The organism is Burkholderia sp. Ap-955, assembly GCF_011753045.1.
Classification (GTDB): Bacteria; Pseudomonadota; Gammaproteobacteria; order Burkholderiales; family Burkholderiaceae; genus Burkholderia; species Burkholderia lata_D.
This window is the reverse complement of record NZ_VWWH01000004.1, coordinates 115,344-173,014: the sequence shown is the minus strand read 5'-3', so window position 1 is coordinate 173,014 and position 57,671 is coordinate 115,344. Positions and strand designations below refer to the sequence as shown.

50 protein-coding genes (2 of these 50 cut by a window edge) are annotated in these 57,671 nt (G+C 66.2%); 28 read left to right on the top strand and 22 right to left on the bottom strand.

All coding sequences use genetic code 11. The features are described 5' to 3' along the window. A protein-coding gene (locus F3J15_RS04070; protein WP_166888013.1) for an MG2 domain-containing protein crosses the window boundary here: on the top strand, positions 1–2,993 show its 3' portion. 3,010 nt of this gene lie to the left of the window's left edge; the window shows 2,993 of its 6,003 coding nt (coding positions 3,011–6,003); the start codon falls outside the window, past its left edge; it ends in the stop codon at positions 2,991–2,993. A gap of 54 nt (positions 2,994–3,047) precedes the next feature. Then, a complete protein-coding gene (gene pbpC / locus F3J15_RS04065) occupies positions 3,048–5,462 on the top strand; it encodes a penicillin-binding protein 1C (RefSeq protein WP_166888010.1) in 2,415 nt (804 codons plus the stop codon). Positions 5,463–5,496: 34 nt separating this feature from the next. Here the strand turns inward: pbpC and F3J15_RS04060 are convergent, their stop codons facing one another. Further along, positions 5,497–6,711 (bottom strand): MFS transporter, encoded by a 1,215-nt coding sequence (locus F3J15_RS04060; protein ID WP_166888008.1) that lies wholly within the window; start codon positions 6,709–6,711, stop codon positions 5,497–5,499. 290 nt (positions 6,712–7,001) lie between these two features. Here F3J15_RS04060 and F3J15_RS04055 point away from each other — a divergent pair, with 290 nt between their 5' ends. Continuing rightward, positions 7,002–7,715 (top strand): alpha/beta hydrolase, encoded by a 714-nt coding sequence (locus F3J15_RS04055; protein WP_089448252.1) that lies wholly within the window; start codon positions 7,002–7,004, stop codon positions 7,713–7,715. 437 nt (positions 7,716–8,152) lie between these two features. On the opposite strand, the gene F3J15_RS04050 is transcribed toward F3J15_RS04055, so the two are convergent. Continuing rightward, positions 8,153–8,350 (bottom strand): hypothetical protein, encoded by a 198-nt coding sequence (locus tag F3J15_RS04050; RefSeq protein ID WP_144020716.1) that lies wholly within the window; start codon positions 8,348–8,350, stop codon positions 8,153–8,155. A gap of 264 nt (positions 8,351–8,614) precedes the next feature. Between F3J15_RS04050 and F3J15_RS04045 the strand changes: the two genes are divergently transcribed. Further along, entirely contained in the window at positions 8,615–10,591 is a 1,977-nt protein-coding gene (locus F3J15_RS04045) for a hypothetical protein (RefSeq protein WP_166888005.1), read from the top strand. A gap of 259 nt (positions 10,592–10,850) precedes the next feature. Here the strand turns inward: F3J15_RS04045 and F3J15_RS04040 are convergent, their stop codons facing one another. Continuing rightward, entirely contained in the window at positions 10,851–11,189 is a 339-nt protein-coding gene (locus tag F3J15_RS04040) for a helix-turn-helix transcriptional regulator (RefSeq protein ID WP_011354126.1), read from the bottom strand. Positions 11,190–11,268: 79 nt separating this feature from the next. Between F3J15_RS04040 and F3J15_RS04035 the strand changes: the two genes are divergently transcribed. Further along, positions 11,269–12,168, top strand: a complete 900-nt coding sequence (locus F3J15_RS04035; RefSeq protein ID WP_166888003.1) for a hypothetical protein — start codon at positions 11,269–11,271, stop codon at positions 12,166–12,168. Positions 12,169–12,375: 207 nt separating this feature from the next. Beyond that, entirely contained in the window at positions 12,376–12,606 is a 231-nt protein-coding gene (locus F3J15_RS04030) for a hypothetical protein (RefSeq protein ID WP_166888001.1), read from the top strand. Between the two features lie 97 nt (positions 12,607–12,703). Here F3J15_RS04030 and F3J15_RS04025 read toward each other — a convergent pair whose 3' ends face one another. The 7 genes from F3J15_RS04025 to F3J15_RS03995 form a co-directional block, all read right to left on the bottom strand. Further along, positions 12,704–13,711, bottom strand: coding sequence for an aldo/keto reductase (locus F3J15_RS04025; RefSeq protein ID WP_166888000.1), 1,008 nt, complete (start codon positions 13,709–13,711; stop codon positions 12,704–12,706). A 51-nt stretch (positions 13,712–13,762) separates the two neighbouring features. Continuing rightward, positions 13,763–14,089: a carboxymuconolactone decarboxylase family protein gene (locus tag F3J15_RS04020; protein WP_039369463.1), complete on the bottom strand. Its 327-nt coding sequence runs from the start codon at positions 14,087–14,089 to the stop codon at positions 13,763–13,765. A gap of 132 nt (positions 14,090–14,221) precedes the next feature. Further along, complete coding sequence (locus F3J15_RS04015; RefSeq protein WP_166887999.1) at positions 14,222–15,115, bottom strand: LysR family transcriptional regulator; 894 nt, start codon at positions 15,113–15,115, stop codon at positions 14,222–14,224. 82 nt (positions 15,116–15,197) lie between these two features. Beyond that, complete coding sequence (locus F3J15_RS04010) at positions 15,198–16,076, bottom strand: alpha/beta hydrolase family protein (RefSeq protein ID WP_205190672.1); 879 nt, start codon at positions 16,074–16,076, stop codon at positions 15,198–15,200. A 110-nt stretch (positions 16,077–16,186) separates the two neighbouring features. Further along, entirely contained in the window at positions 16,187–16,927 is a 741-nt protein-coding gene (locus tag F3J15_RS04005) for an alpha/beta hydrolase (RefSeq protein WP_166887997.1), read from the bottom strand. After that, positions 16,924–17,730, bottom strand: a complete 807-nt coding sequence (locus tag F3J15_RS04000; RefSeq protein WP_166887995.1) for a DinB family protein — start codon at positions 17,728–17,730, stop codon at positions 16,924–16,926. Before F3J15_RS04000 ends, F3J15_RS04005 begins: the two co-directional genes overlap by 4 nt. A 176-nt stretch (positions 17,731–17,906) precedes the next feature. Further along, entirely contained in the window at positions 17,907–18,338 is a 432-nt protein-coding gene (locus F3J15_RS03995; protein ID WP_069252395.1) for a YciI family protein, read from the bottom strand. A gap of 209 nt (positions 18,339–18,547) precedes the next feature. Between F3J15_RS03995 and F3J15_RS03990 the strand changes: the two genes are divergently transcribed. Then, on the top strand, positions 18,548–18,778 hold the full coding sequence (locus F3J15_RS03990; protein WP_046549636.1) for a hypothetical protein: 231 nt from the start codon (positions 18,548–18,550) through the stop codon (positions 18,776–18,778). Positions 18,779–18,820: 42 nt separating this feature from the next. Here the strand turns inward: F3J15_RS03990 and F3J15_RS03985 are convergent, their stop codons facing one another. From F3J15_RS03985 to F3J15_RS03970, 4 genes are all read right to left on the bottom strand, one after another. Beyond that, positions 18,821–19,522, bottom strand: a complete 702-nt coding sequence (locus F3J15_RS03985; protein WP_166887993.1) for an MBL fold metallo-hydrolase — start codon at positions 19,520–19,522, stop codon at positions 18,821–18,823. Between the two features lie 208 nt (positions 19,523–19,730). Further along, positions 19,731–21,164, bottom strand: a complete 1,434-nt coding sequence (locus F3J15_RS03980) for an MFS transporter (protein ID WP_166887991.1) — start codon at positions 21,162–21,164, stop codon at positions 19,731–19,733. Positions 21,165–21,324: 160 nt separating this feature from the next. Beyond that, positions 21,325–22,086, bottom strand: a complete 762-nt coding sequence (locus F3J15_RS03975; RefSeq protein ID WP_083266168.1) for an ABC transporter permease — start codon at positions 22,084–22,086, stop codon at positions 21,325–21,327. A gap of 3 nt (positions 22,087–22,089) precedes the next feature. After that, positions 22,090–23,034 carry an ABC transporter ATP-binding protein gene (locus tag F3J15_RS03970; protein ID WP_166887989.1) on the bottom strand — a complete coding sequence of 315 codons (945 nt, stop codon included), beginning with the start codon at positions 23,032–23,034 and terminating at the stop codon, positions 22,090–22,092. Positions 23,035–23,468: 434 nt separating this feature from the next. Between F3J15_RS03970 and F3J15_RS03965 the strand changes: the two genes are divergently transcribed. From F3J15_RS03965 to F3J15_RS03920, 10 genes are all read left to right on the top strand, one after another. Beyond that, entirely contained in the window at positions 23,469–23,765 is a 297-nt protein-coding gene (locus F3J15_RS03965; RefSeq protein WP_089448242.1) for a cupin domain-containing protein, read from the top strand. A 618-nt stretch (positions 23,766–24,383) separates the two neighbouring features. Further along, entirely contained in the window at positions 24,384–25,988 is a 1,605-nt protein-coding gene (locus F3J15_RS03960; protein ID WP_069252389.1) for a DUF2957 domain-containing protein, read from the top strand. A gap of 71 nt (positions 25,989–26,059) precedes the next feature. After that, positions 26,060–27,313 (top strand): DUF2957 domain-containing protein, encoded by a 1,254-nt coding sequence (locus F3J15_RS03955; RefSeq protein ID WP_166887987.1) that lies wholly within the window; start codon positions 26,060–26,062, stop codon positions 27,311–27,313. A gap of 73 nt (positions 27,314–27,386) precedes the next feature. Continuing rightward, positions 27,387–28,211, top strand: coding sequence for an OmpW family outer membrane protein (locus F3J15_RS03950; RefSeq protein ID WP_089448240.1), 825 nt, complete (start codon positions 27,387–27,389; stop codon positions 28,209–28,211). A gap of 122 nt (positions 28,212–28,333) precedes the next feature. Next, entirely contained in the window at positions 28,334–28,837 is a 504-nt protein-coding gene (locus F3J15_RS03945) for an activator protein (protein ID WP_069252386.1), read from the top strand. A 182-nt stretch (positions 28,838–29,019) separates the two neighbouring features. Then, positions 29,020–29,523 carry an activator protein gene (locus F3J15_RS03940; protein WP_166887985.1) on the top strand — a complete coding sequence of 168 codons (504 nt, stop codon included), beginning with the start codon at positions 29,020–29,022 and terminating at the stop codon, positions 29,521–29,523. A 235-nt stretch (positions 29,524–29,758) separates the two neighbouring features. Then, complete coding sequence (locus tag F3J15_RS03935) at positions 29,759–30,844, top strand: hypothetical protein (RefSeq protein ID WP_166887984.1); 1,086 nt, start codon at positions 29,759–29,761, stop codon at positions 30,842–30,844. 507 nt (positions 30,845–31,351) lie between these two features. Then, positions 31,352–32,494 carry a glycosyltransferase gene (locus F3J15_RS03930; protein ID WP_166887983.1) on the top strand — a complete coding sequence of 381 codons (1,143 nt, stop codon included), beginning with the start codon at positions 31,352–31,354 and terminating at the stop codon, positions 32,492–32,494. Next, positions 32,491–32,985, top strand: coding sequence for a hypothetical protein (locus F3J15_RS03925; RefSeq protein WP_166887982.1), 495 nt, complete (start codon positions 32,491–32,493; stop codon positions 32,983–32,985). Before F3J15_RS03930 ends, F3J15_RS03925 begins: the two co-directional genes overlap by 4 nt. A 13-nt stretch (positions 32,986–32,998) precedes the next feature. Continuing rightward, positions 32,999–33,583, top strand: coding sequence for a dual specificity protein phosphatase family protein (locus F3J15_RS03920; RefSeq protein ID WP_069252381.1), 585 nt, complete (start codon positions 32,999–33,001; stop codon positions 33,581–33,583). 84 nt (positions 33,584–33,667) lie between these two features. Here the strand turns inward: F3J15_RS03920 and betA are convergent, their stop codons facing one another. From betA to betI, 3 genes are read right to left on the bottom strand one after another with little or no spacing between them, the layout of a single operon-like run. Continuing rightward, the gene (gene betA, locus F3J15_RS03915; RefSeq protein WP_069252380.1) at positions 33,668–35,368 is read right to left on the bottom strand and encodes a choline dehydrogenase; all 1,701 of its coding nucleotides are present in this window, start codon (positions 35,366–35,368) and stop codon (positions 33,668–33,670) included. Positions 35,369–35,393: 25 nt separating this feature from the next. Beyond that, the gene (betB, locus tag F3J15_RS03910) at positions 35,394–36,863 is read right to left on the bottom strand and encodes a betaine-aldehyde dehydrogenase (RefSeq protein WP_089448234.1); all 1,470 of its coding nucleotides are present in this window, start codon (positions 36,861–36,863) and stop codon (positions 35,394–35,396) included. 32 nt (positions 36,864–36,895) lie between these two features. Then, positions 36,896–37,480 (bottom strand): transcriptional regulator BetI, encoded by a 585-nt coding sequence (gene betI / locus F3J15_RS03905; RefSeq protein WP_021160333.1) that lies wholly within the window; start codon positions 37,478–37,480, stop codon positions 36,896–36,898. 721 nt (positions 37,481–38,201) lie between these two features. Between betI and F3J15_RS03900 the strand changes: the two genes are divergently transcribed. The 8 genes from F3J15_RS03900 to fdhA all read left to right on the top strand — a co-directional run bounded on the left by F3J15_RS03900 (position 38,202) and on the right by fdhA (position 48,119). Next, positions 38,202–39,104: an alpha/beta hydrolase gene (locus F3J15_RS03900; RefSeq protein WP_166887981.1), complete on the top strand. Its 903-nt coding sequence runs from the start codon at positions 38,202–38,204 to the stop codon at positions 39,102–39,104. A gap of 67 nt (positions 39,105–39,171) precedes the next feature. Beyond that, positions 39,172–39,741, top strand: a complete 570-nt coding sequence (locus tag F3J15_RS03895) for an isoprenylcysteine carboxylmethyltransferase family protein (RefSeq protein ID WP_166887980.1) — start codon at positions 39,172–39,174, stop codon at positions 39,739–39,741. A 17-nt stretch (positions 39,742–39,758) separates the two neighbouring features. Next, entirely contained in the window at positions 39,759–41,042 is a 1,284-nt protein-coding gene (locus tag F3J15_RS03890) for a nucleotide disphospho-sugar-binding domain-containing protein (protein ID WP_166887979.1), read from the top strand. Then, positions 41,039–42,634, top strand: coding sequence for a DHA2 family efflux MFS transporter permease subunit (locus tag F3J15_RS03885; protein WP_166887978.1), 1,596 nt, complete (start codon positions 41,039–41,041; stop codon positions 42,632–42,634). Before F3J15_RS03890 ends, F3J15_RS03885 begins: the two co-directional genes overlap by 4 nt. A gap of 10 nt (positions 42,635–42,644) precedes the next feature. Further along, entirely contained in the window at positions 42,645–43,583 is a 939-nt protein-coding gene (locus F3J15_RS03880) for a glycosyltransferase family 2 protein (RefSeq protein WP_166887975.1), read from the top strand. 8 nt (positions 43,584–43,591) lie between these two features. Then, complete coding sequence (locus tag F3J15_RS03875) at positions 43,592–45,430, top strand: efflux transporter outer membrane subunit (RefSeq protein ID WP_166887972.1); 1,839 nt, start codon at positions 43,592–43,594, stop codon at positions 45,428–45,430. Continuing rightward, complete coding sequence (locus F3J15_RS03870) at positions 45,430–46,620, top strand: efflux RND transporter periplasmic adaptor subunit (protein ID WP_166887969.1); 1,191 nt, start codon at positions 45,430–45,432, stop codon at positions 46,618–46,620. The genes F3J15_RS03875 and F3J15_RS03870 overlap by 1 nt, the downstream gene beginning before the upstream one ends. A 302-nt stretch (positions 46,621–46,922) precedes the next feature. Continuing rightward, entirely contained in the window at positions 46,923–48,119 is a 1,197-nt protein-coding gene (fdhA, locus tag F3J15_RS03860; protein ID WP_039369545.1) for a formaldehyde dehydrogenase, glutathione-independent, read from the top strand. Between the two features lie 155 nt (positions 48,120–48,274). On the opposite strand, the gene F3J15_RS03855 is transcribed toward fdhA, so the two are convergent. After that, positions 48,275–49,297 carry a class I fructose-bisphosphate aldolase gene (locus F3J15_RS03855; protein WP_166887966.1) on the bottom strand — a complete coding sequence of 341 codons (1,023 nt, stop codon included), beginning with the start codon at positions 49,295–49,297 and terminating at the stop codon, positions 48,275–48,277. A 378-nt stretch (positions 49,298–49,675) separates the two neighbouring features. Here F3J15_RS03855 and F3J15_RS03850 point away from each other — a divergent pair, with 378 nt between their 5' ends. Then, on the top strand, positions 49,676–50,590 hold the full coding sequence (locus tag F3J15_RS03850; protein WP_166887963.1) for a LysR substrate-binding domain-containing protein: 915 nt from the start codon (positions 49,676–49,678) through the stop codon (positions 50,588–50,590). Here F3J15_RS03850 and F3J15_RS03845 read toward each other — a convergent pair. The 3 genes from F3J15_RS03845 to F3J15_RS03835 form a co-directional block, all read right to left on the bottom strand. Continuing rightward, on the bottom strand, positions 50,579–51,466 hold the full coding sequence (locus F3J15_RS03845) for a DMT family transporter (protein ID WP_166887960.1): 888 nt from the start codon (positions 51,464–51,466) through the stop codon (positions 50,579–50,581). The two genes, F3J15_RS03850 and F3J15_RS03845, sit on opposite strands and share 12 nt — an antisense overlap. Before the next feature lie 173 nt (positions 51,467–51,639). Further along, entirely contained in the window at positions 51,640–52,410 is a 771-nt protein-coding gene (locus F3J15_RS03840; RefSeq protein ID WP_089485158.1) for a hypothetical protein, read from the bottom strand. Between the two features lie 262 nt (positions 52,411–52,672). Next, complete coding sequence (locus tag F3J15_RS03835; protein ID WP_166887957.1) at positions 52,673–54,094, bottom strand: PLP-dependent aminotransferase family protein; 1,422 nt, start codon at positions 54,092–54,094, stop codon at positions 52,673–52,675. Between the two features lie 275 nt (positions 54,095–54,369). Here F3J15_RS03835 and F3J15_RS03830 point away from each other — a divergent pair, with 275 nt between their 5' ends. Continuing rightward, a complete protein-coding gene (locus F3J15_RS03830) occupies positions 54,370–55,782 on the top strand; it encodes a discoidin domain-containing protein (RefSeq protein WP_166887954.1) in 1,413 nt (470 codons plus the stop codon). Between the two features lie 56 nt (positions 55,783–55,838). Here the strand turns inward: F3J15_RS03830 and F3J15_RS03825 are convergent, their stop codons facing one another. Then, entirely contained in the window at positions 55,839–56,864 is a 1,026-nt protein-coding gene (locus tag F3J15_RS03825; protein ID WP_166887951.1) for a GlxA family transcriptional regulator, read from the bottom strand. A 447-nt stretch (positions 56,865–57,311) separates the two neighbouring features. Between F3J15_RS03825 and F3J15_RS03820 the strand changes: the two genes are divergently transcribed. After that, on the top strand, positions 57,312–57,671 hold the beginning of the coding sequence (locus tag F3J15_RS03820) for a serine hydroxymethyltransferase (RefSeq protein WP_059600252.1). The gene runs 915 nt beyond the window's last position; 360 of the gene's 1,275 nt are visible here — the first part of the coding sequence; the start codon lies at positions 57,312–57,314; its stop codon lies beyond the right edge, outside the window.

The following is a 57,671-nucleotide window of genomic DNA, read 5'->3' as shown; positions in this document are numbered from 1 at the left end:
ACGTGTCGGTGCTGACCAAGCAGGATTCCGGCGCATACAAATACGATTCGCGGCTGAAGGAAGTACCGGTCGACGACAAGCCGCTGGCGATTCCGGCGGCTGGGCTCGACTTCACGCTGCGCACCGACAAGCCGGGCAGCTATGCGCTCGTGATTCGCAACGCGGCCGGCGCCGCGGTGAACCGGATCGAGTATTCGGTTACGGGCGACGCGAACGTCACGCGTTCGCTCGACCGCAACGCGGAACTGCAGGTGACGCTCGCGAAGCACGACTACAAGCCGGGCGAGCAGGTCGAGATCGCGATCCGCGCGCCTTACGCGGGCAGCGGCCTGATCACGATCGAGCGCGACAAGGTGTATGCGCACGCATGGTTCCATGCGGACACGACGAGCTCGATCCAGCACATCACGGTGCCGGCCGGCTTCGAAGGCAACGGCTACATCAACGTGCAGTACATCCGCGATCCGTCGTCCGATGAAATCTTCATGAGCCCGTTGAGCTACGGCGTCGTGCCGTTCTCGGTGAACCTCGACGCGCGCCGCAACGCGGTGTCGGTCGATGCGCCGGCGCTCGTGAAACCGGGCGACACGGTGAATTTCACCGTGCATTCGGCGAAACCCGCGAAAGTCGTGGTGTTCGCGGTCGACGAGGGCATCCTGCAGGTCGCGCGCTACAAGCTCGGCGATCCGCTGAAGTTCTTCTTCCGCAAGCGGATGCTCGAAGTCGGCACGTCGCAGATCCTCGACCTGATCCTGCCGGACTTCGAGAAGCTGATGGCGATGGCCGCGCCGGGCGGCGACGCCGACGATGCAATCGGCCGCCAGCTGAACCCGTTCAAGCGCAAGCGCGACAAGCCGGTCGTCTACTGGTCGGGGATCGTCGACGTGAACGGCGACACGCGCCTGAGCTACACCGTGCCCGACTACTTCAACGGCAAGCTGCGCGTGATGGCCGTGTCGGTGTCGCCGGACCTGGTCGGTACGTTCGAAGGCGCGACGACGGTGCGCGGCGATTTCGTGCTGTCGCCGAATGTGCCGACGACGCTCGCGCCGGGAGACGAGGCCGACGTCAGCGTCGGTGTCGCGAACAACCTGACGGGTGTCGGCAACCAGCCGGTGCCGGTCGCGGTCACGCTGAAGACGGGGCCGCAGTTGCAGGTGATCGGGCCGGCCACGCAGAACGTCGCGCTCGCACCGCAGCACGAGGGTGTCGCGATGTTCCGCGTGAAGGCGACCGACACGCTCGGCTCGGGCACGCTGTCGTTCGGCGCGCGCTATGGCGCGAAGGGGGCGCAGCAGCGTGTCGACGTGTCGGTGCGGCCGGCCGCCGCGTTCCGCACGCAGCTCGACATCGCACGCCTCGATCCGGGCAAGAAGGCGAGCGTGCCGAACCTGCGGTCGATGTACGACGCGTATGCGTCGCGCGACGCGAGTATCTCCACCGCGCCGCTCGTGCTGTCCGAAGGGTTGTCGTCGTATCTCGTCAACTTCGAGCACACCTGCAGCGAGCAGATGGTGAGTGCGGCCGTGCCGCGCGTGTTCGCGGCGAAGTGGCTGTCGGTGCGGGCGCTGACGAGCGCGATGCACGCAACCGACGCCGGGTCCGACGCGACGAACGCGGCGGCGATCACGCAGTTCCTCGGCGTGCTGCGCAGCCGGCAGAACGCACAGGGCGGCTTTGGCCTGTGGAGCGCGACACCCGACGCCGATCCGTTCGTATCCGCGTATGCGATGCACGTGCTGCTCGACGCACGCGAGCGCGGCATCGCGGTGCCGAAGGACATGCTCGACGCGGGTAATCAGTATCTGCAGAAGCTCGCGGCGAACGATGCGCTCGGTTCGCTCGACCTGCTGCGGCAGCGCGCGTACGCGGTGTATCTGCTGACGCGCCAGGGCAACGTGACGACCAACAGCCTCGCGGCCGTGCAGAAGCGGCTGCAGGATGCGTATCCGAACGACTGGAAGAACGATCTCGCAGCCGCATGGCTCGCCGCGTCGTACCAGCTGCTGAAGCAGGACAAGGAGGCCGCGGCGCTGATCGCGGGCCCGCAGGCGCTGCTCGAGCGCAAGCGTGCATCCGACGGCGGCTACGTGACCGGCTACTACCTCGATCCGCTGACGCGCGACGCGAGCGTGCTGTACCTGATCGCTAAGCACTTCCCCGAGCGCGTGCGCAAGCTGTCGCCGCGCGCGATGGACAACCTCGCCGCGCCGCTCGTCGACAATCGCTACAACACGCTGTCGTCGGCGATGACGATCCTCGCGCTCGATGCGTATGCGGCGTCGAGCGCGGGCCAGCTCGACCAGCTCGCGATCGACGAGGTGCGCGCAGGCGCCGCGCCGAAGGACGTGTCGTCGATCCAGGCGAACCTCGTGCGCTCGGGCACGTGGTCGGCCGGTGCGTCGCGCGTCGACTTCGTGAACGGCAGCTCGCTGCCCGCGTGGTGGATCACGAGCCAGTCGGGCTACGACCGCGGCACGTCGACGAAGGCGATCAAGAACGGGCTGGAAATCGTGCGCGACTACACCGACACGGACGGCAAGCCGCTCGACAAGATCACGGTCGGCCAGGAGATCGACGTGCACCTGAAGATCCGTGCGACGGGCTCGGCAAGCGTCGGCAACATCGCGATCGTCGACCTGCTGCCGGGCGGCTTCGATCCGGTCATCGCGCCGCCGCCTGTCACCGACACGCAGGAGGGCGACAGCAACGGCGACGGCGGCGCGTCGGCACCGGTGGCCGATGCACCGTGGCGTTCGCCGATCGGCGTGAAGGGTTCCACGTGGCAGCCGCAGTTCGCGGACGTGCGCGAGGATCGCGTGGTGATCTACGGCACCGCGACGACCGACGTGCGCGAGTTCGTCTACCGGATCAAGGCCAGCAACGCGGGCCGCTTCATCGCGCCGCCAGCATACGGCGAGTCGATGTACGACCGCCGCTTGCAGGCCCAGGCGCCCGGCGGGTCGACGTTGACGGTGGAGCGCGTGCGATGACGATGAGGCTGCAACGTCGTGACCGGCCGCGCCGGGTGCGAGGAGTGCCCGCGCGTGGCTGACGACGTTTCGGTGCGCCGGCGCGTGCTGCACGGCGCCGGCCGCTGGTTGCATCGCTGGCAGAACTGGATCGCCGGCGTGCTGCTCGTGGTCGGCGCGCTGGCCGCGTGCCGGCTGTGGCCGCATCCGCCGCTGCGCGACTGGAAGCCGTCGTCGGTCGCGGTGGTCGACGCACAAGGCCGCTTGCTGCGGCTCACGCTGGCGAAGGACGATCGCTACCGGCTGTGGGTGCCGCTGGACCGGATGTCGCCGCAGCTCGTCGAAGCCGTGATGCTGCACGAGGACCGCTGGTTCTGGTGGCATCCCGGTTTCAACCCGTACGGGCTCGCACGCGGCGCGTGGATCACGTACGTGCGCGGCGGCAATCCGCAGGGCGGCTCGACGCTGACGATGCAGCTCGCGCGCTCGCTGTGGCGGCTGAACACGCGCACGCCGGCCGGCAAGCTCGAGCAGGTTGCGCGTGCGGTGCAGCTCGAACTGTTCTATTCGAAACGGCAGATCCTCGAAGCGTATCTGAACGATGCGCCGTACGGCCGCAACGTCGAAGGCGCGGGCACCGCGAGCGTCGTCTATTTCGACCGGATGCCCGACGCGCTGACGCTGCCCGAGGCGCTCGCGCTCGCGGTGATTCCGCAGGACCCGGCGCGGCGGGTGCGCGGCGGGCAGGATGAAATCAACCGCGCGCTGGCCGCGTCGCGCAACCGGCTGTATGCGCGCTGGCTGACGAAGCATCCGGGCGATGCGTCGTTCAAGCCGCTGTTCGCGTTGCCGCTTGCGATGCGGCCGCTGTCCGCGCTGCCGTTCGATGCGCCGCATGCGGTCGACCAGGCACTCGCCGCACGCAGCGCGTGGCGCACGACCGCGAGCGCGGCGGCGAACGACAGCGACGCCGACGCGCGGCTCGTGACGACGCTCGATCTCGACCTGCAGCACACGCTCGAACGGCAGATCGCACGCTATGTCGCGCGCAACGACACGCGCGGCGTGCGCAACGCGGCGGCGATCCTCGTCGATACGCGCGACATGGGCGTGAAGGCGCTCGTCGGCTCCGCGAACTTCTTCGATCGCACGATCGACGGGCAGGTGAACGGCACGCTTGCGCGGCGTTCACCCGGCTCGACGCTCAAGCCGTTCATCTATGCGCTCGGCTTCGACCAGGGCGTGCTGCATCCGCAGACCGTGCTGCGCGACGTACCGACCGCGTTCGGCCCGTATGCGCCGGAGAATTTCGACGGCCATTTCCTCGGGCCAATCACTGCGACCGATGCACTGAACCGCAGCCGCAACGTACCGGCCGTGTGGGTCGCGTCGCAGCTCAAGTCGCCCGATCTGTACCGGTTCCTGCAGGAAGCCGGCGTGCGCCGGCTCGCGAGCGCGCAGCACTACGGGCTCGCGCTCGTGCTCGGCGGCGGCGAAGTGACGATGCAGGATCTCGCGGCGCTCTACGCGATGCTCGCGAATCGCGGCGAGTTCCGGCCGCTGCGGCTGCGCACGGACGAACCAGCGCTGCCCGGCCGGCGCCTGCTCAGCGCGGAGGCGAGCTACATGACGATGGACATGCTGCGCCAGCATCTGCGCCCCGACGAGACGAGCGGTGCGCAGCCGTCGAGCGTGCCGGTCTACTGGAAGACCGGCACGTCATGGTCGTTCCGCGATGCATGGACGGCCGGCGTGTTCGGCCCGTATGTGCTGGTCGTGTGGGTCGGCAATTTCGACAACTCGACCAACACGGCGTTCGTCGGCGTCGACGCGGCCGCGCCGCTGTTCTTCCAGGTCGTCGACGCGCTGAATGCCGAGCGCACGCTCGTCGAGCCGCCGCGTGCAGTGCCGCCGAAGCTGAAGCGCGTGCGGATCTGCCTCGCGAGCGGCGATTTGCCGAACGAGTGGTGCCCGCAGCAGGGCTGGACGTGGTTCATTCCGGGTACGTCGCCGATCCGCGTGAGCACCGTGCAACGGCCGGTCGTGATCGACGATGCGACGGGGAAGGCCGCGTGTCCGCCATACGACGGCAAGCGCACGCATACGGAGATTTTCGAATTCTGGCCGTCGGATCTGCAGCAGGTGTTCACGCAGGCCGGCATACCGCGTCGGCGGCCGCCGCAGAACGCGGACTGCCGCGACGCGGGGCAGGTCGAGGGCGATCCGCCGCGCATCACGTCGCCGCTGCGCGGCAGTACGTATGCGATGCGTGTAAAGAGTACGGAGGAGACGCGCATCGCATTCAACGCGACGGCCGATGCGAGTGCGCATGCGCTGTACTGGTTCGTCAACGATGTGTTCGTCGGGCGCAGTGCGCCGGGCGATGCGCTGTTCTGGCAGCCGCGGACGGCCGGCAGTTATACGGTGCGGGTGGTCGACGATCACGGGCGGAGCGATCAGCGGCCGCTGGGGGTGGGGTTGGAGCAGTAGGCGCTGTCTCTGTATCCGTATCGCGCGTTCGCGGTCAGCGCGCCGCGATCTGCGCATTTTCGCGGCGAAGACTCGTGTGAGTGAGCATCAGCAAGTTGACGCCGACGACGGCGATCGTCGCGACGATCATCCCGTTCACCCCGACGTGGGACACCAATCCGCCGGCTACATACGGAAACCCGAACAGGCCCGTGAAGTAGGCGATCGTGAAGACCTGCGAGCTCGCCGATGCGGACAGGCCATTTTCGCTGGCGAGATTGACCGCCATGCCGTTCAAGGTGGAGTAGCTGAGTCCGTAGCCGATCGCGAAGACGAACGAGCCGATCGCGTACAGGATTTCGCTACCCGGATTCGACACGAAGAGAACCAGCGCCAGGAGCGTCAGCGCGAACAGCGTGAACGCGAGCTTTCGGACCGGCAACCGGCTGATCGTCTGCGCCAGCGTGAATCGGCAGAAGACGGTAGTCAACGTGAAGGTCACGAAGAAGAGATCGGGTGACAGGTGACGCGACTCCGCATAGATCGCCTGAAAATTCGACAACGCGGAAAAGACGCATGCGGCGAGTCCGATCATGATGATCGGCAGCCGGGTGACATGGCGCAGGATCTCGGCCACCCGCGCCACTGTCAGGCCGGTTGCATCGGCCTGCGGATTGGGTGTGCGTTCCGTCCGTTGTCGGACGATCGAGAATGCGATGGCGGCAATCACGCAGAGACACGCCAGGCCTGCGTAGACGATCGAATACGACCCGAAGCGGTTGGCGACGAAATGGCCGACCGGTGACGCGAGACCCAGCCCGACCATTTGACCGCCCGAGAGCAATGTCAGGTATTTGATCCGCGCGGAGGGCCGGAGGTGATGAGTGATCTGAAGCGGCGCGAGTATGTAAAAGGCCGACCATCCCATTCCCAGAAGCAGGCCGCCGATGAACGCGATCCTCAAATCGTGCGCTGCCAGGCTGAACGCGAGCATGGAAAGCGCCATGACGGCAGCGGCCGCCACGATTGTCGACATCAAGCCGATTCGGTGTGCTATCCATCCCGCGACGAGGGAGCTGACGATCATGGTGAGGATGCCGGTCGAGATCACCGCGCCTGCCATTGACGAGTCCAGGCCGCTTTGACGCAGATGCTCGGAGAGGAGGAAGCTGGCTCCGTAGGCGGCGGCAAGTGCGATGCTCGCGAGGAGGAATGGAATGAATGTGGCGGCGGCGAGCGAAGACGGAAGCGGGTCAGCGGATGTATTCATGGCGTTGGCGTCCAGTTTTTATCGCCGCCACGATGCGTTGAGCGGGCCGGATTTCCTTGATCGTCTTTATGCCGGCGTATGGCGTGCAGAAGGCCCATCCGGAATTTATGATCCTGAGCCTGACGGGCATTGTGTTTTAGGTAGAAGCGGGATCAAATGTACAGTGAAGCCGATTTTCTTCTGCACAGTGCAGGTCTTTGCTGATGAGCCTGGACTTGGAAACTTGAAGTCGGCCGAGATTACGTTGGATGGTTTCGAAACGCGATCCACTACCCGTCTGAATCATTCTGATGTTGCTACCACTCATATTTCTACCGGCGATGCCGTGCGACGGCCGCATGTACGCCGATCAGATCGAAGCGCTGAAGGATCTTGCTTCACCGACCGTGAAGATACTCGCGCATGCAACATTCGCCGAGAGTGCCGAGCAGCTCCTGGCATCGACAAGCGGTGCGTTCATTCTTGCCGGCACGGCATACGGCGGGTGTCTCGCAATGGAAGTGCTCGCGCGAGCGCCGGATCGCGTTCGTGGACTCTGGCTGATGAATTGTCAGCCGGGCGCTCATCCGGATCCGGACGCCGTTCGTGCCACCAGCCGGCGAATTCGCGCCGGAGAGCACGAGCGGGTGATTGCGGAGTTCGCCGAGCGGGCGATTCCGGCGCACGACGGCGCGTCACGGGCCGCATTCGTGCAGATGGCCCGCGATGCCGGAGCGGATTTGTTTGCCAGGCAGTCCGACGCCACGCTGACACGCTCGGATCATTGGGCGACGCTTGCGTCGAGCAAGGTTCCTACGTTGCTCATCTGGGGCGCGGCGGACCGTTTCGTACCCGTCGACGTTGGCCGACGTATCGCCGACGTGATGCCACATGCCAGATTCGAAGCGATCGAAGGATGTGGTCATTTCCCGACCCTGGAGCGGCCTTCACGATGCACGGCGATCGCGCGCGAGTGGTTGAGGGAATCGGTGCTCGGTTGGACTGCGTCCACGTCTCCTGCTTGACAGGTTTCGGACAATGGAGAAGCACCGCCTCCACGAAATCCCGGGAGCGCCAGGCCGTTCATTTTTAAGCTTGAGATAAATTGAAAATCATGAGGCACCGGCCGCAATAAAAGTGTCGATTATTTTGAAATTATAAAAATTTAATAAAAGATCCATAAAATAATTAAATCTGAAGGGCCTGTTTTCGATGTCTGTTTCCGGTCCTGATTGTTTGTCGCGTTTTCATATTGTCATTCCGGATCATGCGTCAAGGTTACCCTGGGCGTATCGATCTTGGAAATTGTTGATAACATTGTGGCTCGAGCTCAGCATGGGTCAATGGCTGGATCCGAGGTGCCACGGTAAATTTTCTAATTCAGAATTTAAAATAAACGAAGATTCGTTAATTAAATGCGGCTTGCTCGATTATCGTATTGACGCGCAATCGGAATCGCGTGCTAGTATCCGGGCAAAGTCGCATGTGATTTAAAAATTGGCGAGATTGAAAGTCGTTTCGAGACCGACGCCACTTCCAGTTCAATACGCGAAATTTTCAGCGGCATCGCCGAGAAAGTAATGCCGACCCTGCTGTTCCCCGCCATTATGCCGATTCCATCGGCAGGGTCGGCGATGCGCTGCCCGGTAGCGGCAGGCACGAGCTACTCAGGATGGGGATCAGGTGACACGGGGAGTCAATACGGGGCGTTGCGCGCAAGTACTGCTTCAGTGGGTCCTTGTGAATGGTTTCGCTAGAGCGGCCCGGTTCGCGGCGGCGTGTCTGCGTTGAGCGGCGGAGCGAGTACGCGAACGTCTAAGCGATGAGAAAGATGATGGCGCCGTGCATGGTGGCAAGAAGTGTGATTTGCATTCCTGATTGATCGTTTGGCAATGACTTTCCCTTCATCCAAGGAGAATCGAACATGAACACGTCACGCAACACCGGACTTGGTCGCCCGCTATTGCGGCCAAGCCGCCGTTATCTGGGCGTCGGCATCCTCGCTCTCGTTGAACTGGGGCTTGCCGGCTGCGGTGATGGCGCGAATGGCGAGTCGTCTGCCGCCAGAATCGCCGCCAGTGTCAAAACTGCCGCGTCCGTCCCCCAGAATTTTCTCTATGCCACGTCAAACGAACCCGCTGCTACAGCAGCCGATCAAACGAACGTGGCAGACGGATTCAATGCTTCGGTTAACGAAGCGACCAAGCTCGTCTTTTCCGATGCAAATTACAGCTGGCTAAGCAATTGGGGTAACTGGAGCACCAATCCGGCATGCGGCCAGGCCGCGATGGATACCGCGCTTGCCAATGGCGGAAACGATGGCTACCTGGCTGGCATCTCGAACCGCTGCGCCTATTACTCACGCGATTTCGCGCACTATCTGGTCGGTGCTTACTACATGGGGTATCACTCGCAGAATCTCGACATGGCGCGGCATTTCGCCCAGATCCTGCACCTGAACAATGGACTCAACATGCCGTATTGGGCCTTTGGCACGAACGGTGGGGTCTACGAGCAGAAAGACGAGCAACCCGCCGTGTTCGAAATCGGCCAGAGTCTCATGACGCTCTACAAGCTGACCGGCGATCAGTCGTTCGTTGCCACACCGCTGAAGAACTATATCGACTATATCAATAACCAGTACTGGACCAAGACCTACTCGAACACCAACCTGACTTACCAGAACGCGGACGGATTCCGCCTGTCACGCAACGAAACGGGCGAAACCGCCACCTACAACGAGTTTGCGTACGATCCGACGGAGAGCCAGTTCATCCCGCCGGGCTATGACATTTTCCTGGGTGCCGATTCGGCGGCCACCCAGGTCGCCTACTATTGCCAGCTTGCTCAATCCCCCGACTTCCTGCTCGATCCAAGCACGGCGTCGACGTATGGCAATCGCTGCGCGAGCCTGAAAAGCAACTTCAATTTGCGCTGGCTGAACACCGGGGCGAACCACTTTTACGCAGCGCTCGCTGGCGTGAAAGGCACCGTCTTTACGTCCAGCAATGCGTCGCAGTTGACGTATATCGACGGTTACGTCGAAGAGCCGAACATCTACCCGCTCTACAAAAACGTCATGGCGGGCGAGCAGAGCGCCGTGAACCAGGCCAACTACGTCGATGCCAACGCGGAAGCCAAGTACAAGAAGAACAACAACAACTACACGCCGGGCATCGAGAGCTTCACGTATCTGCCGACGTCCCTCTTCAACGTTTCGGATGGATCGGCCAATCGCTACGATAACGCCTGGAAGTGGCTGCGCCGTCTCGCCAACACGATGTCGGTCGACGCGAAAGGCGCGTCCGACGGCTATGCCAAGGTCTATCCGGAAGTTCCATTCGTGATGATCTCGGATACGATCACGAAGGTCATCGGTCTCGATTTCGACGGCCTGCACAACAGCTTCACGACGCTCCCGAGGTTGCCGTCAAACTTCAACAATAGTCACTACGTGACGGTCCATCACGTGCCGCTGTACAGTAAAAGCGCGAGCGGTTCGTACACGCTGCCCGTCGACATCACGGTCAAGAAGGTTGCGAACCTTTACCCCACGGACATTACCGCCTATGGAATACAGCTCAATTTCACGAGTACGAAGCCGTGGCAAGTGACCGGTTATTCGGGCGCGATCACGTGGACGCCTCGCTTCTCAGGCGCGAACAACGCCACGTCCTGCGCGATCAACATCACATATGACGATGGCACGATGGATACCAAGACCTACTCGACCGTCCAATCGAACTTGCCGATCTATACGTGCGCCACGTCGACAGGGGCGCCAGTCACGGTTTCGATCCCCGTAGGGACGTCGGCCAGCAAACACGTGTCGAAGGTCGTTGCCGTCACCTACACCAGTTCGACGCCGCCGCCCGAACTGCTCAACGGCATGCCGGACTGAGGCGAAGCCTGACGGAGTCGGCGATGTCACACCGGCTCCGTACAGCCCGCCAAACCCGATGTGGTGCCTGGTGAACCGTCGGTCGATACGGTTCGCTCCAATTCCCCCGTTCTGGTATGCGTGCACGTGGCAGGATGTTGCGCTGTCATCTACGCACGGACGCTGGCTTTTGCACTTCCGGATTGGCGACTGGTGAGTAGTGGCCAGCTGCCGGTTGCCATCGCGGCAGCGCACATGCAACGATCCCCCCGCGCTTCCATCACCCATCATCCGCCTTCGCCTGCAGCCCCTTCAGCCCCTGGATCACGACCAGCAGCGCGCGCCCGTGCTCATCCGACCCGTCCCACGCGTCGACGATCGCGTCGCGCAGCAGGTCGTTGTACTGGCGGCGCGACGGCCCGGTATCGACACCATAGAAACTGCATAGCTTATTGAATGGCGCGCTGCGGCGCAGCCGGTGCCCGTTCGACAGCCTCAGGCGCGATACGGTTGGCTGGCTGACCCCGGAGAGTCGCGCGATTTCGCTGGACGAGCGTGTGTCTGCCATCAGACGGCGCAACAGGTCTTGAACGGGAAAATCTTGGTCCGGGGCTTCCATGCGATGCATTATACCTATACAGTTACGGCTGTTGAATGGGCTTGCTGTCACCAGCGAGGCTGTATCCCCGAGAAAGTTGATGACACTGAAACACCTCCCACCCACGTTCTGCTGGACCAAGATCGGTACCGAGTCCGGCGAGGAACTGCCGACCGTCGTGCTCCGCAAGGAATGGGAGCGCCGGCTCGGGGGCGGGCGTTTTCTGTGGGGCATCAACCAGCCGCTCGGCAGCAGCGCGCAAGTCGCCGCGCATCGCACGGGCTCGCTGCTCGCGCTGTTTTCGCCGGTCGCATCGCGCCCGCGCGCAGGCGAGCGGAAAGACATGCTGCTGTGGAATGCCTGGATCGACGCAAGCGGGCAGGTGCGCCCGCTGCCGCCGCACACGTTCATCGCCAGCCGCTCGACCTTGCCGTCGGGCCGGCGTCGCGAACAGCACTACGCGCTCGTGTGCGCGTCATCCACCGCGCTGACGGTCGGCACGCAATTGCGCGTGTTTCCCGATCACCTGCGCAGCGTGAGCACCGGCCAGCCGCTTGGCGCCGCACAGGGCGCGGCCGTGGTCGATTGCGTCGGGCGTGCGAAGGAGCAGACGGGCAAGAGCTATCCGCTCGCGCTGTCGGTCGAGCTCGAAGCACCGTATTTCGTGCGGCTCGCACAACCGTGCGTGCTGAAGGCGCGCGATCTCGCGGAAGTGAACAAGGCCACGCGCGCGGGCGATTTCGATCGCTTCGTCGAGCTCGTCGCGCGCTTGCGCGGCCGTTCGCCGACGGACTCCGTGCGCGGCGTCACGCGTGATCTGTTCGATGTGCCGCCGATCGAAACGGCGGCCGCGTATGTTGCGCCCACGCACGCAGCGCGATTGCGCAACCGGCCGGCGGCCGAGCATCCGCGCGATCTCACCGGCGACCTGTTCGACTTGTCGCCGGGTGAAGCGGCCGCGTTCGCGGGCCTTGCGCATCCCCGTATCGGGCGCGCGTGACGAAACGCGCGCAGCAGATCGCGCAAGAATTTGTTGCAATCTCGCCATAGCGGAGCGGCGAGCGCAGAGAGACAATCGGCACGAAGCGCGCTGCGCGGCGGCCGATGCGTCGATACTCGATGGGTCGTGGTTCACGCCGCCGACATGCGCACCACGCACACTGAGCGTCGGCGTGCTTCACACTGCAACCCTGAGGGAGAAGTGTCGATGTCGACCCACATCTGTTCGCGGGAAGCCCGGGCCGCGCAGCGCTTCGTCGAAGCCACGCGCAACGTCGATCAGGCCTTTCGCGCCGTGCGCGGCGAAAGCGACGACGACGTCTCGTCGGCCGAATACGCACGCGCGATGTCGCGCCTCGATCGCGCGCTCGACGAGCTGGCGCGTGCGCAGGAATTTTTCGATCGCGTAGTCAGCGCCGACGCAGCGCACGACAACTGATCGAGCTGCATCAACGTGAAAGCGCGTCGGGCGACGCGCGTTCATCTTCATGCCGGGCATCGCGCCCGGCATGTCATTCAGTCATCCCGTTCCGACTTCAGACCTTGCGGCCTTCGACCGGATAGCCGGGATCGGTATAGCCGTGCGTCGATGCATGCCCGGGCGGCACGAGCGAATCGACGAACCGTTCGTCATCCGGGCCGAGTGCGAGCGTCAGCGCATCGATGTAGCTGTCCCAGTGCGCTTCGGTGCGCGGCCCCGCGATCGTCGAGCTGACGATGCGGTTCTTCAAGACCCAAGCAAGCGCGAACGCAACCGACGTCGTGCCGCGCGCGGCGGCATGCGCGGCCACCTGCTGCGCGATGTGCAACGATTCGGGGCGCCATTCCGTTTGCTGGATGCGACGGTCGCCGCGGCCCGCGCGCGAATCGGCGGGCGGCTGCGCATCGACTGCATATTTGCCGGTCAGTACGCCGCGTGCGAGCGGGCTGTACGGCACGACGCCGATCCCGTAGTGCGCGGCGGCCGGCAGTTGCTCGACCTCGGCCGTGCGATCGACGAGGTTGTACAGCGGTTCGCTCGCGACCGGGCGATCGATGCCGAGCTGGTCCGCAAGCCGCACGATCTCGGCGATGCGCCAGCCCTTGAAGTTCGACAGCCCGAAGTAGCGCACCTTGCCTTGCCGGATCAGGTCGGCGATCGCGCGCATGCCTTCGTCGAGCGGTGCATCGGTCAGCGCGCGATGGAAATAGAGGATGTCGATGTAATCGGTGCCGAGCCGCTTCAGGCTCGCATTGACCGATTCGACGATCCATTTGCGCGACTGGCCCTGCCGGTTCGGCCCTGCGTCCGGCCCGGCCGGATAGCCGAACTTCGTCGCGACGACCCAGCTGTCGCGACGCGACGCAATCGCGCGGCCGACGACTTCTTCCGAGCGGCCGGCGTGATAGACGTCGGCCGTGTCGATGAAATTGATGTCCTGGTCGAACGCCTTGTCGATGATGCGCGCCGATGTCGCTTCGTCCGCCTCGCCGCCGAACATCATTGCACCGAGACACAGCGGCGACACCTTGAGCGCGCTGCGCCCGAGATAGCGGTAATCCATGAAGGCTCCATGCGGGCCCATGCCCGCCGGTTGAATGAGGGGACGTCGCGCTTACACGCCGGCTTCGTCGAACACGCGCTGCGCGATCGTCAGCGCCGAGCTTGCGGTCGGCCAGCCCGAGTAGAACGCGAGGTGCGTGATCGCTTCGACCAGTTCGTCGCGCGTGAGGCCGTTGTCGAGCGCTTTCTTCAGATGGAACGGCAGTTCGTTGACGCGATACAGCGACACGAGGCTCGCGACCGTGACGAGGCTGCGATCGCGCGGCGACAGGCCGGGGCGCTGCCAGACGTCGCCGAACAGCACGTTGTCGGTGTAGTCGGCGAGGGCGGGGGCGATGGCGCCGAACGCTTTGCGTGCGGCGGAAGTCGGTTCGGACATCGAGGGCTCCGGGGACAGTGAGGAACACCGTCGATGGTAGCTACCGATGCGTCTATCGATAATCCCCGCCAATCCGCATGCACTTATCGACCCGATTCATGAATCGCGGCGCGGGTGCGGAGCAAAGCGGGCTCATGCGCGATAGCGCAGCGCCTCGACGATCACCGCGAGTGCGCGCGACGACTGCCGCCGGCTCGCGTAGTACAGGTGATGGCCGGGGAACGTCGGGCACCAGTCGGCGAGCACGCTGTCGAGGCGGCCGGCGGCGACATGCGGCGCCGCGAGTTCGGCGGGCACGTAAGCGAGACCGTAGCCCGCGAGCGCCGCATCGAGTGTTTCGTAAGTGCCGTTGAAGGTGACCTGCCCGTCGACGCGCACCTGCAGCATGTCGTCCCCGCGCGCGAGCTCCCACGCGTACAGCGCGCCGTGCGTCGGCAGGCGCAGGTTGATGCAGTCGTGCGCGACCAGATCCTGCGGCGACACGGGGCGCGCGTGTTCCGCGAAATACGCGGGCGCGCCGACGATCGCCATTTTCATGTCGGCCGAGATGCGTACGGCGATCATGTCCTTCGCCACTTGGTCGCCGAGCCGCACGCCGACGTCGAAGCGCTCCGCGACGATGTCGGACAGCCCGTAGTCGTTCACGAACTCGACTTTCAGGTCGCGATAGTCGCGCAGGACCGGCGCGAGCTTCGGCCACAGCAGCGTGCGGATCACGAAGTCGGTCGCGTTGATGCGCACGGTGCCCGCCGGTCGGTCGCGCAGTTCCGCGAGCGCAGTCAGTTCGGCTTCGATTTCGTCGAAGCGCGGTGCGAGATTGCGCAGCAGACGCTCGCCGGCTTCGGTCGGCGCCACGCTGCGTGTCGTGCGCGTGAGCAGCCGCACGCCGAGGCGCGTTTCGAGCGAGCGGATCGTATGGCTGAGCGCGGATTGCGAGACGCCGAGCTGCGCGGCCGCACGCGTGAAACTGCGCTCGCGCGCGACGGCGATGAAGGCGAGGAGGTCCGCAAAGTTGTCGCGCGGCATGGAAGGTGTCGGGTGGTCGATGCCCGCGCATCGTACCACCGGGTTCGACGGGCCGCGTCGTGACGCGGCGATGCGGCGCGCGTCAGCCCGCGCGCGTCATGCCCGGCGCACGGGGCGCGGGATGGTACGCATAGCCGCCATGCTGGAACGACGTCGCGAAGAACCGCATCTGGTAGCGGATCGCATTCGCCCAGTAATCCCACGTATGGCCGCCAGGCCGCTCCGCATAGTCGTGCGGCACGCCGAGCGCGACGAGCCGTTCGTGCAGCGTGCGGTTCGAGCCGACGAACGCGTCGTCGCGGCCGCAATCGATCGTCAGGTCGAGATGCGCACGCAGGAACGCGCTGGCGCTGGCGACGATCACGTTGCGGTCCCAGAACGACGGATGGCGGCCCGGGTCGCCGAATACATGGTCGATGCCCGGCTCGTCCGCGCAGCAGCGCGGATCGACCGCGCCGCTGATGCTGCCGACCGCGCCGAACGTGTCGGGCCGGTCGAGCGCGATGCGCAGTGCGCCGAAGCCGCCCATGCTGAGCCCGGTGATCGCGCGGGCACGTTGCGTGGCGATCGTGCGGAAATGCAAATCGACGTAGGACACGACTTCGTCGCCGATGAAGGTTTCGTAGCGGCTGCCCGAGTCGAACGGGCTGTCGATGTACCAGCTCTCGTGCCCGCCGTCGGGCATCACGAGGATCACGTGGTAGCGGTCGGCCAGCGCGGCGATGTGCGTGTTCGACGTCCAGTCGGTGTGATCGCCGCCCGAGCCGTGCAACAGATAGACGACCGGATAGCGGTCGCCGTCGCGGGTGCCGCGCGCATAGGCGTCGGGCAGCACGACGGTTGCCTTGAGCGTCTCGTGCATCGCGGCGCTGGGAATCACGACGACCCGCGCGTGGAAGGCGAGAGCAGGGCCCGAAATGGCGATCAGCAGAAGTAGCCAGAAGGCGCGTGCCAGGTACATCGATCCTCGCATGTGTCGACCCCATCCGGCACCGGGCGCCGGGAAAACCCTGTTTGGACGACTCTAGCAACCGCGCCTTTCAACCATATTTCGGCGAATCCTACGGGTTGTCAGGCGGGCGGTGCGGACACGATGCGCCCGAGCGCCGCGCGAAACGCATCGGGTTGCTCGGCCGGGATCAGGTGTCCGCAGCGCGCGATCGTGTCGAAGCCGGCGCAGCGCGCGAGCGCCCAGTCGGGCACGTGCCAGCCTGCGCGCGAGCGTTCGCCGGCCATCAGCCAGACGGGGTGACGCGCGAACACTTGCGCGAGTGCCTGCAGATAGCCCGGTTCGCCCGTCGTCGCGACCACCGAGCGGCCCATCGCGCGCAGCGTCGACGCGGGCTGATGCGCGAGCCAGCGGCGGGCGTTGTCGAGCAGGCCCGGCGACGGCGCGTCGATCGCGCCACGTAGCCAGCCTTGCGGATCGGCACGCAGGCCGTCCAGCATCGCGTCGGCTTCGGCAGGCGTCATGCGGCCGACCGACGCCGACCAGAACGCATCGTCGAGCGTGAAGTTGCCTTCGACGTTGACGATCCGCCGCACGCGTTCCGGGTGCGCATGCGCGAACAGCATCGCGATCGCGCCGCCGACCGAGTGGCCGACGACATCGACCGGCTGCGCGCCGAAGTGCGTATCGACGGTGTGGCGAAGGTGCTCGACCTGCGCGGCGAGTGTGATCGCGTCGAACGGTGCCGTGCGATGCGCGCCGTAGCCGAGCAGGTCGGGGGCGAGATGCGGGCCGTTCCACCCGTGCACGTCGAGCGTGCCGATGAAACCGTGGATGAAGACAACGGGCGTGGGCTGGGTCATGGGGCGGGCGTGGAAGGAAGAGGCGGCAACGCGAGTTCGGCGAGCAGTTCGTCGAGTTCGAGCACGTGCGTGCGGTCGTGGTCGAGCAGCTCGCGCACGAGTTCGTCGAGCGACATGCGGCGGATGCCGTCGCGCAACCCGCAGCGTGCGAGCTGCGCGGGCGCCAGCGCGGCCGCGGTGGCACACAGCGCGGCGCGGCCCGTGCGGAATGCCGTGACGGCAGCGTCGAGCGGCTGCGCGAGATAGTCGCGTTGCGCGGCGAGCGCGGTGCCGTCGACGGATGCAATCACGGGCAGGTCGAGCGTGCGTACGGCGTCGATGCGCTCGGCGAACACCGCGTCGAGATCGCGCAGGTGGCACGCGTGCTCGACGAGCGAGAAGCCCGTGCCGTCGGGGCGGCGTGTCCACAGCGCGGCCGGCACGTGCGCCGCATACGCGGCGAGCTGGTCGGGCAGGCGGGCCAGCGCGGCGACGACGTCGACGAACGGCAGCACGTGCGGATACGCGCTGAACACCGCGCCGTAGCTGAACAGCGTGCCGCCGAGCCGCCCGCGTGCCTGCACGACATCGTGACCGTGACGGCGCATGATTTCCGCGACCATCGCGCCGCAGAACTGGCGGGCCGTGGTGTCGGTTTCGATTTCGGGGAATTTGTGCGCAATCTCGTGCTGGATCGCGCCGATCGCGGCGACGCCCACGCGCGACAGCGCCGCGAATTCGACATAGCGCTCGGGTTGCGCGATCAGCGCTTCGAGCTGGACGCCGAGCGGCGTGGTGCGGAAACGGTCGAAACGGGAATGCATGACGGAAGGAACTCGCCGGGTAACGTATCAAAACGATACGTTACCCGGCCAGGCCGCGTCAATCGATTTGCCGAGGAGGGGCGACGGAGCGAGGCGATGCACCTCGGTCATTGTCCGATAGTGGCCCGGCGCCACCGGGCGCCACGCTGCGCTCGATCCGGGCTTCCGCCCGCCGCTCAGGACTTCTGCCGCGCGTCGATCTCCGTACGCATCCGCGCTTCCTGCTCCTGCAGCTCGGGGGTGAGCGCCGCGCCGAAATCCTCGGGAGAAAAGATTTGCCGGATCTCAATGTCCGATTCGACGGGCATCGGGTTCGGGCAGCGTTTCACCCACTCGACGGCTTCGTCCATCGATTTCACTTCCCACAGCCAGTAGCCGGCGATGAGTTCCTTGGTTTCGGCGAACGGGCCGTCGATGACCGTCCGATCCTTGCCGGAGAAGTGCACGCGCTTGCCGCGCGAACTCGGATGCAGCCCTTCGCCGGCAAGCATCACGCCGGCTTTCACGAGTGCTTCGTTGTATTGGCCCATTGCGGCCAGCAGTTCGGTGTCGGGCATCGCGCCCGATTCGGAAATGGCGGTTGCCTTGACGATGACCATGACGCGCATTGCTGTTTCTCCTTGAACAGGCGTTGACGGTTGCCGCCGACGGTGCCGACGGCAAAACGATCGGTTACGACAACACGACGCGTGAAGATGGCGCGAATCGACATTGTGCGTGAAGAACTTTTGCGTGCGGCCGCGCGGGCGGGCCTGGCTGCGGAACCCGTCGCCAAAACTGGTATGCTGATCCTCACCACGTTCACGCGGAGGACGCCATGGCTGCTAAGGAAGTCTCGAAGAAGAAGTACCTGAAAATCCTGAACAAACGCCTGCGTGCCGAGCCGGCGGCCCCGGCCGGCGCGTCGTTTGTCTTTTTCCCGCTGGGTGCGAAGGCGAAGAACGCGACGGGTGTCGTGTCCGGCGACACGCGCAGCAAGCGCGAACTGGCGGTGATGGCCGCGGTGCAGCGCAAGGCGGCCGAAGAGTTCGTCGTCGCCGGCGCCTGACCGGAACCTGTTGCACCGCCGCTGGATTGCCGCCTCCGCCACTTACGCGGCGGCGGCCTCGCAATGCGCGATCGCGCCGGCGAGCACGCGCGGGATGTCGTGCGTGATGGCCGGGCCGTGCATCGGCAGGATGACGTCGAGATCGAGCGCCTGGATCCGGCGCAGCGCACTCGCCAGGTGGGCGAGCGACGGCAGGTAGTCCGAGCGGCGGATCGAATCGACGATCGCCGGCAGCGGGTCGTCGACGGCTTCGTCGCCGAAGCGCATCAGGATGTCCGACGACAGTAGCGCCTTGTACGCCGGCAGATAGACGACCAGCGCATCCCATTGATGGACATGCTTCGTGAAGATCGGCACGAGCTCGACGCCGGAGATCTTCGTCGGCTCGCCGTCCTTCAGCGGCTTCGCGCGCACACCGAAGATGTCGGCCAGCCCGTGCGTGCAGATCGGATGCGCGTACGCGACGAGCGCCGGATTCGCCGCGAGGAAGTCGGGCAGTGCGCCCATCTCGTCGACCTCGAAATGCGGAACGATCACGCTGTTCACCATCGACGGCGTGATGCCGACGGTCGCGAGGCTCTCGGTCAGTTGCGGAAAGTTGGAACGCGTGCCCGTTTCGATGCAGACGACGTCGCCGTTCGGCGACCGGACGAAGAACTGGCTGAAGCCGAGCTTCAGCTTGTCGATATAGGTCGTTGCGCGAAACAGGCCGCTGCGGATTTCTTCGATACGAGCGTGATCCATCGATGCAATCCTTGCGCGGGCAGTGGGGGCCGGACACCACTGTCGCGCGATCGCCGCGGTGTGCCGCCGGGCGTGCGCGCGACTCGGTGCCTCGATTCAGTCTAGCAGCGTCGATCTTGCCGCGAATCCTGGCAGTTGCGCAGCAGCCGGCCGGGCCCGGCACTGAGCACCTGCCCGGTCGTCAAGAACCCCCAGGCCGATCAGGCGCTCAGGAGAGCTTGTCTGCCGCCGCCGCGTACCTGCCACCGCTACCCGCTTCATCGCCCGCCGCGAGCTGTTCCAGCGCGAGGCCCTTCGTCTCGATCCCGAGCGTCCACACGGCAAGCGCGGCCGCGATGAACGACAGCGCACCGAGCGTGAACACGCCGGCCTGGCCGAACACCGGCAGCACGACGCCGACCACGTAAGGCCCGATCAACGAGCCGACGCGCCCGATCGCTGACGCGAAGCCCGAGCCCGTCGCGCGCGCGCCGGTGCCGTACAGCTCGGGCGTATAGGTGTACAGCGCGGCCCACATCCCGAACAGGAAGAACTGCATCGCGAGGCCGGTGCCGATCAGCAGCGCCATGCTGCCGCCGTACAGCGCGCTCTGGCCGTACGCGTACGCCATCGCGCCGCCGCCGATCAGCGACGCGATGCAGGTCGGCTTGCGTCCCCAGCGTTCGACGAGCCACGCGGCGCACAGGAAGCCCGGCACGCCGCCGAGCGAGATCAGCACCGTGTAGAACACCGATTTCGTGACCTCGAAGCCGGCCTGCTGCAGCAGCGCGCCCAGCCACGACGTGAGGCCGTAGAAACCGAGCAGCGCGAAGAACCACAGCAGCCACACCATCACCGTGCGGCGGCGGTACGCGCCGCTCCAGATCTCGCGCAGCGCGCCGCGCCCGCGGGCGGCGACCGGCTCGGCCAGCCGCGACGGCGGCGGCAGCGTCGTGACGCCGGCCGAGCGCATCACCTTCGCCTCGATCGTGTGCATCACCGTGTCGGCTTCCGCATGTCGGCCCGCATGCTCGAGCCAGCGCGGCGATTCCGGCACGATCCGACGCACGACGAGCACGAACACGGCGGGAATCGCGAGCAGCGCGAACACGGTGCGCCAGCCGAACTGCGGCAGCACGAAGTACGCGACGATACCGGCCGTGATGAAGCCGAGCGGCCAGAAGCCATCCATCAGCGCGATCAGGCGGCCGCGCTTCTCGGTCGGCACGAATTCCGACAGCAAGGTCTGCGCGACCGGGAATTCCATCCCCATCCCGATCCCGAGCAGCACGCGGTAGACGATCAGCGCGTCGACGCTCTGCGCGGTCGAGCACAGATAAGACGCCGCGCCCCACAGCACCATGCTCCACTGGAACACGGGCCGGCGGCCGAAGCGGTCGGCGAGCAGGCCGGCGACGGCCGCACCGAGCACCATCCCGAAGAAGCTCGCGCTCGCGACGAGGCCGGCGGCCGCGGTCGACAGCCCGAACTCCTTGCGGATCGAGCCGAGCACGAACGTCATCGTGCCGAGGTCGACCGAGTCGAAGAAGAACGCGATCGCGATGATGAAGAAGATCCGCTTGTGATAGCCGGAGAACGGCAGGCGTTCGAGCCGGGCGGCGGCGGAGGCGGAGGCGGAGGCGGGAGCGGTGGCGGCGGGCATGGCGTCCTCTGAAATGAAAAGGGGCCGCGAAGCGCGTGCTTCGCGGCCCCGATGCTTCATCTTCAGTAGACGCGACCACAAAATGCCGCATCAGAGGAAAAGCGCCGCCTGCTTGCCCAAATGCGTCATCGGCGGCGGCGCGGGATGCGGCCGTCTTGCGTCAATTCTTCAGCTTGTAGCCGGTGCGGAACATCCACGCGACGATCGCCAGCAGGATCACGAGGAACAGCGACGTCGCGCCGAGGCTGACGCCCACGTGCACGTCGGCGATCCCGTAGAACGACCAGCGGAAGCCGCTGACCAGATAGACGATCGGGTTGAACAGCGTGACGACGCGCCACGCGGGCGGCAGCATGTCGACCGAGTAGAAGCTGCCACCGAGGAACGTGAGCGGCGTGATGATCAGCAGCGGCACGAGCTGCAGCTTCTCGAAGCTGTCGGCCCAGATGCCGATCACGAAGCCGAACAGGCTGAACGTGACCGCCGTCAGCACGAGGAACAGCACCATCCAGAACGGATGCAGGATGTGCAGCGGCACGAACAGGCCGGCCGTGGCGAGGATGATCACACCGAGCAGGATCGACTTCGACGCGGCCGCGCCCACATACGCGATCACGATCTCCCAGTACGACACGGGCGCGGAGAGAATTTCGTAGATCGTGCCCGTGAAGCGCGGGAAGTAGATGCCGAACGACGCGTTCGAGATGCTCTGCGACAGCAGCGACAGCATCACGAGGCCCGGCACGATGAACGAGCCATAGCCGATGCCGTTCACGTCGCTGATGCGCGAGCCGATCGCGGAGCCGAACACCACGAAATACAGCGACGTCGAAATCACCGGCGCGATGATGCTCTGCATCAGCGTGCGGCGCGTGCGGGCCATTTCTGCGCGGTAGATCGCGCGGATTCCATGGAGGTTCAAGTGTCAGGCTCCTTGCAGGCCGTTGCGGCGGTTGTCGATCAGGCTGACGAAAATGTCCTCGAGCGAGCTCTGCGTCGTGTGCAGGTCGCGGAAGCCGATGCCGGCCGAGCCGAGCGCGTTGATCAGCTTCGCGATGCTCGCGTCGTCGCGCTGTGAGTCGTACGTGTAGACGAGCGCGGCGCCGTCGGCCGCGCGTTCGAGCCCGAACGGCGCGAGCGCGGGCGGTACGTCGGCGAGCGGGTGTTCGAGCTGCACGGTGAGCTGCTTCTTGCCGAGCTTGCGCATCAACTCGTGCTTTTCCTCGACGAGCACGAGCTCGCCGCCGAGGATGATACCGATGCGGTCGGCCATTTCCTCGGCTTCCTCGATGTAGTGCGTGGTCAGCAGGATCGTCACGCCGCTCTCGCGTAGCGAATCGACGAGCTTCCACATGTCGCGGCGCAGCTCGACGTCGACGCCGGCCGTCGGCTCGTCGAGGAACAGGATGCGCGGCTCGTGCGACAGCGCCTTCGCGATCATCACGCGGCGCTTCATCCCGCCCGACAGCGTCATCAGCTTGTTGTCGCGCTTGTCCCACAGCGACAGCGCCTTCAGCGTCTTCTCGATGTACGCGGGATCGGGCGCCTTGCCGAACAGGCCGCGGCTGAACGACACGGTCGCCCAGACGGTCTCGAACGCGTCGGTGGTCAGTTCCTGCGGCACGAGGCCGATCATTTCGCGGGCCGCGCGGTAATGATCGCGGATGTCGTGGCCGCCGACCGTCACGCGGCCTTCGGTCGGCGTGACGATGCCGCAGATCGAGCCGATCAGCGTCGTCTTGCCGGCGCCGTTCGGCCCGAGCAACGCGAAGATCTCGCCGGGGCGGATGTCGAGGGTCACGTGCTTCAGCGCCTGGAAGCCGGACGCGTAAGTCTTGGAGAGGTCGGAGACGGAAAGGATCGGTTGCATGCTCACGGATGGCACGGCCGGCCGGCGCGACGGCGTGCGCCGTGCGTGCCCGGCGTCGCCGCCGCTGCGAAGCGGCCGGGACCGGGGACGGCATGGCGAACGGGCGTCATGTCGAACGGCGTTGTGGTGCGGGATCGCAGGACCGCCATATTAGCAATCGGCAGATGGAAATGCATTCTCGTGGAAAGGGCGTGCGTTGCCGGTGCCGGATTTGCGTGAATTGACGGTGCGTCGCTGCATAACGTGGCGATTTATTTGTGGTGCGTGAACAATGGGTGCCGTTTTCATCGAATCGGGCTGCGATCGCGTTTCGGCGCGACGGCAGCGCTGCCGGCCGGCCGACTGTGCCGCCCGAAGGCCGTCGCGCCGTACCGGGACGGCATGCGCTGCGCTCGCGATAATGCGTTCCTTTCATCGTTCACGGAGCGGGGCGCATGTCTTTGGTCGATTTCAAATCCGTGGCGGCGGCGCAGCCCGTCGCGTGGAAATCCACGATCGTCGGCGAGGTCGGGCCGGCCAGGATCAAGGTGCTGCGCATGGATGCGCAGGCTTACGAAGCGGAAGTGCACGACTACAACGAGGGGCTGCTGGTGCTCGATGGCCGGATGATGCTCGAGGTCGCAGGCGAGACGATCCTCGTGGAGGCCGGGCAGATGTACCTCGCGCTCGCCGGTGTGCCTCATGCGGTGCTGCCGGGCAGCCACGGCACGCTCGCGATCATCGACGTGTAAGGTTGCGCCGCAACATGCAGGCGGGCCGCTCAGGCCCGGCTGGCTTGGCCAGGCGCGGATTGGCGGTCGCCATTCAAACGCGTGTTATACAGCCCGGGTATTTGTCTGAGCAAATAAAAAGAAGGCTGTTTGAAAAACTGTTAAATACCGTGTAAACGCTAGGATTGCGTGGTTCCGGTCGTTTGGAACTCTGCATCCATTTACTTGTGGGTATCGTCCGATCATAGTCTCCACCAACGACGCATCACGATAACGAATCAAGCGTACGGATGGAGACCCATACATGAGACGCCTATCCGCGGGGCCAGTCGGACTGCCGTTTCCCGTTTTTTCGCTGAATGCCGGCGCGATGCAGATCGCGTGCCTGCGTTGTCCTGTCGCCGTGTAGCGGCGAACCATTTCCCGTTTCGATTGTTCTCACGGCGCCGTGCCGCATGACGGCGCCGCGGGAGCGCGCTCGCCTGCCGCCGCGGCGTGTGCCGCATTTGCCTGACCGGCATCGCGGCTCGCCCAGCGAGCACTGTCATGCGCCGCGCGTTCGCGCCGCGGCGCGATACCAACCGGCGGGCCATGCAGCCTGTCCGGACGAGACTTGTCGTACCTGAAAAGGAGGGGTTGATGATTTGCATTCCTGAATGGCGGAAGGCGATTCTGTCGTGCGCGGTAGTCGCTTTGCCGTTCGTCGCCGGTTGCGGCGGCGGCGACGATCCGGGGCCGATCAACGTGCCGCAGTGCTCGGGCAGCGCGTGCGGGCCGAGCGGCTCTGAAACGACGCCGCCGGTCGTGACGAAGCTGTGTCCGGACGCGCTCGATTACACGACGACTTATACGGGCGGCGCAGGCAGTGGCGAGTATGTGAAGGTGAAGTTCGATACCACGAAGCTCACCTACCAGATGCAGTTCCTCGACTCGTCCGTGCCGACGTCTGCGGGGCAGATCAACAACACGCGCGCGGGCCTGACGATCAGCGGCGCGTTCCATCATCCGACCAATCTTCCGACCGCCGAGCAGAACCGCTGCGCGTTCGTGCTCGACAGCGGCGCGACGAGCGATGGCGCTTATGCGGTGACGATCAATCGCGCGGATCCGCCGATGCTGTTCGTCGGTAACGGCGTCGTGGGCGGCGGGATTCCGGGCGCGACGATCGCGTTCCAGGGGATCGAAGTCGTGCCGGGTTACTTCCTCGGTACCGTACCGTCGCGCACGTTCGACTTCTATCCGTTCATCGGCTTTACCGCCACGGAAACGGATTTCACGAAGGTGGCCGGCGCATACAACGAAGTCGGCATTCACCTGTCGCCGACCGGCACCGGCTATCAGACCACCACGCCGCAGGGCTGGCAGCCGGATGTCGTGAACTGGAACCAGACGCTCAATGCGGACGGCTCGTGCACGATTACGCAAGGCAGCGACTACTCGTGTCAGACGACCGGCACGCCGTGGACGTTGCGCAAGAACGCGGACGGCACGTCCGACAACGTATTCGTCAGCAACGCGCAGCCGGGGCAAGCGTATCCGTCGGCCGGCCAGGGGCAGCCGATCGTGCTTCTCGTGCCGAGCCAGGCCCATGGCGTGATGATCGTCGGCAAGCTGAACGGCGCACTGGTGCCGGTGGTGATCCGTGTCGGGTACGCGTATGCCCCGCCGGGCAATCCGTTCGGTTCGGTGGCCGATGCGGAAGTCGGCATCTCGATGCTCGCGCCTTCCACACCGGTTGCGGCCAACGTGCTAAAGGGCGGGTTCATCGGAGCGACGAGCGCGTCCGCGTGCGGTGTGGTGACGAACAACGGGCCGTCGAGCAATGCGGCTGCTGCGCGACCGAGTTTCGATCCGACGATCCCGCATCCGGAGCTGCCGGGCGTGTTCAACACCAGTTTCAATTACTTCGCGCCGTCTGCCGGCAACTGTACCGACGGCACCGCCGTATCGACCCTCGCGGCGAACTACACGTCGACGCTCTTCCAGGGTAATACCGCGGCATTCATCGATCCGCAGACGTCGTCGGAGACGGCTCAGTTCGGGCTGGACTATACGCAGGCATCGCCCGGCAAGATCGCGGTCACGGCCAACAGCGACTTCAACGCGAAGGGCGCCAGCGGCAACGTGGCGATCTTCAAGAAGGGCGATACGGGCTGGATCGTGACGGCCGGCAACGTCTACGCGATGGTCGTCAACAACAGCCAGGTCAACCCGTTCTTCACGGTCGGCGCGTTCGTCCAGTAACCCTGCATTGAACACGTAACACCGGCGGCGCATGCGTCGCCGCCGGCGAATCGAATTTCAAGAGGATTCCTATGAATTTGAAGCAATGGATGGCAGCGGCCTCGCTCGCACCCGTGCTGGCAGCATGCGGCGGAGACGGCGACCCGCCGCCCGCACCGGTGGTCCGGCTGTGCCCGCAGACGATCGACTACAACACGGTGTTCATCGGCGGGTCGGGGTCGGGCGAGCTCGTGAAGGTGCAGCTCGACACGACGAAGATGACGTACCGGATGACTTATCTCGCATCGCCGGTGCCGACCACCACGGGCACCGTGCAGCCGACGCGCGACACGGCGCCCGCCAACGTGGTCGACGGCACGCTGGCCGACGAAACCGGGCTGCCGACGGTGAAACTGAACCAGTGCACGTTCCGGATGCAGAACGCGAGCCTCGACCCGAACCGGCCCGCGCGGCTGTTCCTCGGCGAAGGCGTGCTGGGCGGCGCGATTCCCGGCGCGACGATCCAGTTCGATGGCGTGATCGGCGTCGGCAAGATCCCGAAGACGACGTTCCCGTACTACCCGTTCATCAGCTTCTCGTCGCTGGAAACCGACCTGACGAAGATCGCCGGCACCTACAACCAGCTCGGCTATCACCAGGTGCCGTCGCAGAGCTTCCAGCCGGTGGCGCTCGACCAGAAGGTGACGATCAATGCGGACGGCAGCTACGTCGAGACCGACAACTTCGGCAAGAAGAACGGCGGGCAGCCGCTTGCATCGAGCGCGACCGTGAACCAGCCGTTCACGCTGCGGCCCGATGCGCCGGCGTTCCAGTCGCTCAACTACCTGCCGCAGATTCCGCCGACGCTCGCGGCGGTCGATCCGGCGAAGGCCGGCAAGGGGATCCTGATCGTCGGCAAGCTGCGCAACCAGCTCGTGCCGGTATTCATCCGCACCGGCGCCGCGAACGCGGACCTCACGCAAGGCCCGCCGAGCGCGGACGACGAATCGGGCATTTCGTTCCTGAGCCCGCAGACGGCGATAGCGCTCGGCTCGCAGAACGGCGAGTACACGGGGGTCGACAGCGCGTTCAACTACCGCGCGACCGCGCTCGTCGGCGCGCAGGCCACGCTGCTCGATCCGTTCAATGCGTCGCAGGCCGCGCTTACGCGTGCGCTGAACCTCGACTACACGCAGAAGGTGCCGGGCGTCGTGACGACCGTGCATGCGGACGCGGCGTCGGGGCCGACGACCGGCAAGTTCGTGTTCACCGGCGGCGTATTCGGGTTCCTCGACATGAACGATACGACCAACCCGTACTTCACGGTCGGCGCATTCGTGCAGTGACGCACGCCTGGATGGAGACACGGTGGCGCCGCGCGCAGATGCGCGGCGCCCGGACAGAATGAGGGGAGACTTCATGAAGAAGCTGATTGTCGCGGGTGTCGTCGCAGGCGTGTCGACGCTCGCATCGGCCCAGCAGGCGGGCGACAACGTCGCGACGCTGGGCTGGCTGCACATCATGCCGCAGGATTCGACCAACGGGCTGACGACGAATCTCGCGAGCATGCCGATCAACGGGCCGCTGCGCCTGCCCGGGTCGTTCACGTCGCCGGGCACGAGCCTGACGGTCAACAACGCCGATACCGTCGGCCTCACGCTCACGCACTTCTTCACCGACCACATCGCGGTGACGTCGGTGCTCGGCGTGCCGCCCGAGTTCACGCTGACCGGCCACGGCGTGATCAAGCCGCCGGGCCCGGCCGGCGCGCTCGGCAACGTCGACATGGACAAGACGGCGAACCAGCCGGCGGTGAAGAACGCACGGCAGTGGAGCCCGACGGTCATCCTGCAGTACTACTTCAATTCGCCGACGGCGCGGTTCCGCCCGTTCGTCGGGATCGGCGTGGCCTACAGCTGGTTCAGCAACATCGAACTGAACGGCAACTTCGCGAAGGACATCAACGAGAACCTCGGCAGCGTGCTCGCGGCCGGCGCCGGCAAGCCGGGGGCGACGTCGGTGGAGGGCAAGGCGTCGTCGTCGTTCACGCCGGTCTACAACGTCGGCGCGAGCTATGCGATCGACAAGCACTGGGGCGTGACGGCGACGCTGACCTACATGCCGCTGAAGACCTACTCGTCGCTCGTGATCAAGGCGGCCGACGGCTCGACGCTCGCCACCACGCGCACGCGGCTGAAGGCTGACCCGCTGATCACGTTCGTCGGGATTTCCTACAAGTTCTGAGCCGACCGGTGCGCATGACGCGCGTCGGCGGCTTCCTGCGACCGGCTGGCCGGTGTCGTTCCGGCCGGAAGGTCGCGTTCCTGGCGGCGTGCCGCCATTTGTGAAGAGAGGGGGCAGTTCAAATGAGCATTCGCAAAATCGTATCGCTTGTTGCTGCAGTGGCTTTCACCGCGGTTTCGGCCGCGCCTGCTTTCGCTGTCACCGTTTCGCGTGCCGACGGCCAGCCGATGAACCCGAACGGCGAGCCGTTCTCGGCGTCGGGGATCACGAATCTCAGCAAGGGATCGATCAGCGCATCCTGTACCGCGACCTTCAACGGCACGATCACGTCGACCGGCATCGTCAACATCACGTCGACGCAGTTCACCGGCGGCGGGACGTGCGGCCTCATCGCTGGCAGCGCGAGCAGCGCGTCGCCGTGGACGGGGCAGGCTGACAGCACGACACAGCTGTCGATCAATAACGCGAAGGTGACCGTGACGCTGCTTGGTACTTGCGGGCCGAGCAAGGTCGTGACGGCGTGGAGCGATGCGAACTCGTCGCTGACGTTCAACAAGGCCGTGCTGACGCCGGATTGCACGGTGGGCGGCACGGTCCTGACGTCGCCGAAGTTCCACGTGCAGTAAGCGTCGCAGATCGAAGCAGGATGCCCGCCGCGCGCGAGGGCCGTGTGGTATGTGCGGCGGGTATTCGCGGTTTCGATGGGTCCGTGCCGTCGCGTGTATCGGCGCGGCGGCCGGATTCATTCTGCAGAGCGGTCGCGTTTCTCGTGTAAGGCCGCCATATATCAAGAGAGAGGGCCGTACAAATGAAAATTCGTCAGATTGCACCGCTTGTTGCTGCAGTGGTGTTCACCGCGGTTTCGGCTGGGCCCGCACTTGCGGTAACCGTTTCGCGCGTGGACGGCCAGCCGATGAATCCGAACGGTGAGCCGTTTTCGGCGACGGGGCTGACCGCGCTCACCATAAAGCAGATCATCGCGAACTGCTCCGTGACGTTCAACGGAACGATTACGCCGGCGGGTATCGTCAATATCGCGTCGGTGCAGTTCAGCGGAGGCAGCTTGTGTCAGCTGGTCAGCGGCAGCGCGAGCGGCTCTTCGCCATGGACAGGGCAGGTGGACAGCGCGACACAGCTTTCGGTCAACAACGCGCAGGTGGACTTCAAGGTGCTTGGAGCGTGCGGGCCGAGCAAGATCGTGGCGAAATGGAACGATTCGAATTCGTCAATGACTTTCAGTAATGCTGAATTGACACCGGATTGCAAGTTTTCCGGAACGCTCATGGCGTTGCCGAAGCTCCACGTGCAGTAAGCGCGTCGCGAATCGACGCGGGTTGCCGTTGCGCACGAGGGCCGTGCGAGATGTATGGCGGACTCCCCATTTCTAGATGCATTCGTGTCGTCGCGCGTATCGGCGCGACGGCCGGCTGGCCGCCCGTGTCGCGATCCGATTCGGGTGGACATGCAGGGCTGGCGTGGCGTGCCGCGCTGTCCGATTCGATTGAAACAACACAATTCCAATTGGCCAGAACTATCCCGGAAGACCCATGCTTACCGATCCAGCAAAGTATGGAGATGCCCGCGGCGCGACGCCTGACCGGCTGCGCACGGCCGCGTGGCTGCAGTACCTGATCGAACATCTCGATGCGGCCGCTTGCGCGGCGCAGGCGGGTGACGCTGACGACACGACCGTCATGGCGGCACTCGCGATACGCATGCGGGCTGGCGCGAACCTGTCCCGAACGGCGACAGCAATGCTTCACCGGCTCGCACCGTGGATCGCGTCGGACGCCTGCGCATGCGACCTGACCGACCCGCTCGGCGCGTGCTCACATGTGCCTTCGATGCAGCAACTCGCCGAAGCCGAACGCAGCTGCCCCGGCTCGCACGCTGTGTTCGACGGCGCGTACGGCGTGATCGATGCATGCGCATTCGACGATCCCGATGTCGGCTGGGCCGCGCTCGAGCGGATTGCCGGTGGTGTCGAATGCAATGGGGGCGATGACGGCGAATGCACTGAACATGAAAACGGCGCGCAGGACGACATGCCGCCTGCGAAGAACCAGAGAGACAGGCTGGCCGTTGCCGCGGCGGCGAGTGGAGAAACGTCGGCGATGCCTGGCACCGTCATCGATGCGATCGTGCTGCGCTTGTGCGGGCCGCGCGACGATGCATCGCGCATCGACGAGATGGCTGCGCTCGTGACGTTCTCGGCCGTACTCGCCGCCGGCGACGGGACCTCCGTTGCCGCGTATGGCGGTCAGCACAACCTCATTGCGCGGGCGATTCGCACGCATCGTGCCGATCTCGCGTCGGCGGACGGGCTGCTCGCGGCGTTGTCCGTGTGCAGGCTCGATCAACTCGTCGGCGCGGGCAGTTTCTGGGCCTACTACCTGCTGGCGGGCATCGTGATTGCAGCGCCGGACGCCGTGCACGAAGTCGGTCGCCGCTTTCACGGTGACGAGTGGCAGGCGTGGCTCGATCACGTGCTCGCGTGGCCGGCGGTCAGCCGCTTCGGGCCACAGGAGGACGCCGCGTTCGAACGCCTGCAAGGCGCAATGAGCCTGACGTCGCGATGGAACCCGATCGTCCGCGGGAAACGGATGCGGAAGCGGGGTGTTGTAACGCCCTGATTCGGGGAGCACGTGGGACACGGCCGGCTGGGGCATCGCCTTGGCCGAAGCGACACGCAAGGATTCCAAACGAATCCCGCAGGAGCGCCCTGGCTCGTGCCGAAGTGCCGGCCTCGTTCGCAAGCGCGAGCGGGTGCCAGGCGGCGGCGCGCTGAGCCTTCGTGCCGTCGGTGCCCACGCTGGCCGCGCGCCACGCCGTCCACACCATCTATCCTTCCTGACCGCCTGACCGCCTGACCGCCTGACCGCCTGACCGCCTGACCGCCTGACCGCCTGACCGCCTGACTGCCTGACTGCCTGACTGCCTCGCACCTCCCCCAATCCAGGCATCCTCGACCGAACGCAGTATGATTCCGCAGTCGATGCCGGCGATCGCTTCGCTGTAGCCGCCCGCCCGCACCGCCAAAGATCTGCCAAGCTTGTTGTAAGCCGGACGCAAACAGCCGCCGCGTGAGAGCGCCGCCGCGAACCCGTCTCCGGACCACCTTCATCGAAACGGTCAGTCAGATGTCAAAGCAAAACAAGAAGATCCTCCTCCTGAGCGTCAGCGCCGGCGCCGGCCATACCCGAGCGGCCGAAGCGATCCGCGCGTTCGCCGACCACCACCCCGCCGGCATCGAAGCCACCCACCTCGACGTGATGGATTTCGTGTCCACCGGCTTCCGCAAGCTGTACACCGATCTCTACATCAAGCTCGTCAGCAGCCAGCCGGCGCTGTGGGGCTACCTATACCAGAAGACCGACGAAGTCGATCCCGCCGCGCCGTCGCAGAAGATCCGGCGCGCGATCGAGCGGCTCAATTGCCGGACGCTGCTCGCGGAGATCGAGCGGCAGCGCCCGGACGCGATCATCTGCACGCACTTCCTGCCCGCCGAACTGCTGTCGCGCGAGATCCGCAAAGGGCGCGTCGACACGCCGGTGTGGGTGCAGGTCACCGATTTCGACCTGCACAGCATGTGGGTCGTGCCGAACATGCGCGGCTATTTCGCGGCCAACGACGAGATCGCGTGGCGCATGCATGCGCGCGGCATGGCGCCCGACAAGGTGCATGTCAGCGGCATCCCGATCATGCCGGCGTTCGGCCAGCCGCTCGACCGCGCGGCCTGCGCGGCCGAGTTCGGCCTCGACCCCGCGCGCCCGACGTTCCTGATGATGTCCGGCGGCGCGGGCCTCGGCGGGCTCGACGTGCTGGCCGCGCGCCTGCTCGAGATGGATGCCGACTTCCAGTTGATCGCGCTGGCCGGCAAGAACAAGGCGATGCTGGCGTCGTTGCAGGAACTGGCCGCGCAGCATCCGGGCCGGCTGTTTCCGCAGGGCTTCACGCAGCAGGTCGAACGCCTGATGGCCTGCGCCGACCTCGTGATCACGAAGCCGGGCGGCCTGACGACGTCCGAATGCCTTGCGATGCAACTGCCGATGATCGTCAACTCGCCGATTCCGGGCCAGGAAGAGCGCAATGCGGATTTCCTGCTCGAACAGGGTGTCGCGCTGAAGGCGATCGACGACGATGCGCTGGTCTACCGGATCCGCGCGCTGCTGCAGACGCCGGAGCGTCTTGCCGACATGCGCCGCCGTCTCGCGCCGCTCGGGCGGCCGCTCGCCGGCCGCTTCGTGCTCGATCGCGTGCTGGGCCTGGAGCCCGCCGCATGAGCGTCGCGCGTTTTGTGCCGACACGCCATACGGTGTTCGTCGTCGCGTGGGTCGTGCTGCTCGCGTACTTCTTCGCGAACGTCGAGATCCAGATCGAAGGCAGCGCGGGCTGGGCCGCCAACCTGCCGACGTGGCGCATCGAGCATCACTGGCTGCTCGATATCTTCTGGGGCGGCCGGCCGATGACCGGCTACCACGCGTGGGTGTTCCCGTTCGTCGCGCTGTTCTTTCACCTGCCGGCCGTGTTCAACGGACGATGGTCGTGGCGCATCGAAGCCCGCATCATCGCGTGCATCATGGTGTTCTGGCTGACCGAGGATTTCCTGTGGTTCGTGCTGAATCCGGCGTATGGCCTGGCCCGCTTCAATCCGGCGAATGTGCCGTGGCATATCCATTGGCTGGGCGTAGCCCCGACCGACTACTGGACGATGAGCGCCGCCGCGATCGTGCTGTTCATTTTTTCCCGCGAGCGCAAGCGCGCCTTTTATTGATCCCTGACCCGACATGAAAACCGCCGTCATTGCCGCGATCGCCGTCACGCTTGCCGGGCTCGTGCAGCCGGCCCACGCGGACCCGGCTTCCGAAGTGTCCGCCCGGCCGATCAAATGGGCGCAGAGCGTGGCCGATGCGCATGTGAACAACCTGCATCGCATCACGCCGACGCTGTACCGCAGCGCCCAGCTGTCGCGCTCGGACGTGCCGGAACTGCAGAAGCTCGGCATCCGCAAGGTCATCAGCTTCCGTTCGTTTCACGCGGACGACACCATCCTGGCCGGTACGCAGATCAGGATGCAGCGTATCCGGATCAACACGTGGGACATCCGCGACGAAGACATGGTTACCGCGCTGAAGGCGCTGCGCACGGCCGACCAGGACGGCCCGGTGCTGATCCACTGCCAGCACGGCGCCGATCGTACCGGCCTCGTGTCGGCGTTGTACCGGATGGTGTATCAGGGCTGGACGCGCGAGCAGGCGCTCGATGAACTGCAGCACGGCGGCTACGGGTTCCATCCGATCTGGCAGAACATCACGAACTACTTGAAAAACGTCGACGTCGAGCGTTTGAAGCGGGAAGTGAACAGCGGCTGACGACCCCATGCAAAACGCCGCCGACAATCACTGTCGGCGGCGTTTTTTCAGTACGCTGATGCGCGGGCAACACGCCCGCCGTCGTCAGACCGTCTCCGGCTGCCGCACCGCCTTTGCGATGTTGCGAGCCATTGCCCCGTTCGCGACAAAGTACGGCACATCCACACGCGCAAGCGCCTTGCGCCCGCGAATCCTGTCCGCGATCTTCTCGGCGATCATGATCGTCGGCGCATTGAGGTTGCCGGTCGTGATGATCGGCATGATCGACGCATCGACGACGCGCAGCCCTTCGAGCCCGTGCACGCGGCCTTCTTCATCGACCACGGCCATGTCGTCGTAACCCATCTTGCACGAGCACGACGGATGGAACGCGGTCTCCGCACGGGCGCGCACGAACGCGTCGAGTTCCTTGTCGGACTTGCAGTCCGCACCCGGATTCAGCTCGCGGCCGCGATAGCGATCAAGTGCCGGCTGCCGCATGATTTCGCGCGTCGCACGGATCGCGTCGCGGAACTCGCGCCAGTCGAGCGCTTCGGCCATGTAGTTGAACAGGATGCTCGGATGATCGTTCGGATCGCGCGAGCGCAGCTTCACGCGGCCGCGGCTCGGCGAGCGCATCGAGCCGACGTGCGCCTGGAAGCCGTGCATCTCGATCGCGTTCGAGCCGTTGTAGTTGATCGCCACCGGCAGGAAGTGATACTGGATGTTCGGCCACAGGTCGTCGTCGCGCGTGCGGATGAAGCCGCCCGCCTCGAAGTGGTTGCTCGCGCCGAGGCCGGTGCCGTTCAGCATCCATTCGAGGCCGATCTTCGGCTGGTTCCACCACTTGAGCGCCGGGTACAGCGAGACCGGCTCCTTGCACTCGTACTGGATGTACATCTCCAGGTGATCCTGCAGGTTCTGGCCGACACCGGGCAGGTCGAGCACGACGGGAATGTCGAGTGCCTTCAGCCACGCGCCGGGGCCGACGCCCGAGCGCTGCAGCAGTTGCGGCGATGCGATCGCGCCGCTGCACACGAGCACTTCGCGGCGCGCATGCGCGGTCGCGCGTTCGCTGCCGCGCAGGTACGTGACGCCCGATGCGCGCTTGCCGTCGAACAGGATGCGATCGGCGAGCGCGTGCGTGACGATCTCGAGGTTCGGTCGCACCTTCGCCTGGTCGAGGTAGCCGCGCGCGGTGCTGGCGCGGCGGCCCTTCGGCGTGACGGTGCGGTCCATCGGGCCGAAGCCTTCCTGCTGATAGCCGTTCAGGTCATCCGTGCGCGGATAGCCGGCCTGCACGCCCGCATCGACCATCGCCTCGAACAGCGGGTTCACGCCCGGCTTGCTGGTCGTGACCGACACGGGGCCGCTGCCGCCGTGATAGTCGTTCGGGCCGACATCGCGCGTTTCGGCTTTCTTGAAGTACGGCAGGCAGTCGAGATACGTCCAGTTCTCGAGGCCCTTGTGCGTCGACCAGTTGTCGTAGTCGAGCGCGTTGCCGCGTATGTAGCACATGCCGTTGATCAGCGACGAGCCGCCGAGCCCCTTGCCGCGGCCGCATTCCATCCGGCGGTTGTCCATGTGCGGCTCGGGGTCGGTTTCGTATGCCCAGTTGTAGCGGCGGCCCTGCAGCGGGTAGGCGAGGGCGGCCGGCATCTGCGTGCGGAAGTCGAAGCGGTAGTCGGGGCCACCCGCTTCGAGCAGCAGCACCGTCACGTCCGGATCTTCCGTCAGGCGCGTTGCGAGCACGTTGCCCGCGGAACCTGCGCCGCAGATGATGTAGTCGTATTCGCGTGTCGTCATGACGGTCAATCTCCTTTCGTGATCCTTAAAACACCGGGTTGTAGCGGCCGAGCTCGACCTGCACCGACTTGATTCGAGTGTAGTGCTCGAGCGTCGTGATGCCGTTCTCGCGTCCGACACCGGATTGCTTGTATCCGCCAACCGGCATCTCGGCCGGCGATTCGCCCCACGTGTTGATCCAGCAGATACCGGCTTCGAGACGATGGATCGTGCGGTGCGCGCGCGACAGGTTCTCGGTCACGACGCCGGCCGCGAGGCCGTAGTGCGTGTCGTTCGCGCGGGCGATCACTTCGTCCTCCGATTCGAAATCGAGGATGCTCATCACCGGCCCGAAGATTTCCTCGCGGACGATCTTCATGTCGTCGCGGCAATCGCCAAACACGGTCGGCGCGACGTACTGGCCGCTGCCGAAGTGACCGTCGGTCAGGCGCGTGCCGCCCGCGAGCAGCTTCGCGCCTTCGGCCTTGCCGCTTTCGATGAAGCCGAGCACCTTGTCGAGCTGCGCGGCCGACACGAGCGGACCGAAGTTGGTATCGGCATCGGTCGGCTTGCCGACGCGGATGCGCTTCACGCGTTCGAGCACCTTCTGCGTGAACGCATCCTTGATCGAGCGGTGCACGAACACGCGCGTGCCGTTCGTGCAGACCTGGCCCGAGCTGAAGAAGTTGGCGGTCACCGCGATGTCGGCCGCGCGGTCGAGGTCCGCATCGTCGAACACGATCAGCGGCGATTTGCCGCCGAGCTCCATCGTCACTTCCTTCAGCGACGACGCGCCGGCCAGCGACATCACCTTCTTGCCGGTTTCGACGCCGCCGGTGAACGACACCTTCGCGATGTCCGGGTGGCCCGTCAGCAGCGCGCCGACCGAGCCGTCACCCTGCACGACGTTGAACACGCCGGCCGGCACGCCGGCTTCCGTATAGATTTCCGCAAGCTTCAGTGCGGTGAGCGGGGTAACTTCGCTCGGCTTGAACACCATCGCGTTGCCGGCCGCGAGCGCGGGGGCCGTCTTCCAGCACGCGATCTGGATCGGGTAGTTCCACGCGCCGATGCCCGCGCACACGCCGAGCGGCTCGCGGCGCGTGTAGACGAACGATTCGGCGCGCAGCGGCACCTGCAGCCCTTCGATCGCGGTCGCGAGGCCCGCGTAGTACTCGATCACGTCGGCGCCGGTGACGATGTCGACCGCGAGTGTCTCGCCGATCGGCTTGCCCGTGTCGCGCGTTTCCAGCGCCGCGAGTTCGTCGTTGCGCTCGCGCAGCAGGTCGACCGCGCGGCGCAGGATGCGCGAGCGCTGCATCGCGGTCATCGCGGCCCATTCACGCTGGCCTTCCTGTGCGGACGCCACCGCGCGGTCGACGTCGGCCGCGCTGGCCTGCTGCACCTGCGCGAGCAGTTCGCCGGTGGCGGGATCGAAGGTGTCGAAAGTCTTGCCGCTCGTGGCGTCGACGTAACCGCCGCCGATGTAGAGGCGCTGCAAACCGAATACGGACATGAGGATCTCCTTGAGGGCGACTGCGTCGCGCGTCAGTCGGACGCGAGCAGCAGGTCGATGTAATCGTGGGCGAGCTTCAATGCCGCCCGGGTGTCGATGGGGCCGCCGGCGAGTGCGCCGCGCAGCCACAGGCCGTCGATCAGCGCGGCGAGGCCGCTGGCGGCTTCGCGCGCTTGCGTGCGCGGCAACGCCTTCGCGAATTCGGCGCACAGGTTCGAGTGGAGGCGCCGCGTGTTGACGTGCTGCAGGCGCTTGAGCATCGGGTCGTGCATGCTCTGCGACCAGAACGCGAGCCATGTCTTCATCACGGGCGCGCTGACCTGCGTGTCGTCGAAGTTCGCGGCGACGATCGCGCGCAGCCGGGAGCGCGGGTCCTTGCGTGCCGCCACGCGGCGGCGCGTGGTGGCCGACCACAGGTCGCGCAGCACGTGCCGCATCGTCGCTTCGAGCAGGCCGTCCTTGTCGCCGAAGTAGTGGCTGACGATGCCCGTCGAGATGTTCGCGCGTTGCGCGACCGAAGCGAGCGTCGTGCCGGGCAGGCCCGCTTCGTCGATCGACCGCAGCGTGGCGTCGATCAACTGTGCGCGGCGAATCTCCCGCATTCCGACTTTCGGCATCGCGACTCCCTTCGCCCGGACGGGCCGTCCATGGAAGTCGAGAGCTTAGCGGTTTTTTATTGATCGTTCAATCAACAAAAAATCGGGGTCTGACGGTGAAGACGGTACCCCGGCAGGTGAGCGGGGCCTCCGATCGCGCGTTGTGCAGGTGCGGAAAAATAATTGAAAGATGATTAAAAAAGCTGGAGTTTGTTTAAAACGGTTTCTGAAGTGAGCGATCAATCCGGTTAATCGTTGCAGGTGCCGAATCGATTACGGAATGAAAGAGTATTGAGTAGTGTGACATTCGGTTAAGCGCGGAAGTCGACGCGCGAAACGGCGTCACGATTTATTCATGAAAATCCGTTTGAAATAGGCGAATTAAACGACGTAACTCATTGATTAAAAATGAATGTGTATCGATTGAACGGCGACCGGCTGCCGCTCCGCAAACGATTGCGATCGCCCTCGAATGCATTCCGCATACCATAAAAAATGCTGGAATAATTTGAATCGGCCGCATTTCCTAACAGAGTAGAGGGTATCGTTGGAATGACTTGAGTCAGTAATATTGTCCGTATTAGTATGGCGCCGCACTACGAGGAATGAATCGATGCCGCCGGTATTGCCGCGGTGCATGGGCCAATCGCGCGATTCGGATCGCGCGTGAAAAACCGGCGCAGTCATTGCGCACCTGCAGCATGCCGCGACGTCGAGACGCCGCATCCACCGGAGAACGACGATGCTGACCGAAAAACACGTGATCCCGCTGCCGAATGGTCTGAAGGTTTACGTCGAACGGAACGTGTTCGACCCGGCGTTCGACACGGCGATGCTCGTCAACGGCGCCCTCGCGACGACCGCGTCGTTCGGGCAGACCGTCCAGTATCTCGGCGAGCGGATGAACACGATCTGCTTCGACCTGCCGTATGCGGGGCAGTCGCGCCAGCACAACCCGGGCTGCTTCATCCTGACGAAGGACGATGAAGCCGCGATCCTGCAGCACCTGGTCGAGCGCTTCGCGCCGGCGTACCTCGTGTCGGTGTCGTGGGGCGGGGTCGCGTCGCTGTTCGCGCTCGCACGCGGCTGCCCGAGCGTGCGGCGCGCGGCGATCTGCTCGTTCTCGCCGTTCCTGAACGACGCGATGGTCGACTACGTGACGCGCGCCCGCGACCACATCGCGGCCGGCGAGAACCTGAAGGCCGCGCAGCTGCTGAACGACACCGTCGGCCGCTACCTGCCGCGCATCATGAAGCTGTACAACTACCGGTATCTCACGCGCCTGCCGCGCGACGAGCAGGATCAGGTCGCGTTCCACGTCGACCAGATCCTGTCGCTGCAGCCGGAGCGCTACCTCAGCGAGTTCTCGAACATCGGCTGCGAGCTGCTGTTCCTGAACGGCGAGCGCGACGAATACACGACGCCCGCCGACGTGCGCCAGCTCGGCGCGCATGTGCCGCGCGCACGGTTCGCGACGGTGCCCGACGCCGGCCACTTCCTCGACATCGAAGGCCGCGCGCAGCGCGAATACACGCGCTCGGCGTTGCTCGACTTTTTCTGCGGCGGGTCGTCGCTCGCCGCCGGCATCGCGCTCGCCGCCTCGCAGGCGTGCGTACCCGCATCGATGCACGCGCTGTCGTCGTGACGCCGTACGCCGTGCGTCCGGACCGCGCGGCGCTCCCGAATTCCCATCCCAACGAGGCAGGCCAGCCGTGAATATCGTTCAGACCATCGCCATCGTCGTTCCGTGGGCCGTATGGCTCGCCTACTGGATCGCCACTTCGCAAGGCGTGAAGACGACCGTGCGCAAGGAAGCGTCGCGCTCGCGCACGTTGCAGTCGATTCCGCTGATCGTCGGCGGCGCACTGATCATCCTGCCCGATCCGTCGTGGCAGGCGCTCGTGCCGGACTGGCAGCGCTTCGGCCTGCAGGCGCAGTGCGGGCTCGGGGTACTGGTGGCCGGCCTGCTGTTCTCGGTGTGGGCGCGGCTGCACCTCGGCACGAACTGGAGCGTGTCGGTCACGCTGAAGGAAGACCATGAGCTCGTCCGCACGGGGCCGTATGGGCTCGTGCGTCACCCGATCTATACGGGCTGCCTGATCGCGCTCGCCGGCGCCGCGCTGATCGGCGGCGAATGGCGCGGCGCGATCGGCGTGCTGCTCGTGTTCGCGTCGCTCGCATACAAGGTGCGCGTCGAGGAAAGCTGGCTGACCGGGTATTTCGGGCCGGCGTACACGCAGTACCGTCGCGAAGTCGCGGCGCTGATTCCCGGCTTCTACTGAACCCCGCGAGGCGCGCGATGGCGAAGATGATCGTGACCGCGATCGGCTCGGCGGGCGACGTGCATCCGCTGCTCGGCGTCGCGCGCACGCTCGCGGCGCGCGGTCACGACGTCGTGTTCTGCACGCATGCGCCGTTCGAGGCGGCCGTGCGCCGTTGCAGGTTCGACTTCGTGCCGATCGGCACCGCGGCCGACTACGAGGCCGCGATGGCGAACCCCGCGCTATGGGATTCGCGCACGTCGTTTCGCACGCTGTGGGAGGTGATCGCGCCGACGTTGCGCCCGCATTACGACGCGCTGCGCGCGCTGACCGACGACGATACGGTGCTCGTCGGCACGCTGTGGGCGTTTTCCGCGCGCTTCATGCAGGAGCTGCACGGCACGCCGTATGTGTCGGTGCAGGTGTCGCCGTCGACGCTGCTGTCCGCGCATGCGCCGCCGACGCACCCGCGCCTGACGATTCCCGCGCGCTGGCCGCTGCCCGTGAAGGCGGCGCTGATGACGCTGATCGAGCGGCAGGTGCTCGATCGTACGTGCGGTCCCGCGCTCAACGCGGTGCGCCGCGCGCTCGGGCTCGCGCCGGCGCGGCGCGTGCTGGGCCGCTGGCTGCATTCGACCGATGGCGTGCTGTGCCTGTTTCCCGGCTGGTTCGCGCCGCCGCAGCCGGACTGGCCGTCGAATCATCTGCAAAGCGGTTTCCCGCTGTTCAACGATATTGCGACTCCCGAAGACGATGTGGCACTCGATGCGTATCTCGCGGCCGGTGAACCCCCGGTCGTGTTCACGGCCGGTTCGACACGCATCGATCACGCGGCATACGCGTGCGCGGTGGCGGACGCGCTGCACGCGACCGGCGCGCGCGGGATCCTGCTGACGCCGCACGATGCGGCGCCGGACAGTGACCGTTTGCTCGTGCGCCGCTTCGTGCCGATGCGCACGCTGCTGCCGCGCTGCCGCGCGCTCGTGCATCACGGCGGGGTCGGCACCGCGGCGCTCGCGTTCGAAGCCGGGATCGCGCAGGTCGTCACGCCGTTTGCGCACGACCAGTTCGACAACGCGCAACGGGTCGCCGTGAGCGGCTGCGGCGTTCGGGTCGACGGCCCGATCGACGGTGCGCGTCTCGGCGCGGCGCTCGCGCGCGTGCTTGGTGAACCTTCGTTCGCGGCGCACGCGGCGCGCACGCGCGCGCTGCTTGCGGCCGAGCAGGACGGCTGCGACGCCGCCGCCGATTTCATCGAACGGTTCGCACCGGCGCACGGACAGGCCGCCGCGCGGCCCGAAGCTGCGGTGGCCGGCGCATGAGCACCGCGTCGCCGCTTCACGACGGGCCGGTCGCGCCGTCCGCGTTCGACGGGCCGGCGCCCGCGCCGGCTGCGCAGCCGGTGCGTGGCATCCGGCTCGCGCTGCTGACATTCGCGCTGTCGCTCGCGACCTTCATCGAGGTGCTCGACTCGACCGTGACGAACGTCGCGGTGCCGGCGATCTCCGGCAGTCTCGGCGTATCGAACAGCCAGGGTACGTGGGTGATCAGCTCGTATTCGGTCGCGGCCGCGATCGCGGTGCCGCTGACGGGCTGGCTCGCGCGCCGCGTCGGCGAGTTGCGGCTGTTCGTCGGCGCGATCCTGCTGTTCACGCTGACGTCGCTGCTGTGCGGGCTCGCGCGCGACCTGCACGTGCTGGTGATCTGCCGCGCGCTGCAGGGGCTGTTTTCCGGGCCGATGGTGCCGCTGTCGCAGACGATCCTGCTGCGCACGTTCCCGCCGGACAAGCGCACGATCGCGCTCGCGCTGTGGGCGATGACGGTGCTGCTCGCGCCGATCTTCGGGCCGGTGGTCGGCGGCTGGATCGTCGACACCTTCTCGTGGCCGTGGATCTTCCTGATCAATTTGCCGATCGGGCTGTTCTCGTTCGCGGTCTGCACCGCGATGCTTCGCCCCGACGCGCAACGCGGCACGGCCGGCCCGATCGACGTGCCGGGCATCGTGCTGCTCGTGATCGGCGTCGGCTCGCTGCAGGCGATGCTCGATCTCGGCCACGATCGCGGCTGGTTCGGCTCGCCGCTGATCGTCACGCTCGCGGTGGTCGCGGCGCTCTCGATCGTGTCGCTGCTGATCTGGGAGGCGGGCGAAGCGCATCCCGTCGTCGATCTCGGCCTGTTCCGCGATCGCACGTTCTCGTTCTGCGTACTGATCATCTCGCTCGGGATGATGAGCTTCTCGGTGGTCGGCGTCGTGTTCCCGCTGTGGATGCAGGCCGTGATGGGCTACAACGCGTTTCACGCGGGGCTCGCCACGGCGTCGCTCGGCGTGCTCGCGCTCGTGTTCTCGATCCTCGTCGGGCTGCATGCGCATCGCTTCGACGCGCGCGTGCTCGCGACCTTCGGCTTCCTCGTGTTCGCGGCCGTGCTCGCGTGGGATGCGCATTTCACGCTGAAGATGACGTTCGCGCAGATCGCCGCGCCCGGGCTGATCCAGGGGATCGGGCTGCCGTGCTTCTTCATTCCGCTGACCGCCGCGACGCTGTCGCGCATTCCCGACGACCGGCTCGCGGCCGCGTCGAGCCTGTCGAACTTCCTGCGCACGCTGTCCGCCGCGTTCGGCACCGCGATGAGCGTGACGCTGTGGGACAACCGCGCGACCTATCACTACGACGTCGTGTCGCAATCCGTCACGCACGCGTCGGCGAACACGCAGCGCTTCGTGCACACGCTGAACGCGATGGGCGTGGACGGCGTGCGCGAGCTGTCCACGCTGCACCAGGTCGTGATGCAGCAGGCCTACATGATGGCGACCAACGACATGTTCTGGATGGCGAGCATGACGTGTCTCGTCCTCGCGGCAATGATGTGGCTGACGCGGCCGAAGCGCGGCGCGGCGGCGTCGTTCGGACATTGAGGAGAGGAACATGACGACACTCGGCGCACTCGTGATCCTGTATCACCCGAGCGAGGCACAGCTCGACGCGCTCGGCGCATGGCGGCATGCGTGCGACGCGCTGCTCGTCGTCGACAACACGCCGCAGCCCGATGCGCGGGCCCGCGAGCTGTGCGCGCGCGAGGGCATCGCGCTGCTGCATCACGGCAATCGCGGCGGGATCGCGGGCGCGTACAACGCGGGGCTCGCGGCGCTGTTTCGCGATCGGATCGACGCCGTCGCGCTGTTCGACCAGGATTCGTCGGTGCCGGTCGCGTATTTCCCCGCGATGCGCGATGTCTGCGCGGGGCTTGGCAGGCGCGCGTTCCTGGCCGGCCCGCGCATCTTCGACGAGAACGCTCGCAGCTTCCTGCCCGAACTGTCGACCAACGGGATCGGGCTGCGCCGCCTGCGTATCGAGCCGGGCGCGCCGTTGCAGCGCTGCGCGTTCCTGATTTCGTCGGGCTGCGTCGTGTCGCGTGACGCGTTCGACGTGCTCGGCCGTTTCGACGAGACGCTGTTCATCGATCACGTCGATACCGAATACAGCTTCCGCGCGCTGTCGCGCAACGTGCCGCTCTATGTCGTGCCGTCGCTGGTGCTGCCGCACCGGATCGGCGCGAAGCAGCGTCACGCGATCGGCCCTTTTGAAATGACGTCGATGAATCACTCGTGGCAACGGCGCTATTACAGCGCGCGCAATGCAGTGCAGCTCGGGATGCAGTACGGGTTGCGCTTTCCGGTGGCGATCGTGCCGAACCTGTTGACGATGTGGCAGATCGTGCAGATCGCGCTCGTCGAACGCGACAAGCGCGCGAAGCTCGCCGGCATCCTGTTCGGCATCGCGGACGGCCTGTTCGGCCGGCTCGGCCCGCTCGAACGCACGCGGCCGCGTCTGGCCGCGCGTGCGCAACGCGTGCAGCAGGGGTGAGGGGCGCGATGCGGCGTGTGAATGAAGCGGCGCGTGTGGCGCAGGGCGTGAAGGGCGGCTCGATGATGATCGTCGCCGCGGCAGTGTCGCTGGCGTTGAGCGGATGCGTGCCGTCGGGCTTCCTGCCGTCGCTGTCGTTGCGCGCGCCGGCCGACGATGCGCTCGCGCACACGGCCGGCCCCGGCGTGAACGGCGCGTGGCCCGCGCCCGACTGGGTGAAGCAGTTGCAGGATCCGCAACTCGACGCGCTGGTCGCCGAGGCTTCGCAAAACAACCCCGACCTGCAGGTCGCGCAGGCGCGGCTGCGGATCGCGCAGGCGCAGCTTCAGCAGTTCGATTCGTTGACGGGACTGACGGGCACGGCCGGCGCGACGGTAAGCCGCGCGCGGATGCCGAAGCCGGGCGACGACGTCGCCAACGTGTCGGTCAGCGGCTATCGCGTGCCGGTGGAGATCTTCGGCGATCCGAACACCTCGCCGTCGTCGGTGTTCGTCGGGCTGACCTATCAGCTCGACCTGTGGGGCAAGAACCGCGCCGCGACGAAGAGCCTGATGTCGCTGCGCGAAGCGGCGCGGGTCGAGGCCGAGCAGGTGCGGCTCACGCTGGCGGTCGCGATCGTCACCGTGTACTGCCAGCTCGACCAGGCGTATGCGACGCAGGACCTGCTGCAGCAGAAACTGAAGGTCAGCCAGCGCGTGACGACCGTGCTGCGCGAGCGCACCGCGCGCGGGCTCGACAACGCGTACGACGCGAGCGACGCATCGATCAAGCGCAGCAAGCTGCTCGCGCAGATCGCGATGAACGACGAGCAGATCAAGCTCGCGCAGCTGCAGCTCGGCGTGCTGTCCGGCCGGGGCCCGGAGCGCGGGCTCGCGCTGCAGCGGCCGCGGGTCGGCGCATTGGCGGGCAGCGCGCTGCCCGCGCGGCTGCCGGCCGATCTCCTGGGGCGCCGGCCCGACATCGTCGCCGCGCGCTTGCGTGTCGAAGCCGCGTTCGCGAATGCCGATTCGACACGCGCACAGTTCTATCCGGACGTGAACCTCGTCGCGCTCGGCGGCGTGTTCGCGCTCACGCCCGCGTCGCTGTTCTCGCGCGATGCGCTCGCCGGTTCCATCGGCCCGGCGATCTCGCTGCCGATCTTTGACCGCGGCCGGCTGAAGGCGAAGCTCGGTGCGGATGTCGCGCAGGCCGACGTCGCGATCGGGCTGTACAACAAGACCGTCGACGACGCGCTCGGGCAGGTCGCGCAGTTCGTCACGTCGCTGCAGACGTCACAGACGCTCGTCGCGCAGCAGCAGGATGCGGTCGCGGCCGCGCAGAAGATCGTGGAGATCGCAACCGACCGGCACCGGCGCGGCGTGCTGATGCAGAAGGACGTGGATGTCGCGGATCTCACGCTGATCGACGAGCGCGCGCAATTGATCGCGTTGCTCGGCCGGCAGCGATCGCTGCGCGTCGGGCTCATCGGCGCGCTGGGCGGCGGGTTCGATGCGGGCGCGACGGTTGCGCAGGCGCCGGCCGCGCATCGGGCGCGTAGCGGGGCGGCCAAGCGAGGCGCTGCGCCCGCCGTGGCCGCAGCGACCGCACCGACCGCGAGCCGACCGGTGGCGGCGCCGTCGACCGATGGGCGTGCGGCGAGCGTGGCTGTGCCGCCGATCGTCGCTGCATCGAATGCGGGTTCCGCACGCCGAGATGACACGGCACACACGCCGGCCGTCGCCGCGACACCTCGCGGCACCTCCGTTCCCGCGCACACGGCAGCGGCGAATCCGGCGCCGAGCCCGTCGGTCACGCCACCGATTCCCCTGTTCCAGCACGATCGTCTGATCGTTACGCAAAGCGACTGATGCACCACGACAACCTCCATACCGCCGCGCCGCCGGCCGCACTGAACGACCCGGCACTCGACGCACGCCGCGCGACGCGCCGCAAGCGCTTCATCGCGTTCTTCGCGGTCGTGCTGGTGGCCGCGCTCGCATGGATCGCGTACTGGCTGCTGAGCGATCGCTATTACGAAGACACCGACGATGCGTACGTCGCCGGCAGCATCGTCCAGGTCGCCGCGCAGATCCCCGGATCGGTGACCGACGTCGTGGTTGCCGATACGCAGGCCGTGCGCGCCGGCCAGACGCTCGTGAAGCTCGACGACACCGAGGCGTCCGTCGCGTTCGCGCAGGCGAAGGCGCAGCTCGCACAGGCGGTGCGGCAAGTCGCGAACGCGAAGATCTCGAACACGATGTACGTCGAGGCCGTGAATGCGCGGCGCGCCGACCTGTCGCTCGCGCAGCGCGCGTTCGCTGCGCGCTCGGGCGCGTCGGTCGAGATCGTCGCGCCCGAGGAACTCGCGCGTGCGCGCGCGGCGGTCGCCGGTGCGCAGGCGAATCTCGCGGCCGCGCAGGCGCAGCTCGATGCGGCACGTGCGCTCGGCACCCGGTTGCCCGTCGACGAAAGCCCGGCGGTCGTGCAGGCGGCCGCGCAGTTCAAGCTCGCGTACCGGAACCTGAAGCGCACGACGATCGTCGCGCCGGTCGACGGCACGATCGGGCAGCGTTCGGTGCAGGTCGGCCAGCAGGTCGGGCCCGGCGTGCCGCTGATGTCGATCGTGCAGCTCAACCAGCTGTGGATCGAGGCGAATTTCAAGGAAGGGCAGATTCGCCACATGCGCATCGGGCAGCCGGTCGAGGTCGTGTCGGATCTGTACGGCTCGCGCGTGACCTATCGCGGCCGCGTGCAGGGCTTCTCGGCGGGCACGGGCAGCGCGTTCTCGATGCTGCCGTCGCAGAACGCAGCCGGCAACTGGATCAAGGTCGTGCAGCGCGTGCCGGTCGTGATCGCGCTCGATGCGCGCGATCTCGCCGCGCATCCGCTGCGCGTCGGGCTGTCGATGCGCGCGACGGTCGACACGCACGATCGCAACGGCCACGCGCTCGACAGCGAGCCGCCGACGCCGGCCGTCAGCACGCGCGTGCACGACGGCGTCGCGAGCGACGCGGAAAGCGCCGCCGCCGCGATCATCCGCGAGAATCAGGGCGGGTAACGCCGGCCCGGGAGAGGGGCGGCCGGTCGGCACGACCGGCCTGCCGCCCGGCGCGTCACGGCCCTTGTCAGCGCCCCCAGCACCCTCACCCTCCAGCGCGTCGCCCCGCGCGCCAAACCTTCCCGTCGTTTCCCGCCCGACTTTCGCATTTCCGACATCGATGTCGGCGCCGTTCAAACGCGTGTCGCGTTTGAGACATCGGCGCCCCTGCCTCCGGGACTACTCTCGAACAGCACGTTGCGCGTGCGCCGCATGGCGCCGGCGCGCCGCGGCGCCATCCAACGAGACATGGAGACAATACGATGAGCAGCAATCGAGGTGTCGTCTATCTTGGGCCGGGCCAGGTCGAAGTCCAGAAAATCGATTATCCGAAGATGGTCGATCCGAGCGGCCGCGCGATCGGCCACGGCGTGATCCTGAAAGTGGTGAGCACGAACATCTGCGGTTCCGACCAGCACATGGTGCGCGGCCGCACGACCGCGCCGGTCGGCCTCGTGCTCGGTCACGAGATCACGGGCGAGGTGGTCGAGATCGGCCGCGACGTCGAGACGCTGAAGCTCGGCGATCTCGTGTCGGTGCCGTTCAACGTGGCCTGCGGCCGCTGTGCGATGTGCAAGGACACGCATACGGGCGTGTGCCTGAACGTGAACCCGTCGCGTGCCGGCGGCGCCTACGGCTACGTCGACATGGGCGGCTGGATCGGCGGCCAGGCCGAGTACGTGCTCGTGCCGTATGCCGATTTCAACCTGCTGAAATTCCCCGATCGCGATCAGGCCATGGCGAAGATCCGCGATCTGACCTGCCTGTCCGACATTCTGCCGACCGGTTATCACGGCGCGGTGAGTGCGGGCGTGAAGCCGGGCTCGACGGTCTACATCGCGGGCGCGGGCCCTGTCGGAATGGCGGCGGCCGCGTCGGCGCGCCTGCTCGGCGCGGCCGTGACGATCGTCGGCGACATGAACGCGGAACGCCTCGCACACGCACGGGCGATGGGCTTCGAGACGGTCGACCTGTCGAAGGACGCCTCGCTCGGCGAGCAGATCGAGCAGATCCTCGGCGTGCCCGAGATCGACTGCGCGGTCGACTGCGTCGGCTTCGAGGCGCACGGCCACGGTTCGTCGGGCCATTCGGAGGAAGCGCCTGCGACGGTGCTGAACTCGCTGATGGAAATCACGCGCCCGGCCGGCGCGATCGGGATCCCGGGCCTGTACGTGACGGACGATCCGGGCGCGAAGGACAAGGCCGCGCAGCACGGCAGCCTGAGCATCCGCTTCGGCCTCGGCTGGGCGAAGTCGCACTCGTTCTTCACGGGCCAGACGCCGGTGCTGAAGTACAACCGCAACCTGATGCAGGCGATCCTGTTCGACCGTCTGCCGATCGCGAAGATCGTCAACGTCGAAGTGATCTCGCTCGACCAGGCGCCGGAAGGCTACAAGAAGTTCGACGGCGGCGCGCCGCGCAAATTCGTCATCGACCCGCACGGGTTGCTGGCGGCGTAACGAGACCGACTGCCGCGCGGCAATCGAAAGGGGCCGGGGCGCTTGAGCGCCTCGGCCCTTTGTCGTTCCGCAAGCGCGCGCTCAATGCCCGCGAGGGAACCGGGCGGGAAGCTCACGTATGAACGATCGACCGGGCGACATTCGCCCGGCTCCGTTCATGCGGTGCGCTCCATCTCGACCTCGTACTGACCGCAGCAGGCCGCACTGTTCAGGCGTGCACGCAGCAGCAGCGCATCCTGCGCGGCGCGTACGTTGGCCGCCTGTCCCTTCCACGCGGCCAGCGGCGGCTCCTGCAGCGCGCGTCCATAGGAAAAGCTCAGCACCCACGGTCGCCCGTCGACGCGATTCATCGCATCGAGATGCGCCGTCGCTTCCTCGGGCGTCTGTCCGCCGGACAGGAAGAAGATGCCGGGCACTTCGGCCGGCACGTTGCTGCGCAACAGGCGCACCGTGGTTTCCGCGACCTCGGCGGGGGCCGGCTGTTCGGGGTGCGTGCTGCCCGCGACGACCATGCTCGGTTTGAGCAACATGTGCGCCAGCACGACCCGGTGCCGGTGCAGCGCGTTGAACACGGCGTGCAGCACGGCGTCGGTCACTTGCGCGCAGCGGCCGATCGAATGATCGCCGTCCATCAGCACTTCCGGCTCGACGATCGGCACGACGCCGGCCTCCTGGCAGATCGCCGCATAGCGCGCCAGCGCTTCGGCGTTGGCTTCGATCGCCGCCTGGCCGGGCAGCGTGTCGGACACGTTGTACACCGCGCGCCATTTCGCGAACCGCGCGCCTTGCCGCTGGTAGCCGTCGAGGCGCGCCGCAAGCCCGTCGAGCCCTTGCGTAATTTCGTCGCCGGGCGCGAGCGCGAGCGGAATCTTGCCCGCGTCGACCTTGATGCCGGGCACGATCTGCTGGCGAGCGGCGAGTTCGGGCAACGGCGTGCCATCGTCCGCACATTGCCCGAGCGTCTCTTCATACAGGATCACGCCGCTGACGAATTTACCGAGGCCCGGTGTCGACAGCAACAGGGTGCGCCATGCGCGGCGGTTCTCTTCGGTCGATTCGACCGCGATCGTCTTGAAGCGCTTCGCGATGGTCGGCCCGCTTTCGTCGGCGGCCAGCAAGCCTTTGCCATCCTGAACGAGTGCCTGGATCGTCGCCTGGAGTGTGCTCTCGGTGCTCATGGAATTCCTCCGCTGAAACCGCCACGCGGCCGGGTCGACCGCCCGCTGTTCACTTCGTCACGGTCGTCACGCCGCCTTCCGATTTCATTCTTTGTCGCGCACGGGCCAGAACGCAAGGCGCGTGCTCGGGTGGCATCGTCCGTGCCAGGGCGGGTGCGTGACGCGCGGGCGTTCGACGTACGCGACGCATCGCGCGAAACGGGCGGTGCCGGAAACGGGGCGCCTTTTTTGCCGTGGAGGCGCAGGGGAGAGCCGGCCACGCGCACGTTCGGCGCGGCCCGGAACACGGGCGCCCCGCGGTCCCGGGTACCCGCAATTGCTGCGATAATCATCGCCCGTTCCCGACCCCATCGCCGCCGTTCGGCGGCGCATCCACGGATGGCCAAGTCACTTCCCCTCGCAGCGTTGCACACGTTCGTCGAAGTGGCGCGCTGCGGCAGCATGAAACAGGCGGCCGACCAGCTCTGCATTTCGCCGGGCGCCGTCAGCCAGCATGTGCGCAATCTCGAGGATCGCCTCGCCGTGCGGCTGTTCGAGCGCACCGGCCGCGAACTCGAGCTGACCGGCACCGGTCGCGCGCTGTTCGACCAGCTTGCCGGCGGCTTCAACGAGATCGAGGCCGCATGGGCGAACGTGCACGGTGCGAACCGGCGCGTCGTCCGCCTCGCGGTGACGACCACCGCCTCCTTCGCGAACACGTGGCTCGTGCAGCGCCTCGGCGCATTCAATGCAGCGTACCCCGACATCGAAATCACCGTCGAAACGCGCGCGCAGCTGGTCGACCTGCGGCGCGACTATGTCGACGTCGCGATCCGGCACGGGTTGGGCCACTATCCCGGGCACGCATCGTTCCGCATCTGGACACCTGAGCTGTGGCCCATCTGCAGCCCGCAACTGCTCGATCCCGCCCGCCCGATCGCCGCGCCGGCCGACTGCCTGTCGTATCCGCTGCTGCAGGACGCGGATCGCGCCGATTGGGCACTGTGGTTGCGCGCGCAGGGAATCGAGGACCCTCGTGCGCCGCGCGGCGCGAGCTTCAGCGAGGATGCGTTGTTGATCAAGGCGGCGGTCGCCGGGCAGGGCGTGGCGCTGGTGCGCGACATCTATGCGCGGGACGAAGTCGCGGCCGGCCGGCTGGTTCGCGTGCTCGCACGGCCCTGGCCGACCGAGTTGTCCTATTACGTCGTGTGCAGCGAAGCGCGCCAGCACGAATGGAAGATCGCCGCGTTCCGCGACTGGCTCGCGAGCGAGATCGGCGGCGACGACGACGGCCCGCGCGATCTACTGGCGTGACCCGCGCGCGGTGGCGATCGTGAACCCCTTGAGCTTGCCGGTCGCGAGCGCGGTGCCGAGCAGGATGATCGCGCACCCGGCGACCGTCTGCACGGTGAGGGTCTCGTGCAGGAAGATCGCGCCCCATACGACGCCGAAGATCGGGATCAGGAACGTGACCGACGCCGCATACTGCGCGCCCGCGTTGCGGATCAGCCCGAAATACAGCAGGTAGGCGACGGCCGTGCAGATCGCGCCGAGCAGCACCACCGCGATCCACGCGGACGTTTGAACGGGCCCGTGCGGCCACATCGGCAGCGCGAGCGGCACGAGCGCGACCGCCGCGAACAACTGGCTGCCGAACGCCGACACGAACGGCCTGACGTTCGCCAGCTTGCGCTTCGAGTAATGCGCGGCGAACCCGTACGACAGCGTCGCGAGCATCGCGGCGGCGATCGCGCGCGATGCGCCGGGCGTGCCGGCGCCGACCGCCGAACCGGCGAGCACGACGACGCCGGCGAAACCCAGCGCGAGGCCGATCGCCTGCGGTTTCGTCAGCGGTGCACGCAGCCATACGTACGCGACGATCGCGGTCCACAACGGCGTCGTCGCATTCAGGATCGAATCGGTGCCGGCCGACACGAACAGCGCCGCGTAGGTCAGCAGGCAGAACGGCAGCGCCGAGTTCGTGATGCCGACGACGAACAGCGGCAACGCATGCGAGCGGAATTCCTGTCGTGCCTGCGCGTGGCGCAGCACCGGCGACAACAGCACGGCCGCGATCGCGACGCGCAGCGCGATCAACGGGACGACGCCGAATTCCGGTGCGCCCATGCGCATGAAGAGGAAGGACGCGCCCCAGATGGCGGCAAGGGCCACGAGCTGTAATGCATTCATCGACGACTCCGTTCGGTGGATCGGGCGGCCGGAACGCGATACGCGAGATGCACCGGCGCGGGCGAATGACCCATTGAACGTCACGCGTGAGTCGCGACGCAAACGAGGTTTTGTGAGGGGTGGTTTAGAAAAATGAATCGACGGGCGCGCATGCACTGACTGCGCCTGCGCGCTCAGTGGCCGCGATAGAGCTGCGCGATTTGCTGCGTATTGCCGGCGGTGGAGCGTCGCGCACGCGCGGTGTGCGTGCTCACGCGGTGGAAGGTATGCGGGCGATGCGCGGCACCGTGACTGCCTTTCCAGCCCGTCAGGCGAACCGTGGCGGCGGGGTGCGACCGGTCGGGGGCGCGCATGGCCGGCGCCGCTCGCGCGACTGCCGTCGGTCCGGCGGATGCACGGGTGGTATCCGGGCTGGGGCTGCCTGGGCGGGCGGCCGCCACCTGCGTTCCGTCAGTCGAATGAAACGGATAGACGGGTGCGGGCAAGACCGGCAGCACGGGATCGTTCGATGCGTACCGGGGGGCATCGCTCGCCATCGCGCGCGAACCATTCGAACCGCGACAGACCGGATCGGCCTTGCATGTCCGGTCGACCACCACGTAGCCGCCGACCAGCAGCACGAGTGTCAGGATGCTCAGGATCGGCGCGGTCGACGCGCGAGGCTGCTGGAACGCCGCGTTGCGAAGCGCGCGCGCGATGCGCGACGACCACGTGTGAAAGGCGTGCGGAGCGTGCGTGGCGTGGGCGTCGTCTGATGCGTGGTGGATCGAATCGAACGGCCAGTTCCGCCGGCCGCAGACGGGGCAGTGCTCGAGCGCACGGAAGGCCACGAAGCCGCATTCCCTGCAGCGGAAGCTGGCCGTGCGCCGCGCTTCCGCTCGCGCGTTCAGGATCGCGCGCCAGTCGTCGCGCGCGCGAGTTGTGCGATTGAGGAGGACTCGCATCGCTGGAAACGGTCGGGCGCCGTCAACGAGGCGAACGTTCGCCGGTCGTCATGATCCGTTCCTGCCAGACAGGCGATCGGCCCGTGCCGGAATGTCGTTGTGCGTACATCGTCGACTGTCGTTCGCATGCGGTGTTCATGGGATTCTCCGTGACATCGGGTGCGCGGAACACGTTCGTCCGTGATGGCCTACGTTTCATTTTTGGTCGCTGGCGCGTGAAACGCAAGGTACAGAGTGGCCGCGGTGATTCGTCGGTTCCGCGCTAACCGTCCTGCCGCTGTCGGGCCGCGAGCGTCCCGATGGTCTCCATCGCGTGTTCGACCGCCGGCGTCCACGGCCGGCCGTAATTGAGCCGAAGATAGCGCCGGAATCCGCCGGTTGCCGAAAAGATCGGCCCCGGCGCGATGCTGACGCCGCTATCCATCGCATCGCCGAACAGGTGCAACGCATCCACGCGCGGCGGCAGTTCGATCCACAGGAAATACCCGCCGCGCGGCGCGAACACTTCGGTGCCGGCCGGAAAATACGCACGCACGGCCGCCAGCATCTGTGCCTGGTGTGCGGCCAGATTGCGGCGCAGCTTGCGCAGGAAACGGTCGTACGCACCGTCGCGCAGGTAGCTCGAAATGGCCATCTGCGCAGGCACGTCGGCGGCCGGCGCGCTTGCGCCCTTTGCCTGACGAATTTGCCGCACGTAGCGTCCGGCCGCGACCCAGCCGATCCGGAACCCGGGCGCGAGGCATTTCGAGAACGAACCGCAATGCAGGACGAGACCGCTGTCGTCATACAGCTTGGCGGGACGCGTGGGTGCCGTGCCGAAATGCAGCTCGCCGTAGACGTCGTCTTCGATCAGCGGCACGTCGCGCGCCGCGAGCAGGTCGATCAGTGCGTGCTTGCGCTCGTCGGTCAGCGTCGCGCCGGTCGGGTTGTGGAACGACGTCATGAACCAGCACGCGCGCACCGGATGCGTGTCGAGCGCTTTCTCGAGCGCGTCGAGATCGAGGCCGGTACGCGGGTCGACCGGAATCTCGACGGCCTTCAGGTGCAGGCGCTGCACGGCCTCCAGGGCCGCATGAAACGCCGGTCGCTCGATCGCGACGATATCGCCGGGGCGCGTCAACGCCTGCAGGCTGAGCGTCAGCGCTTCGAGCGCGCCGGTCGTGATGATGATCTCGTCCATCGGCAACGCCGCGCCCGCATTCAGGTAGCGCAGCGCGATCTGGCGGCGCAGCCCGTCGTGGCCGGGCGGCGCGCCGGCCAGCAGGGCCGTGCGATCCATGTTGCGGGCCGCCGACGCCATCGCGCGCCACAGGCTGCTCATCGGGAACAGCGAATAGCTGGCGAAGGCCGAGCCGAGCGGAATGACGTCCTCGCATCGGAGCGAATCGAGCAGCCGGAACAACGTATCGCCGTTGCCCGCTGGCGGGGCGGCCGGCTTGCGCGGCGGTTCATGGCCGAACCGCACGCGCCTGTCTTCGAGGTTCGCAACGAAATATCCGGACCGTGCACGCGCGACGATCAGACCCTCGCCTTCGAGCGCGTAGTACGCGCGAAACACGGTGGACGGGCTCACGCCATATGCGCGGCACGCGGCGCGCACGGTGGGGATGCGCGTACCGGGGGCCAGATCTCCACGCCGGATCGACTCGGAAATCGTCCGGGCGAGCTTCGCATAACGCTTCATGCCTGCCTCAAGTCGAGCAGCTTTGTGCCGAAAAAAGAGTAGCACGGGGCGCGCTGCGCCACAGGGTCGTTATCCCGTGATCCGCTCGTTTTTCACGGGCTCTGATCCTGTTTTTCGGCGCGACGCGCTGGCATCCTCTAGCCCCTCGAGCAATCTTTGTTCCCGACATTGACCGATACGGAATTCACGCTGTCCGCCGGCTGATCCGTGCCCCGTGCGCCTGTGCGTGCGAGGTCTAGTCAGCGGTGTCATGACCCTAACCGGAAACCTTCAGCGTGAAATTGAAAACTCTTGTCGCCGGCCTCGTGGCCGGCGTTGCCCTCAACCTCCTCGGCGGCGCCGCGCAGGCCGCCTGCATCAGCAATCCGCCGGCGCAATCCAACGCGTCGTTCCCCGCCGCACTGACCGGCAAGCTCGTCTATCACAGCTACGTCAATTACGGCGACGGCACGAGCCAGCTGTTCCTGTACGACTTCTCGGCCCATACGCTGACGCAACTGAGCAAGAGCGCGTGGGGCATCACCGATCCGATGAACGGCGTATTCAGCCCCGACGGAAAGTGGCTCGCGTTCATGGGCATCAAGAACAACGCGTGGAACGTGTTCATGGTTCAGCTCGGCACCAACAATGCGCCGATCAACATGACCAACAGCACGGGCGCCACCCGCAACGAAGACCCGAAATTCAGCACGGACGGCAAGACCCTCGTGTTCAAGCAGAATGGCGACGTCAAGCAGGCGACGCTGTCGTACACGAGCGCGGGCCCGGTGTTCACGTCGGTCGTGAGCCTGACCAACGCGCCGGCCGGCGCCGAGTATTCGATGCCGTTCCTCGCGCCGGATGCGAGCGCCGTGTACTACGCGACCGGCACCGGCGCGAACATGGGGCTGATGAAGCGCACACTCGCGACCGGCGTCACCGCCACGTTCGATCACCCGGCCGGGCTGCAGACGTACTACCCGATCGTGCGTGGGGACGGCATGGTGTTCTACGCGCGCTGGAAAGACAGCGGCCAGGCCGACCAGATCTATGCGAAGACCGCGGACCCGGCGTCGACGCCGAACGCGTTGCCGATCAACGATTGCGTGAGCAACAACTCGGATCCGGCGCCGGTGACCGGCACCAACTACGTGTTCTTCTCGTCGACGACGGCGGGCGGCTACCAGCTCTACGTCGGTGACGTGACGACCGGCCAGCGCTGGAGCCTGTCGCAGTTCGGCGTGAACGCCGACACGACGAAGGCCAAGCTCGGGTCCAGCTACTACGGCGGCCCGGCCGCCGCGCAGCCGACGCTGCTGTCGCAGGGTCGTCCGGCTACCGCATCGGCGAGCTACAACGCATCGCTCACGGCCGACAAGGCGTTCGACGGCAACACCACGAGCACGCGCTGGGATTCGCCGGAAGGCGCGGGCGTCGATCCGCAATGGATCTCCGTCGATCTGGGCGCGACGAAGACGATCAGCAGCATCGATCTCTACTGGGATGCGGGCGCGCTCGTGTACCAGATCCAGACGTCGAACGACAACGCGAACTGGACGACGATCTACTCGACGAACAACGGCGTGTCGTATGGCCACGTGACGCTGCCGAACCTGAACGGGCATGGCCGCTACGTGCGGATGCTCGGCACGAAGCGCGCGACGCCGTGGGGCTATTCGCTCGACGAAATGCAGGTGTGGGGATCGTAAGTGCAAAAAAAGCGACCTTCGAGGTCGCTTTTTTTTTGCGTCAATCGCGGCGAGGATCACGCATGCAGCACATGCGCCGGAAAGGCGGGGCTGGCGCTCGTCGCACTCTGCGCGAGCGGCGCAACCTGCTTGCGGCGCTCGCGGGTCGGCGCGACACCGAACGCGTCGCGATAGCTCTTGCTGAAATGGCACGCCGACTGGAAGCCGCACGCCATCGTGATGTGCATGATCGACATGTCGGTCTGCAGCAGCAGTTCGCGCGCGCGGCGCAGCCGCAGCGTCAGGTAGTAGTGCGTCGGCGTCATGCCGAGGTGTTCGCGGAACAGGCGCTGCAGTTGCCGCTGCGACATGTTCGCGAGCCGCGCAAGCTCCTCGCGTGACAGCGGCTCCTCGATGTTGTTCTCCATCAGCGAGATCACTTCGAACAGCGACTTGTTCGCGGAGCCGAGGCGCGCGACGAGTGGCATGCGTTGCTGCGCGCTCGTGTCGCGCACGTGTTCGACGATGAACTGCTCGGCGATCTGCGTGACGCGCGCGGTGCCCACGCGCGCGGCGATCAGGTTCAGCATCATGTCGAGCGGCGCGACGCCGCCCGTGCACGTGATGCGGTCGCGGTCGATCACGAACAATTCCTTCAGGAAGCGCGTGTCCGGAAACTCTTCCTTCAGCGCCGACATGTTCTCCCAGTGGATCGCGCACGCGTAGCCCGCGAGCAGCCCCGACTTCGCGAGTGCATAGGTGCCCGTGCACAGGCTGCCGAGCGGGATGCCCGCGCGCGCGAAGCGGCGCAGCGTCGACAGATGGGCGGACGTGGTCGCGCGCTGCACGTCGACGCCGCCGCACACGAACACGATGTCGGGCTGCCCCACGCATTCGGCCGGGCCGGTGTCCACCGTCAGGCCGTTGCTCGCGGTGACCGGGCCGCCGTCCGGGCTGATGACCGACCAGCGGTAGAGCGGCTGGCCGCTCAGGTAGTTCGCCATCCGAAGCACCTCGATCGCATTGGTGAACGCGATCATCGTGAAGTTCGGTAACGGCATGAACGCGAAGTGGGACAGCGACGCTGTGCGGTCGGGCGACATGGGGAGCGTTCCTAGAATCTCTAATAGCTTTACGCCCGGGGGGCACGGACGGGCTGCGATATTGTGTGAGCCAGCGCAACAAGCGTGCCATACGGCTAAACCCTAGATCCATACGTTGTCTGGCCGCAAGCGGCATGCTGCACTGCACCGTATTCGTGATGTGCTGCACCCCGACCGGGCGGCAATCGCACCGCCGGCGTGCCTGTTCATAGGTGAACTGTGTCGACCATTTCTGTTGGTCATCCGAAAAAGCACGACCGGTCACTTGTATAAAACGGACGCGGATGGCGGAAAAGGCAAAGAACGCGTCTAAATTCATCAATCCGCCGAAAATCCGAACGACAAGAATAGAGCCGTCGGCAGCCTTGAACGGGACGAGCGGGAAACCCAGGCAGGGCGGGCCTTGAGCTTCGGTTTCAGCCCCTTATTCTTCGTCACGGACGCACTATGTCGAACACCCAGCCTTTCTTCTCGCAGCCCCTCGCCGAGCGCGACGCGCCGGTGCGCAGCGCCATCCTGAAGGAACTCGAGCGTCAGCAGTCGCAGGTCGAGCTGATCGCGTCGGAAAACATCGTGTCGCGCGCCGTGCTCGAGGCGCAGGGCTCGGTGCTGACCAACAAGTACGCGGAAGGCTATCCGGGCAAGCGCTATTACGGCGGCTGCGAATTCGCGGATGAAGTCGAGGCGCTGGCAATCGAGCGCGTCAAGCAGATCTTCAATGCCGGCTATGCGAACGTGCAGCCGCACTCGGGCGCGCAGGCGAACGGCTCGGTGATGCTCGCGCTGGCCAAGCCGGGCGACACGGTG

Coding starts and splice junctions, on each gene's coding strand:
- F3J15_RS04060 (WP_166888008.1), bottom strand. CDS start 6,711: ATGAATACATCCGCTGACCCGCTTCCGTCTTCGCTCGCCGCCGCCACA.
- F3J15_RS04055 (WP_089448252.1), top strand. CDS start 7,002: ATGTTGCTACCACTCATATTTCTACCGGCGATGCCGTGCGACGGCCGC.
- F3J15_RS04045 (WP_166888005.1), top strand. CDS start 8,615: ATGAACACGTCACGCAACACCGGACTTGGTCGCCCGCTATTGCGGCCA.
- F3J15_RS04040 (WP_011354126.1), bottom strand. CDS start 11,189: ATGGAAGCCCCGGACCAAGATTTTCCCGTTCAAGACCTGTTGCGCCGT.
- F3J15_RS04035 (WP_166888003.1), top strand. CDS start 11,269: ATGACACTGAAACACCTCCCACCCACGTTCTGCTGGACCAAGATCGGT.
- F3J15_RS04030 (WP_166888001.1), top strand. CDS start 12,376: ATGTCGACCCACATCTGTTCGCGGGAAGCCCGGGCCGCGCAGCGCTTC.
- F3J15_RS04025 (WP_166888000.1), bottom strand. CDS start 13,711: ATGGATTACCGCTATCTCGGGCGCAGCGCGCTCAAGGTGTCGCCGCTG.
- F3J15_RS04020 (WP_039369463.1), bottom strand. CDS start 14,089: ATGTCCGAACCGACTTCCGCCGCACGCAAAGCGTTCGGCGCCATCGCC.
- F3J15_RS04015 (WP_166887999.1), bottom strand. CDS start 15,115: ATGCCGCGCGACAACTTTGCGGACCTCCTCGCCTTCATCGCCGTCGCG.
- F3J15_RS04010 (WP_205190672.1), bottom strand. CDS start 16,076: ATGTACCTGGCACGCGCCTTCTGGCTACTTCTGCTGATCGCCATTTCG.
- F3J15_RS04005 (WP_166887997.1), bottom strand. CDS start 16,927: ATGACCCAGCCCACGCCCGTTGTCTTCATCCACGGTTTCATCGGCACG.
- F3J15_RS04000 (WP_166887995.1), bottom strand. CDS start 17,730: ATGCATTCCCGTTTCGACCGTTTCCGCACCACGCCGCTCGGCGTCCAG.
- F3J15_RS03995 (WP_069252395.1), bottom strand. CDS start 18,338: ATGCGCGTCATGGTCATCGTCAAGGCAACCGCCATTTCCGAATCGGGC.
- F3J15_RS03990 (WP_046549636.1), top strand. CDS start 18,548: ATGGCTGCTAAGGAAGTCTCGAAGAAGAAGTACCTGAAAATCCTGAAC.
- F3J15_RS03985 (WP_166887993.1), bottom strand. CDS start 19,522: ATGGATCACGCTCGTATCGAAGAAATCCGCAGCGGCCTGTTTCGCGCA.
- F3J15_RS03980 (WP_166887991.1), bottom strand. CDS start 21,164: ATGCCCGCCGCCACCGCTCCCGCCTCCGCCTCCGCCTCCGCCGCCGCC.
- F3J15_RS03970 (WP_166887989.1), bottom strand. CDS start 23,034: ATGCAACCGATCCTTTCCGTCTCCGACCTCTCCAAGACTTACGCGTCC.
- F3J15_RS03965 (WP_089448242.1), top strand. CDS start 23,469: ATGTCTTTGGTCGATTTCAAATCCGTGGCGGCGGCGCAGCCCGTCGCG.
- F3J15_RS03960 (WP_069252389.1), top strand. CDS start 24,384: ATGATTTGCATTCCTGAATGGCGGAAGGCGATTCTGTCGTGCGCGGTA.
- F3J15_RS03955 (WP_166887987.1), top strand. CDS start 26,060: ATGAATTTGAAGCAATGGATGGCAGCGGCCTCGCTCGCACCCGTGCTG.
- F3J15_RS03950 (WP_089448240.1), top strand. CDS start 27,387: ATGAAGAAGCTGATTGTCGCGGGTGTCGTCGCAGGCGTGTCGACGCTC.
- F3J15_RS03945 (WP_069252386.1), top strand. CDS start 28,334: ATGAGCATTCGCAAAATCGTATCGCTTGTTGCTGCAGTGGCTTTCACC.
- F3J15_RS03940 (WP_166887985.1), top strand. CDS start 29,020: ATGAAAATTCGTCAGATTGCACCGCTTGTTGCTGCAGTGGTGTTCACC.
- F3J15_RS03935 (WP_166887984.1), top strand. CDS start 29,759: ATGCTTACCGATCCAGCAAAGTATGGAGATGCCCGCGGCGCGACGCCT.
- F3J15_RS03930 (WP_166887983.1), top strand. CDS start 31,352: ATGTCAAAGCAAAACAAGAAGATCCTCCTCCTGAGCGTCAGCGCCGGC.
- F3J15_RS03925 (WP_166887982.1), top strand. CDS start 32,491: ATGAGCGTCGCGCGTTTTGTGCCGACACGCCATACGGTGTTCGTCGTC.
- F3J15_RS03920 (WP_069252381.1), top strand. CDS start 32,999: ATGAAAACCGCCGTCATTGCCGCGATCGCCGTCACGCTTGCCGGGCTC.
- betA (WP_069252380.1), bottom strand. CDS start 35,368: ATGACGACACGCGAATACGACTACATCATCTGCGGCGCAGGTTCCGCG.
- betB (WP_089448234.1), bottom strand. CDS start 36,863: ATGTCCGTATTCGGTTTGCAGCGCCTCTACATCGGCGGCGGTTACGTC.
- betI (WP_021160333.1), bottom strand. CDS start 37,480: ATGCCGAAAGTCGGAATGCGGGAGATTCGCCGCGCACAGTTGATCGAC.
- F3J15_RS03900 (WP_166887981.1), top strand. CDS start 38,202: ATGCTGACCGAAAAACACGTGATCCCGCTGCCGAATGGTCTGAAGGTT.
- F3J15_RS03890 (WP_166887979.1), top strand. CDS start 39,759: ATGGCGAAGATGATCGTGACCGCGATCGGCTCGGCGGGCGACGTGCAT.
- F3J15_RS03885 (WP_166887978.1), top strand. CDS start 41,039: ATGAGCACCGCGTCGCCGCTTCACGACGGGCCGGTCGCGCCGTCCGCG.
- F3J15_RS03880 (WP_166887975.1), top strand. CDS start 42,645: ATGACGACACTCGGCGCACTCGTGATCCTGTATCACCCGAGCGAGGCA.
- F3J15_RS03875 (WP_166887972.1), top strand. CDS start 43,592: ATGCGGCGTGTGAATGAAGCGGCGCGTGTGGCGCAGGGCGTGAAGGGC.
- F3J15_RS03870 (WP_166887969.1), top strand. CDS start 45,430: ATGCACCACGACAACCTCCATACCGCCGCGCCGCCGGCCGCACTGAAC.
- fdhA (WP_039369545.1), top strand. CDS start 46,923: ATGAGCAGCAATCGAGGTGTCGTCTATCTTGGGCCGGGCCAGGTCGAA.
- F3J15_RS03855 (WP_166887966.1), bottom strand. CDS start 49,297: ATGAGCACCGAGAGCACACTCCAGGCGACGATCCAGGCACTCGTTCAG.
- F3J15_RS03850 (WP_166887963.1), top strand. CDS start 49,676: ATGGCCAAGTCACTTCCCCTCGCAGCGTTGCACACGTTCGTCGAAGTG.
- F3J15_RS03845 (WP_166887960.1), bottom strand. CDS start 51,466: ATGAATGCATTACAGCTCGTGGCCCTTGCCGCCATCTGGGGCGCGTCC.
- F3J15_RS03840 (WP_089485158.1), bottom strand. CDS start 52,410: ATGCGAGTCCTCCTCAATCGCACAACTCGCGCGCGCGACGACTGGCGC.
- F3J15_RS03835 (WP_166887957.1), bottom strand. CDS start 54,094: ATGAAGCGTTATGCGAAGCTCGCCCGGACGATTTCCGAGTCGATCCGG.
- F3J15_RS03825 (WP_166887951.1), bottom strand. CDS start 56,864: ATGTCGCCCGACCGCACAGCGTCGCTGTCCCACTTCGCGTTCATGCCG.